Source organism: Rhizobacter terrae (genome assembly GCF_003852895.1).
GTDB classification, from domain to species: domain Bacteria; phylum Pseudomonadota; class Gammaproteobacteria; order Burkholderiales; family Burkholderiaceae_C; genus Albitalea; species Albitalea terrae.
Genome location: NZ_QUSW01000006.1, coordinates 115,344 through 171,825, shown reverse-complemented (window position 1 = coordinate 171,825; position 56,482 = coordinate 115,344). Strand labels below are relative to the sequence as shown.

Annotated in this window: 52 protein-coding genes (2 of these 52 only partly in view); 32 read left to right on the top strand and 20 right to left on the bottom strand. The window is 66.7% G+C overall.

Annotated elements, in window-relative coordinates; translation table 11 throughout:
• Positions 1 to 214, top strand: the 3' end of a protein-coding gene (locus tag DZC73_RS20770) for a response regulator transcription factor (RefSeq protein ID WP_124542292.1). 464 nt of this gene lie to the left of the window's left edge; only the last 214 of its 678 coding nucleotides appear in the window; its start codon lies off the left edge, out of view; the stop codon is at positions 212 to 214.
• Between the two features lie 41 nt (positions 215 to 255).
• Here the strand turns inward: DZC73_RS20770 and DZC73_RS20765 are convergent, their stop codons facing one another.
• The gene (locus DZC73_RS20765; protein ID WP_161974678.1) at positions 256 to 2,346 is read right to left on the bottom strand and encodes a winged helix-turn-helix domain-containing protein; all 2,091 of its coding nucleotides are present in this window, start codon (positions 2,344 to 2,346) and stop codon (positions 256 to 258) included.
• Positions 2,347 to 2,608: 262 nt separating this feature from the next.
• Here DZC73_RS20765 and DZC73_RS20760 point away from each other — a divergent pair, with 262 nt between their 5' ends.
• Positions 2,609 to 3,124: a hypothetical protein gene (locus tag DZC73_RS20760; protein ID WP_124542290.1), complete on the top strand. Its 516-nt coding sequence runs from the start codon at positions 2,609 to 2,611 to the stop codon at positions 3,122 to 3,124.
• A gap of 22 nt (positions 3,125 to 3,146) precedes the next feature.
• Here DZC73_RS20760 and DZC73_RS20755 read toward each other — a convergent pair whose 3' ends face one another.
• Positions 3,147 to 3,590, bottom strand: a complete 444-nt coding sequence (locus DZC73_RS20755; protein WP_124542289.1) for a type III secretion system chaperone family protein — start codon at positions 3,588 to 3,590, stop codon at positions 3,147 to 3,149.
• The gene (locus DZC73_RS20750) at positions 3,587 to 4,996 is read right to left on the bottom strand and encodes a hypothetical protein (RefSeq protein WP_124542288.1); all 1,410 of its coding nucleotides are present in this window, start codon (positions 4,994 to 4,996) and stop codon (positions 3,587 to 3,589) included. Before DZC73_RS20750 ends, DZC73_RS20755 begins: the two co-directional genes overlap by 4 nt.
• Before the next feature lie 279 nt (positions 4,997 to 5,275).
• On the opposite strand from DZC73_RS20750, the gene DZC73_RS20745 reads away from it, so the two are divergent.
• From DZC73_RS20745 to rbsD, 6 genes are read left to right on the top strand one after another with little or no spacing between them, the layout of a single operon-like run.
• Positions 5,276 to 6,238 carry a sugar ABC transporter substrate-binding protein gene (locus DZC73_RS20745; RefSeq protein WP_124542287.1) on the top strand — a complete coding sequence of 321 codons (963 nt, stop codon included), beginning with the start codon at positions 5,276 to 5,278 and terminating at the stop codon, positions 6,236 to 6,238.
• Positions 6,239 to 6,248: 10 nt separating this feature from the next.
• On the top strand, positions 6,249 to 7,796 hold the full coding sequence (locus tag DZC73_RS20740; RefSeq protein WP_124542286.1) for a sugar ABC transporter ATP-binding protein: 1,548 nt from the start codon (positions 6,249 to 6,251) through the stop codon (positions 7,794 to 7,796).
• Between the two features lie 10 nt (positions 7,797 to 7,806).
• Entirely contained in the window at positions 7,807 to 8,805 is a 999-nt protein-coding gene (locus DZC73_RS20735; protein ID WP_124542285.1) for an ABC transporter permease, read from the top strand.
• The gene (locus DZC73_RS20730) at positions 8,802 to 9,803 is read left to right on the top strand and encodes a LacI family DNA-binding transcriptional regulator (RefSeq protein WP_124542284.1); all 1,002 of its coding nucleotides are present in this window, start codon (positions 8,802 to 8,804) and stop codon (positions 9,801 to 9,803) included. The genes DZC73_RS20735 and DZC73_RS20730 overlap by 4 nt, the downstream gene beginning before the upstream one ends.
• The gene (rbsK, locus tag DZC73_RS20725) at positions 9,800 to 10,720 is read left to right on the top strand and encodes a ribokinase (RefSeq protein ID WP_268879055.1); all 921 of its coding nucleotides are present in this window, start codon (positions 9,800 to 9,802) and stop codon (positions 10,718 to 10,720) included. The genes DZC73_RS20730 and rbsK overlap by 4 nt, the downstream gene beginning before the upstream one ends.
• The gene (rbsD, locus tag DZC73_RS20720) at positions 10,717 to 11,112 is read left to right on the top strand and encodes a D-ribose pyranase (RefSeq protein ID WP_124542283.1); all 396 of its coding nucleotides are present in this window, start codon (positions 10,717 to 10,719) and stop codon (positions 11,110 to 11,112) included. The genes rbsK and rbsD overlap by 4 nt, the downstream gene beginning before the upstream one ends.
• Before the next feature lie 28 nt (positions 11,113 to 11,140).
• Here rbsD and DZC73_RS20715 read toward each other — a convergent pair whose 3' ends face one another.
• Positions 11,141 to 11,698 (bottom strand): hypothetical protein, encoded by a 558-nt coding sequence (locus tag DZC73_RS20715; RefSeq protein ID WP_124542282.1) that lies wholly within the window; start codon positions 11,696 to 11,698, stop codon positions 11,141 to 11,143.
• A 272-nt stretch (positions 11,699 to 11,970) separates the two neighbouring features.
• On the opposite strand from DZC73_RS20715, the gene msrA reads away from it, so the two are divergent.
• The 7 genes from msrA (at position 11,971) to DZC73_RS20680 (ending at position 19,113) form a co-directional block, all read left to right on the top strand.
• Positions 11,971 to 12,696 carry a peptide-methionine (S)-S-oxide reductase MsrA gene (gene msrA / locus DZC73_RS20710; RefSeq protein WP_124542281.1) on the top strand — a complete coding sequence of 242 codons (726 nt, stop codon included), beginning with the start codon at positions 11,971 to 11,973 and terminating at the stop codon, positions 12,694 to 12,696.
• A gap of 107 nt (positions 12,697 to 12,803) precedes the next feature.
• Positions 12,804 to 13,646, top strand: coding sequence for a metallophosphoesterase (locus DZC73_RS20705; protein ID WP_124542280.1), 843 nt, complete (start codon positions 12,804 to 12,806; stop codon positions 13,644 to 13,646).
• Positions 13,647 to 13,714: 68 nt separating this feature from the next.
• Positions 13,715 to 14,377: a DUF3348 family protein gene (locus DZC73_RS20700; protein ID WP_124542279.1), complete on the top strand. Its 663-nt coding sequence runs from the start codon at positions 13,715 to 13,717 to the stop codon at positions 14,375 to 14,377.
• On the top strand, positions 14,374 to 16,359 hold the full coding sequence (locus tag DZC73_RS20695; RefSeq protein WP_124542278.1) for a DUF802 domain-containing protein: 1,986 nt from the start codon (positions 14,374 to 14,376) through the stop codon (positions 16,357 to 16,359). Before DZC73_RS20700 ends, DZC73_RS20695 begins: the two co-directional genes overlap by 4 nt.
• Positions 16,356 to 17,009: an OmpA family protein gene (locus DZC73_RS20690; protein WP_124542277.1), complete on the top strand. Its 654-nt coding sequence runs from the start codon at positions 16,356 to 16,358 to the stop codon at positions 17,007 to 17,009. The genes DZC73_RS20695 and DZC73_RS20690 overlap by 4 nt, the downstream gene beginning before the upstream one ends.
• Entirely contained in the window at positions 17,006 to 17,704 is a 699-nt protein-coding gene (locus DZC73_RS20685) for a DUF2894 domain-containing protein (protein ID WP_124542276.1), read from the top strand. Before DZC73_RS20690 ends, DZC73_RS20685 begins: the two co-directional genes overlap by 4 nt.
• Before the next feature lie 119 nt (positions 17,705 to 17,823).
• A complete protein-coding gene (locus DZC73_RS20680; protein ID WP_124542275.1) occupies positions 17,824 to 19,113 on the top strand; it encodes an O-acetylhomoserine aminocarboxypropyltransferase/cysteine synthase family protein in 1,290 nt (429 codons plus the stop codon).
• A gap of 65 nt (positions 19,114 to 19,178) precedes the next feature.
• On the opposite strand, the gene DZC73_RS29775 is transcribed toward DZC73_RS20680, so the two are convergent.
• From DZC73_RS29775 to DZC73_RS20650, 7 genes are all read right to left on the bottom strand, one after another.
• Entirely contained in the window at positions 19,179 to 19,337 is a 159-nt protein-coding gene (locus DZC73_RS29775; protein ID WP_161974677.1) for a hypothetical protein, read from the bottom strand.
• A gap of 11 nt (positions 19,338 to 19,348) precedes the next feature.
• Positions 19,349 to 19,879 carry a hemerythrin domain-containing protein gene (locus tag DZC73_RS20675; protein ID WP_235835222.1) on the bottom strand — a complete coding sequence of 177 codons (531 nt, stop codon included), beginning with the start codon at positions 19,877 to 19,879 and terminating at the stop codon, positions 19,349 to 19,351.
• 77 nt (positions 19,880 to 19,956) lie between these two features.
• On the bottom strand, positions 19,957 to 22,380 hold the full coding sequence (locus DZC73_RS20670) for a catalase (protein ID WP_124542274.1): 2,424 nt from the start codon (positions 22,378 to 22,380) through the stop codon (positions 19,957 to 19,959).
• Between the two features lie 72 nt (positions 22,381 to 22,452).
• Entirely contained in the window at positions 22,453 to 23,208 is a 756-nt protein-coding gene (locus DZC73_RS20665) for a S1 family peptidase (protein WP_124542273.1), read from the bottom strand.
• Between the two features lie 19 nt (positions 23,209 to 23,227).
• Positions 23,228 to 23,443 (bottom strand): hypothetical protein, encoded by a 216-nt coding sequence (locus DZC73_RS20660; RefSeq protein WP_124542272.1) that lies wholly within the window; start codon positions 23,441 to 23,443, stop codon positions 23,228 to 23,230.
• 11 nt (positions 23,444 to 23,454) lie between these two features.
• Positions 23,455 to 24,231 carry an alpha/beta fold hydrolase gene (locus DZC73_RS20655; protein ID WP_124542271.1) on the bottom strand — a complete coding sequence of 259 codons (777 nt, stop codon included), beginning with the start codon at positions 24,229 to 24,231 and terminating at the stop codon, positions 23,455 to 23,457.
• Between the two features lie 90 nt (positions 24,232 to 24,321).
• Positions 24,322 to 24,549: a hypothetical protein gene (locus DZC73_RS20650; protein WP_235835221.1), complete on the bottom strand. Its 228-nt coding sequence runs from the start codon at positions 24,547 to 24,549 to the stop codon at positions 24,322 to 24,324.
• 310 nt (positions 24,550 to 24,859) lie between these two features.
• Here DZC73_RS20650 and DZC73_RS20645 point away from each other — a divergent pair, with 310 nt between their 5' ends.
• The 3 genes from DZC73_RS20645 (at position 24,860) to DZC73_RS20635 (ending at position 27,779) form a co-directional block, all read left to right on the top strand.
• The gene (locus tag DZC73_RS20645) at positions 24,860 to 25,267 is read left to right on the top strand and encodes a response regulator (RefSeq protein ID WP_124542269.1); all 408 of its coding nucleotides are present in this window, start codon (positions 24,860 to 24,862) and stop codon (positions 25,265 to 25,267) included.
• A gap of 1 nt (position 25,268) precedes the next feature.
• Positions 25,269 to 26,432 (top strand): sensor histidine kinase, encoded by a 1,164-nt coding sequence (locus DZC73_RS20640; protein ID WP_124542268.1) that lies wholly within the window; start codon positions 25,269 to 25,271, stop codon positions 26,430 to 26,432.
• 81 nt (positions 26,433 to 26,513) lie between these two features.
• Positions 26,514 to 27,779: a response regulator gene (locus tag DZC73_RS20635; RefSeq protein WP_124542267.1), complete on the top strand. Its 1,266-nt coding sequence runs from the start codon at positions 26,514 to 26,516 to the stop codon at positions 27,777 to 27,779.
• A gap of 4 nt (positions 27,780 to 27,783) precedes the next feature.
• On the opposite strand, the gene cadR is transcribed toward DZC73_RS20635, so the two are convergent.
• A complete protein-coding gene (cadR, locus tag DZC73_RS20630) occupies positions 27,784 to 28,236 on the bottom strand; it encodes a Cd(II)/Pb(II)-responsive transcriptional regulator (protein ID WP_124542266.1) in 453 nt (150 codons plus the stop codon).
• A gap of 52 nt (positions 28,237 to 28,288) precedes the next feature.
• A complete protein-coding gene (locus DZC73_RS30340; RefSeq protein WP_161974676.1) occupies positions 28,289 to 28,444 on the bottom strand; it encodes a hypothetical protein in 156 nt (51 codons plus the stop codon).
• A gap of 81 nt (positions 28,445 to 28,525) precedes the next feature.
• On the opposite strand from DZC73_RS30340, the gene DZC73_RS20625 reads away from it, so the two are divergent.
• Positions 28,526 to 30,604 carry a heavy metal translocating P-type ATPase gene (locus DZC73_RS20625; RefSeq protein WP_124542488.1) on the top strand — a complete coding sequence of 693 codons (2,079 nt, stop codon included), beginning with the start codon at positions 28,526 to 28,528 and terminating at the stop codon, positions 30,602 to 30,604.
• Positions 30,605 to 30,627: 23 nt separating this feature from the next.
• Here DZC73_RS20625 and DZC73_RS20620 read toward each other — a convergent pair whose 3' ends face one another.
• On the bottom strand, positions 30,628 to 32,010 hold the full coding sequence (locus tag DZC73_RS20620; RefSeq protein ID WP_124542265.1) for a glycoside hydrolase family 26 protein: 1,383 nt from the start codon (positions 32,008 to 32,010) through the stop codon (positions 30,628 to 30,630).
• A 301-nt stretch (positions 32,011 to 32,311) separates the two neighbouring features.
• Between DZC73_RS20620 and DZC73_RS20615 the strand changes: the two genes are divergently transcribed.
• On the top strand, positions 32,312 to 33,724 hold the full coding sequence (locus DZC73_RS20615) for a coniferyl aldehyde dehydrogenase (RefSeq protein ID WP_124542264.1): 1,413 nt from the start codon (positions 32,312 to 32,314) through the stop codon (positions 33,722 to 33,724).
• A gap of 12 nt (positions 33,725 to 33,736) precedes the next feature.
• Here DZC73_RS20615 and DZC73_RS20610 read toward each other — a convergent pair whose 3' ends face one another.
• Positions 33,737 to 34,315, bottom strand: coding sequence for a hemerythrin domain-containing protein (locus DZC73_RS20610; RefSeq protein ID WP_124542263.1), 579 nt, complete (start codon positions 34,313 to 34,315; stop codon positions 33,737 to 33,739).
• A 12-nt stretch (positions 34,316 to 34,327) separates the two neighbouring features.
• A complete protein-coding gene (locus DZC73_RS20605) occupies positions 34,328 to 37,204 on the bottom strand; it encodes an adenosylcobalamin-dependent ribonucleoside-diphosphate reductase (RefSeq protein ID WP_124542262.1) in 2,877 nt (958 codons plus the stop codon).
• 178 nt (positions 37,205 to 37,382) lie between these two features.
• On the opposite strand from DZC73_RS20605, the gene DZC73_RS20600 reads away from it, so the two are divergent.
• A complete protein-coding gene (locus DZC73_RS20600; protein WP_198414911.1) occupies positions 37,383 to 38,063 on the top strand; it encodes a hypothetical protein in 681 nt (226 codons plus the stop codon).
• Here the strand turns inward: DZC73_RS20600 and DZC73_RS20595 are convergent.
• The 3 genes from DZC73_RS20595 to DZC73_RS20585 are packed head-to-tail and all read right to left on the bottom strand — an operon-like array spanning position 38,029 to position 39,996.
• Entirely contained in the window at positions 38,029 to 39,225 is a 1,197-nt protein-coding gene (locus tag DZC73_RS20595; RefSeq protein ID WP_124542261.1) for an NnrS family protein, read from the bottom strand. The genes DZC73_RS20600 and DZC73_RS20595 overlap by 35 nt on opposite strands.
• A 5-nt stretch (positions 39,226 to 39,230) precedes the next feature.
• Positions 39,231 to 39,692: an RrF2 family transcriptional regulator gene (locus DZC73_RS20590; RefSeq protein WP_124542260.1), complete on the bottom strand. Its 462-nt coding sequence runs from the start codon at positions 39,690 to 39,692 to the stop codon at positions 39,231 to 39,233.
• 1 nt (position 39,693) lies between these two features.
• A complete protein-coding gene (locus DZC73_RS20585; RefSeq protein WP_124542259.1) occupies positions 39,694 to 39,996 on the bottom strand; it encodes a DUF2249 domain-containing protein in 303 nt (100 codons plus the stop codon).
• Between the two features lie 176 nt (positions 39,997 to 40,172).
• Here DZC73_RS20585 and DZC73_RS20580 point away from each other — a divergent pair, with 176 nt between their 5' ends.
• From DZC73_RS20580 to DZC73_RS20555, 6 genes are all read left to right on the top strand, one after another.
• Positions 40,173 to 41,024 (top strand): FkbM family methyltransferase, encoded by an 852-nt coding sequence (locus tag DZC73_RS20580; RefSeq protein WP_161974675.1) that lies wholly within the window; start codon positions 40,173 to 40,175, stop codon positions 41,022 to 41,024.
• Positions 41,025 to 41,158: 134 nt separating this feature from the next.
• On the top strand, positions 41,159 to 43,510 hold the full coding sequence (locus DZC73_RS20575) for a hypothetical protein (RefSeq protein ID WP_124542257.1): 2,352 nt from the start codon (positions 41,159 to 41,161) through the stop codon (positions 43,508 to 43,510).
• Positions 43,511 to 43,758: 248 nt separating this feature from the next.
• Positions 43,759 to 44,145, top strand: a complete 387-nt coding sequence (locus tag DZC73_RS20570) for a hypothetical protein (protein ID WP_124542256.1) — start codon at positions 43,759 to 43,761, stop codon at positions 44,143 to 44,145.
• A gap of 4 nt (positions 44,146 to 44,149) precedes the next feature.
• A complete protein-coding gene (locus tag DZC73_RS20565) occupies positions 44,150 to 44,449 on the top strand; it encodes a hypothetical protein (protein WP_124542255.1) in 300 nt (99 codons plus the stop codon).
• Between the two features lie 70 nt (positions 44,450 to 44,519).
• Positions 44,520 to 44,912 carry a hypothetical protein gene (locus tag DZC73_RS20560; RefSeq protein ID WP_124542254.1) on the top strand — a complete coding sequence of 131 codons (393 nt, stop codon included), beginning with the start codon at positions 44,520 to 44,522 and terminating at the stop codon, positions 44,910 to 44,912.
• Between the two features lie 41 nt (positions 44,913 to 44,953).
• Positions 44,954 to 45,553: a hypothetical protein gene (locus tag DZC73_RS20555; RefSeq protein ID WP_124542253.1), complete on the top strand. Its 600-nt coding sequence runs from the start codon at positions 44,954 to 44,956 to the stop codon at positions 45,551 to 45,553.
• Positions 45,554 to 45,713: 160 nt separating this feature from the next.
• On the opposite strand, the gene DZC73_RS20550 is transcribed toward DZC73_RS20555, so the two are convergent.
• Positions 45,714 to 46,622 (bottom strand): MBL fold metallo-hydrolase, encoded by a 909-nt coding sequence (locus tag DZC73_RS20550; RefSeq protein WP_161974674.1) that lies wholly within the window; start codon positions 46,620 to 46,622, stop codon positions 45,714 to 45,716.
• Between the two features lie 86 nt (positions 46,623 to 46,708).
• Between DZC73_RS20550 and DZC73_RS20545 the strand changes: the two genes are divergently transcribed.
• The 5 genes from DZC73_RS20545 to DZC73_RS29765 all read left to right on the top strand — a co-directional run.
• Positions 46,709 to 47,164, top strand: coding sequence for a winged helix-turn-helix transcriptional regulator (locus DZC73_RS20545; protein WP_124542251.1), 456 nt, complete (start codon positions 46,709 to 46,711; stop codon positions 47,162 to 47,164).
• 439 nt (positions 47,165 to 47,603) lie between these two features.
• A complete protein-coding gene (locus DZC73_RS20540) occupies positions 47,604 to 49,511 on the top strand; it encodes a hypothetical protein (protein WP_124542250.1) in 1,908 nt (635 codons plus the stop codon).
• A gap of 2 nt (positions 49,512 to 49,513) precedes the next feature.
• Positions 49,514 to 51,847, top strand: a complete 2,334-nt coding sequence (locus DZC73_RS20535) for a DISARM anti-phage system protein DrmE domain-containing protein (protein WP_124542249.1) — start codon at positions 49,514 to 49,516, stop codon at positions 51,845 to 51,847.
• Positions 51,847 to 55,386 carry a helicase C-terminal domain-containing protein gene (locus DZC73_RS20530; RefSeq protein WP_124542248.1) on the top strand — a complete coding sequence of 1,180 codons (3,540 nt, stop codon included), beginning with the start codon at positions 51,847 to 51,849 and terminating at the stop codon, positions 55,384 to 55,386. Before DZC73_RS20535 ends, DZC73_RS20530 begins: the two co-directional genes overlap by 1 nt.
• A 2-nt stretch (positions 55,387 to 55,388) precedes the next feature.
• Positions 55,389 to 56,482, top strand: partial view of a hypothetical protein gene (locus DZC73_RS29765; protein WP_161974673.1) — the 5' portion only. 799 nt of this gene lie beyond the right edge of the window; the window shows 1,094 of its 1,893 coding nt (coding positions 1–1,094); its start codon is at positions 55,389 to 55,391; its stop codon lies off the right edge, out of view.

Below are 56,482 nucleotides of genomic sequence, written 5' to 3'. Positions count from 1 at the left end.
CGAGGCCGCATTGGCGCGCCACCTGTTCCAGGCGCCGGGCACGCTGGTGTCGCGGCGCGCGCTGGCGCGGGCCTGGGCGCTGGAAGAAGACCTGGTGGGCCGCTCCATCGAGCAGCACATCTACCAGCTGCGCCGCAAGCTGCGCCTGTGCGTGGGCCAGGCGGTGTCGCTGCGCAGCGTGTACGGGCGCGGGTACCGGCTCGTGTGTGCCTGAGGCTGTGCCTGGGGGCCGCGGCCTTCAGGCCGCTTCGTGACTCAAGCGGCTTCGCGATGGTCCGGTTGGCTGGTGGCCTGCACCATCCGCGCACGGGCCAGCTCGCGCGACAACAACTGCATGATGAAGCTGTTGTGCGAAGCCGCGGCAGCGCGCAGCGCCTGCTCGAAGGCCGCGATGGCGGCGCCGGTGTCGCCGGCATCCAGCGCGGCCTGCGCTTCCACGTCGGCACGCATGGCGCGCAGGCCCGGGGCCATGCCGGGCGCGTTGAGCGCATCGGCCTCGGCCAGCCAGTCGCGGCACTGGGCGGGATCGTCCTGCGCCAGCAGCCGCGAGGCGTTCAGCAGCGCCAGCTGCAGTCCTTGGCTTTCACCCGTGCCTCGCCACAGGTCGATGGCGGTCCGCGCCCATTCGACGCGGCGGGGCAGCCAGCAGGGCAGGCGGAAGATGCTCGCGCTGCCCGCCCACTGGGCGCGCACGTGCAAGGGCATGTCGTCGCTCAGCAAGGCTTCGGTGGCGCGCCAGATGTCCAGCGCGGCCGTCGACGAGGTGACCAGCCCCCAGCTGATGGGCGGCGCCAGCATGACGGCGGTGAGCGGGTCCGCGCGCAGCGCCCACGACAAGGCCTCGCGTGCGTTGTCGAGCTCCAGGGCCACGCCGGCATGCGCGTGGTCCCAGTCGCGCAGGCGCTGGTCGAACAGGGCGAGGACGATGCGGCGCATGGCCAGCGCATGCCGGCGGCGGCAGCTCTCTTCTTCGCCAGAAGCAGCGAGCTGCTCGGCGGCGAACTGGCGCGTCGATTCGTACAGCCGGTAGCGCGGCGGCTCGCCGGGCTCGACGATCACCAGCGAGCGGTCCACCAGTTCGGTGAGCGCGTCCAGGCCATCCCATCGGGCGCTCTCGGGCGTGGCGGATTCATCGCCGGTGAGCACGTCCAGCGCGGCGTCCAGCGAGAAGCTGCCGGTGAACACCGACAGGCGGCGCAGGGCCAGCCGTTCCGTCTCCGCCAGCAGGCCATGGCTCCAGTCGAGCGCACGGCGCAGCGTCTGGTGGCGTTCGGGCACGTCCTTGCGCGTGCTCAGCAGCAGGTCCAGCCGCTGTTCCAGCGCCTGCGCCAACTCGTCCACGCCCAGCAGGCTCACGCGCGATGCGGCCATCTCGATGGCCAGCGCGATGCCGTCCAGCCGCCGGCAGATGCCGATGACGGTACCCACGTTGGCATCGTCCAGCGCGAAACGGTGGTCCATGGCCTGGGCACGGTCGGCGAACAGCGCCACCGCGCCGTGCTGCAGCGCCTCGGCCACCGGCAGCACGTGCGTGGGTACGGACAAGGGGCCCAGCCGCAGCTCTTTCTCCTGCGTGATGCGCAGCGGCACCTGGCTCGTGAGCAGGAAGCGCACGCCCGGGGCAGACTCGCACAGCGCGTGCACCACGCGGGCGACGTCGTCGGCCACCGCCTCGACGTTGTCGATCACCATCAGCATGCGCCGGTTCTGCATCGCATGCATCAGCCCGGGCAGCGGGTCGGCGGCGCGCAGGTCCAGGTTCAAGGCGCGGGCGAGGGCGTCGATGACCAATCGGCCATCGCTGGCGCTGGCGAGCTCGACCCATGCACTGCCGTCGCGGAACGCGGGCGACAGCTCTTCGCACAGGTGCTGAGCCAGGCGCGTCTTGCCGATGCCGCTGGCACCGGTGAGCGTGACCACGCGGTGCATGCGCAGCAGTTCACCGACCCGGCGCACTTCCTCGCGGCGCCCCAAGAGCGGTGCATGGCGCAAGGGTGCCGCAAGGGGCTGGTCGCGGCGCGGCAGCTCATGTGCGCGCAGCACCTGCACGCCGGGCACCGAGAACTTGTAGCCGCGTCCCGGGATGGTGACGATGGCCTGGTTGCCCAGCAGCTTGCGCAGGCTGGCGATCTGCACCACCAGGTTGTTCTGGTCCACCACGACGTTGGGCCACACCGCCTCGATCAGCTCGTCCTTGGTGACCAGCCGGTCGCGATGGGTGACGAGCATCAGCAGCAGGTTGAAGGCACGCGACCCGATGTTGGCGACCTGGCCGCCGATGAGCAGGCGGCGCTCGCTGGCGCGCAGCTCCACGTCGTCGAACACATAGCGGGCGTCAGTGGTCACGGGTGAGTCCCTGGTTGAAGGTCGTCTGCCGGGGGAATGTGAACTGAGATTGCCGAGTTTGCCTGGAAGCGATTCCAGATCGACGCTTGAATCAGAATATGGGGACGAATCCAACGCTTGAATACTTCTTTGCATTGAATCGATACTTTTCCATTTTTGCACGGACAGTCCCCCGCAACCGGGGGGAGCCGCACCTACACTGAAGCGCATGCGGGCAGCACCCGAACATTTCAATGAGCTGTCATTCCGTACGCGTGCAGGCTTGCTGGCTGCTTTCGCGGTGTGGGGCTTGGTACTGATCCGGCTCGACTACCGTACCGGCGAGATGGCCGGCTCCTTCTTGCACAGGCCGTTGCTCATCTTTCACGAAGCTGGCCACGTGATCTTCATGCCCTTCGGCGAATGGATGACGGTGTTCGGTGGCAGCCTCATGCAATGCCTGATGCCGGTGGTGATGGGCGCTGCGCTGCTGTGGAAGAACCGCGATCCCTTCGGCGCATCCATCGGTCTGTGGCTGCTGGGCGTGTCGCTGCTGGACCTGGCGCCGTATGTGTACGACGCGCTCGATCCTCAGTTGATCCTGCTGTCGGGCGCTACGGGAGAAGAGGGCGGGCACGACTGGATCTACCTGCTGAGGTCCGTGGGCTTGCTGAAGCGGGCCCATGGGCTGGGGCAGATGGTCTACCTGCTGGGCGTGGGCGTGATAGCGCTGGCGCTGGGCTGGGGAGCAGAACTCTTGAGGCGGCAGCATGCACACCTGAAGCGCGCCCCGAGATGAAGCCGCACCCTGCGCGCTTGCTTCAGCCCAGCGCGCGCGACACCTCTTGTGCCATGGCCTTCAATCCTTCCAGCACGGCGCGTCCCTCGTCGGGTGGCTGGCGAGCAGGATCCACGCATTGCATGAGCACCACCTGCCGCGTGGCCGGGTCGAATCCGAGCACCGGCATGCCCGGACCATGCAGCAGCCACTGTGCATGCAACAAGGCTTCGAACATCGCCGTTGCGCTCTCACCCTGGGGCACGGCGGCCGCCAGGGCCTGCAGCTTGAGGCTGCCCTTCGGCCCCTGCAGCGGCGCTGCCCAGTTCAGCGGCACGCCGTCCAGCTGAAAACCTCCCGCTGCCACCGCATCTCGTGCGGCGTTGGCGTCCATTCCGGCATGGCGGGCGACGGATTCCAGCCAACGGCGTGCGTCGGCACCGATGTCGAGAATGTCGGCGTTGGAGTTGGAAGTCGTGCCGTTCATGTCGGGGTGTCCTGCGGACGTGTGCGGTGCTCTCGCAGCGCATCGTTGAGCTGATAGGTCTGGACCGTCTTGGCCAGAAGGAGGCCGAGGACGAGCCCGGTCATGAGGGCGTTGACGGCGGCCTGGGCCAGCACCTGCCCCACGGTGCCGACCTGATGGCGCTGCATCAGCGGCTGCAGGCCCTGCATCACGGCCGCGGCCAGCATCGCCGGCAGCATCTGGTTGAGCACGCGCGCATCCACCCGTTCGAACTGCCGTCCGAGCTCGCGCCGGGTGAGCGGGTTGCGCGACTCGAAATGCACATGCGGCACGTGGGTCGGGTCGGACCGCTGCATGCTGCGGGCGACCGCAGTGTCGATGAGATGATCTTCCACCGAGGACGTCAGCATGTTGGCGGCCCCGGCGATCAGGCCCGCCAAGGCGGCCCAGCCGGTCGCGGCGTTCCAGGCCGGTTGACGGGCCAGCACCAGCTGCATGCCGACTTGCGCGCCGAACTCGAGCGCCCCGGCGGCGGTGCCAAAGCCCAGGCGAGCGAGCGCGCCGATGTCGTCGAGGCGCAAGTTGCGGCCCTCCGCGGGCCACGTCGCGTGTGGGCCGTGGTTGCCGACCTGCACCGTGTTGATGGTGGGGCGCAGGAACTCCCGCAGCATCGACAGCATGTGCGCACGCAGCTGAATGCTGGCCATGGCCTGCGCCGGGACAGTGAGCGCCGGATGCGCGATGGACAGGCCGGTGAGGGCGGTTGCCGCGGCGTCGCCGCCGGTGGTCATCACCGTCTGCGCGGCCTGCCATGCGCGGCGTGCCACGGAGGAGCCGTGCGCGGAATCGCCGGCGAATGCCTGGTTCGCGACATCCACCTGCGACTCGCTGTGCCACTGGGCCGCACCCCGGCGCAAGGCCGCCGTGATCGACACCGCGAGCTGCACGCCCAGGGCCGCGCGCGGATCGGACTGCACCAGCCGCGCCAGCGCCGGGGCCGCGAGGCCTTGGGTGACGGTGCGCACGCCGGCCACCGGACCCGCATGCCGCAGGTTCTGCATCGCGAAGTACTCCAGCGTGCCTGCCGGCCTCGGGCCATCGCGCTGCATCTCGAAGTCCGCCCCGCTCGGCCGGCCCGGCGGGCTGCGACGCGGCGCGAGGCGCTGGATTGGCGAGCCGGGGGCCGACGCTTCAGGTGCCGACGTCTCGGCGACAACGGCCCCGATGGCTTGCGACCGTGACGAGCGAGGCGTTAGTGCGCCGCCATCGAATTGGCTGTGCAGCGAGCGGCTGTGGATGGAACTGCTGCGCCGAGCGGTCTCGGGCTGTCTCGGCTCGGAGGGTTCGCCCGATGGCACCGCGGCGGTGCCGGTGTGGTGCAACTGCAGGTCGGAGGAAGTGCGCGGGAGGACGGGATCTTTCGGCATGTGGGGTGGGTCCTGTTGTGGGCCACTATCCGGACCCGCGATGACACTTCCGTGACGGCGGGCACCGGCATGGCGCATCGGCCGCTGGCGCTTCGTGTGCGCATTCATGGCTTCGTGCCTGGTCGTTTTCTGGCAAGTCCGCGTAATCCCTAGATTGACCTGGAATCGCCCTCGACGCTCCAATAGCAAACGTTCGCGCAAACGTTTGCGCGACACGGCCGCCGAGTTCGTGGACCCGGGCTCGCCCCGTTGCGGCACTCAAAAGAGGAGACATCTCTCATGGCCCTTCATTTCCCTTTCACCCGCCGCCAGGCGGCGTTCGCAGCAGCCTGTGCAGTCCTGGTGGCGTCGCCGTTGTCCGTGACCTCGGCCTTTGCCGACACCAAGCCGCGCGTCGGGCTGGTGATGAAGTCGCTGGCCAACGAGTTCTTCAAGAACATGACCGAAGGCGCCGTCGCCTACGAGAAGAAGCGTGGCGACTTCGAGCTCAAGGCGGTGGGCATGCAGTCGGAGACCGACTTCGATGCGCAGACCGCGGCGGTGGAGAACTTCATCACCCAGAAGTACGACGTGATCGTGATCGCGCCGGCCGACAGCCGCGCCATGGTGGCGCCCGTGGCGCGCGCGCTGAAGGCCGGCATCACGGTGGTGAACTTCGACGTGGCGCTGGACCCGGCCGCGCAGAAGAAGGCAGGCATCGACCTCGCCTTCGTGGGGCCCGACAACCGCGCCGGCGCGAAGCTGGCAGGCGATGAGCTGGCCCGTGCGCTCGGCCCGGGCGCCAAGGTCGTGATCATCGAAGGCAACCCCGGCGCGGACAACGCCTTGCAGCGCAAGCTGGGCTTCGAGGACGCAGCCAAGGCCGGCAAGCTGAACATCGTCGCCTCGCAGACCGCGCACTGGGAGACGGAAGAAGCCAACGCCGTGTTCACCAACATCCTGACCGCCAACCCCGACATCAAGGGCGTGATGGCCGCCAACGACTCGATGGCGCTGGGCGTGGCCAAGGCCATCGATGCAGCCGGCAAGGCGGGGCAGATCAAGGTGGTGGGCTTCGACAACATCCCCGCCATTCGCCCGCTGGTCAAGAGCGGCAAGGTGCTCGCCACGGTGGACCAGTTCGGCACCGACATGGCGGCCAATGCGATCGACCAAGGCATCAAGTCGCGCAAGGCAGGCCAGCCGCTGAAGGGCTGGGTGAAGACGCCCATCGAACTGGTGACGGCCAAGAACGTCAAGTAAGGCGATTGGCATGACGACGCTGCTCGAGCTGCAAGGCATCACGCGCCGCTTCCCCGGCGTGCTGGCGCTCGACAGCGTCGATCTCTCGCTGGAGGCGGGAGAGATTCACGCGCTGGCCGGCGAGAACGGGGCGGGCAAGTCCAGCCTCATCAAGATCCTGTGCGGTGCCGACCGGCCCGATGCGGGACAGATGCGGCTTGCTGGCTCGGCCTACGCGCCGCAGTCGCCGCAGGATGCGATGCGTGCGGGCATCCGCGTGGTGCACCAGGAGCTGCACATGCTCGACGAGCTGTCGGTGGCCGAGAACCTGCTGTTCGAAGCCCTGCCGCGCAATCGCTTCGGGCTGGTGGACAAGGCGGCGATGGTGCGTCGCGCGAAAGAGTTGCTGTCGCTCGTCGGCCTGGATGACCTGCCGCCCACGAGGCGTGCGGGCACGCTGGGCATGGCGCAGCGGCAGCTCCTCGAAATCGCCAAGGCGCTGTCGGGCCGCAGCCGGCTGCTCATCCTGGACGAACCCACTGCCACGCTCACGCCGCGCGAGACCGACCGCCTGCTGGCGCTCATGCGCGAGCTGCGGGGCCAGGGTGTCACGGTGCTGTTCGTGTCGCATCACCTGCAGGAGTTGTTCGAGGTGTGCGACCGCGTGACCGTGCTGCGCAATGGCAGACGCGTCGAGACCCGTTCGATGCAGGCGACGAGCACGGACGATCTGGTGCGGCTGATGGTCGGCCGCAGCATCGAGTCCGAGACGCCCTACGACAGCGCCGAGGCGCTGCGCCGCATCGATCGCTCCCGCGGGCCGGCCTTGCGTGTCGAGGGCTTGCGCAACACGCGCCAGCCCCACGCCCCGGGCCTGGACTTCGAGCTTCGCTACGGCGAGATCGTCGGCCTTGCGGGCCTCGTCGGATCAGGCCGCACGGAGACCGTGCGTGCCATCTTCGGTGCCGATCGCGCCGCGGGCGGCCGCGTCCTGCGCGACGGCCAGCCGGTGCACATCCGTTCGCCGCGTGACGCGCTGGCACACGGCATCTGCCTCGTCACCGAGAACCGCAAGGACGAAGGCCTGGTGCTGCCCATGCCCATCCGCGCCAACGTGAGCCTGGCACGCCTGGCCGCCGTGTCGCGCGGCGGCCTGATGCAAGGCGGTCGCGAAGACGCCGCGGCCGAAGCGGCCCGCCAGCGGCTCCAGATCCGCCTGGCCTCGGTGCAGCAGCCGGTGCGCGAACTCTCAGGCGGCAACCAGCAGAAGGTCGTGCTCGCCAAGTGGCTGCTGCGCGAGCCGCAGGTGCTGCTGCTGGACGAGCCCACCCGCGGCGTGGACGTGGGCGCCAAGGCCGAGATCCACAACCTTCTGAAGCGCATGGCGGCCGAGGGCATGGCGGTGCTCGTCGTCTCGTCCGACTTGCGCGAACTCATGAACGTGTGCGACCGCCTGCTCGTGCTGAGCAAGGGCGTGCTCGCCGGCGAGGTGGCGCGCGAGCGCTTCGACGAGGAAGCCATCCTGGTCCTCGCTTACAGTGAATACCTCAAGGCCAACCACGATGCAGCCGTCGCTTGACACCGCGCGAATGAACCCGCTTCCTGCGTCTTCCACGAACCTGGCCCGCGGCGCGCGCACCGTGCTGCGCGAGGCCGGCATCGGCGTGGCGCTGCTGGTGCTGGTGGGCGTGTTCGCGATGCTCTCGCCCATCTTCCTCACCTCGGCCAACATCACCAACATCTTCACGCAGATCTCCATCAACGTGATCCTCGCGGTGGGCATGACCTTCGTGATCCTCATCGGCGGCATCGACCTGTCGGTGGGCTCGGTGATGGCGCTGTGCGCCGTCATCGCCGGCACGGTGATGAAGATCGAGGGGCTGGACACGGGGCCGGCCGTGCTGCTGGCGCTGGCCGCGAGCATTGCCGTGGGCGCGGTCTGCGGCTTTCTCAACGGCGCAGTCTCGGCCTTCTGGAGCATTCCGTCGTTCATCGTCACGCTCGGCATGCTGAACATCGCCCGCGGCGCGGCGCTGCAATGGACGCAGGCGCGAACCATTTACGAACTACCGGACGCCTTCAACAACTTCGGCAGCGCCAGCTTCCTCGGCCTGCCGGCCATCTTCCTCGTCGCGCTGGCGCTGGTGGGGCTGGGCTGGTTCGTGCTGAACCGCACCGTGTTCGGCCGGCTCATCTACGCCATCGGCAACAACGAGGAGGCGGTACGGCTGGCGGGGCATGCCACGCGGCGCATCAAGATCGCGGCCTTCGTCATCGCGGGCGCGGCGGTGGGCGTGGGCGCGGTCATCTACATGACGCGGCTGAACATCGCGAGCCCCATCCTGGGCATCGGCTTCGAGCTCAATGCGATCGCGGCGGTCATCATCGGCGGCACCAGCCTGTCGGGTGGCCGCGGCTCCATCGTCGGTACGCTGCTGGGCGCGTGCATCATCGGCGTGCTGGCCAATGGCCTGATACTCATCGGCATGAGCGACTTCCTGCGCCAGATGGTCACCGGCTTCGTCATCATCCTCGCGGTCGTGCTCGACGCCTACCGGGCGCGGCTGGCACTCGCGGCCACCGCATGATCACCATCCGCGACGTCGCACAGCATGCGCAGGTCTCGGTGACGACGGTCTCGCACGTCATCAACGGCACCCGCTTCGTCAGCGAGGACGCACAGGCCCGCGTGCGCGCTGCCATCGAGGCGTTGAACTACGTGCCCAGCGCCGTGGCCCGCAGCCTCAAGAGCAGCCGCACCCACACGGTGGGCATGATGATTCCCAACAACTCGAACCCGTACTTCGCGGAGATCATCCGCGGCATCGAGGACACCTGCTTTGCCGCAGGCTTCAACGTCATCCTGTGCAACTCCGACGATGACCCGCACAAGCAGGCCGCCTACGTGCGCGTGCTCAGCGAGAAACAGGTGGACGGGTTGATCGTGCTCAGCTCCGGCGGCGACCCGGAGCTGCTGGACACGCTGCGCAGCGCGACCATGCCGCAGGTGCTGGTGGACCGCGAGATCGACGACCTGGCCGCCGACCTGGTGGAGGTGGACCACGAGGGCGGGGCACGCGTGGCGGTGGAGCATCTGGTCAGCCTGGGGCATCGGCGCATTGCATGCATCGCGGGGCCGATCGAGCTGTCGCCGGCACGGCAGCGGGTGCAGGGCTGGCGCAGCGCGCTCGAAGCGTCCGGCCTCGCGTGCGATGACACGCTGGTGGCCAGTGGCGCCTTCACGGCCGAAGGCGGACATGAGGCGATGCGCTCGCTGCTCCAGCATCGGCCGAGCGCCGTCTTTGCATCGAACGACCTGATGGCCATCGGCGCCATCTGTGCTGCGTCTGATGCCGGGCTGCGCGTGCCGCAGGACCTGTCGGTGATCGGCTTCGACGACATCGCGCTGGCGGCCTACAGCAATCCGCCGCTGACCACGATCGCGCAGCCGAAGCACCAGACCGGCGAGCTGGCGGCGCGCATGCTGATGCAGCGCATCGCCAAGCCGGAGCGTGCGTTGCAGCGCGAGATCCTGCGGCCCAGCCTCGTGATTCGCCGATCGACGGCGCGGGTGGAGGCGGCGTGAGCGAAAAAGCGATCAAGCGTCCCATCGTCGTGCTCGGCAGCGTGAATGCCGACCTGATGCTGCGCTGCGCCCGCCTTCCGCAACCCGGCGAGACCGTGCATGGCGAGGATTTCCGCACCGCGCCCGGCGGCAAGGGCGCGAACCAGGCGGTGGCCGCCGCGCGCCTGGGCGGCAGGGTGGAGTTCATCGGCTGCGTGGGTGACGATGCCTTCGGCACCGAGGCGCGCACGGCGCTGGAGCGTGAAGGCGTGGGCACGACGCACCTGCGCACGCGCGCCGACGTACCCACCGGCGTGGCGATGATCCTCGTGGAGCAGTCAGGGCAGAACAGCATCGCGCTGGCGGCGGGTGCGAATGCATGCCTCGACCTCGCGCAGGTCGATGACGCGGCGGCGGCCATCGCGGGTGCTTCGCTGCTGGTGTGCCAGCTCGAAAGTCCGCTCGACGCCGTGCGGCATGCCATCGGCATCGCCCGGCGGCATGGCGTGCTGGTGCTGCTCAACCCGGCGCCTGCGCAAACCTTGCCGCCGGCCTTGCTGGCCGAGGTCGACATCCTCGTGCCCAACGAGTCCGAGGCAGCGCTGCTGGTTGGGGCGGACGCACCGCGTGAACCGACGGCCCTGGCGTTGGCGCTGAAAGCGCAGGGCCCGGACACCGTGATCGTCACGCTCGGTGAAGACGGCATCTGCCTGGCGGACCCCGACGGTGTCCGCTTGCGGGCAGCACCTGCCGCGAAGGCCGTCGACACCACTGGTGCCGGCGACACCTTCATCGGTGCCTTCGCCGTGGCTCTGCAGGAAGGCCAGGGCACCGACTCAGCCGCCGCCTTTGCGCAACGTGCTGCAGCCTTGAGCGTGGCCCGTCACGGCGCGATGGCATCCATGCCCACGCGCGACGAATGCGAGTCGGCGCGATGAAGAAAGCGCCGCTTCTGCACGGCGAACTCTCGCGGCTCATCGCCACGCTCGGGCACGGGGATGCGCTCGTCATCGCCGATGCTGGCTTGCCGGTTCCGCCTGGCATACCGGTGATCGACCTTGCCTTGACGCGCGGTGTGCCGTCGTTCGAGCAGGTGCTGAAAGTCATCCTCAGCGAGATGCAGGTCGAGCGTGCCGAGCATGCGGCCGAGGCACTGGAGCGCAGTCCGCAGGTGGCCGAGCTGCTGCAGCAGTCATTGCCCGGGGTGGCCTTGTCGGCGGTGCCTCACGACATCTTCAAGCAGCGTTGCCGCACGGCGCGCGCCATCGTCCGAACCGGCGAGTTCACGCCGTATGCCAACGTGATGCTGTTCGCAGGCGTGGTGTTCTGACCGAGACCACCCGGGCTGCGCCGAGGCACTACTGCGTCATCGACGGCCCGCCGCACGACTGGTTGATCTGCGTGAAGTGCTTCAGCGCGGCGGGCATTGGCGGTGCGGGCTGTCCTGTCTTCTTCGCTTCTGCAAGCCTGGGCACGTAGGCGGCCGAGTCGAGCCCGATCTGCGTCAGTTCGTTGTCCGGGACGGCCTTCAGCTGTTCGGCCATGCAAGCGCAATATTTGGGAGCGTCCAAGCCGGGCTTCTCCGGCATGCGGGCGGCGCATCCTTCGCCATAGGGCGCGCGGGCCATGGCCGCCGTGCATTGATCCAAGGTCTCTCGGCCATAACGGGTGATGAATTCCGCCTCGGTCATCTTCTCGTTCAATTGAGCGGGCTTCAGGCGCTGGCGCAAGGCCTTCATGCGATCAGGGAGGCAGTGGCAGAGGTTTTGCTCGGCTTGCTGCATCTGGAAAGCCGCCAGCTTGTCGCCCTTGGCTTCGAGGGCCGCCATCCTCGACTGCATGGCCGGCGTCGACTGCTTGCACTGCGTCTCGAACGTGCCTGAGATGCCTTGAAGGATCTGGTCCACCGTGCCCACCGGTGGCGCGGCCACGGCGTGCGCGGACCAGGCGAGCGCGGACGTGAGGGCAAGCAGTTGTACGAGGTGTCGCATGGGAAGGAAGTGCGCTGAAGGGCGTCCATTCTCTCGCAAGACTCGGTGGCTTACGGTTGGGGGAGGGCCGGCCTACCATGATGGGGTGAAGGTCAGCGACTGATGCATTGGTGATGTCGCCGTCATCGGTGGGCCGAGCCTTCGATGATCCCGCTGGCCACTGTAAGAACTGGGTGAGCCTAACCGACAGCATGAGCATGGACACTGACACCAACTTCAACGGCACCGCCCTCTGTTTTCGTGCGCTCGGACCAGTCATCCTGGCGGTCGTGCTTGGCAGCGCCTCCCCCGTGCATGCGGTCGAGGCGGCGGTGGCCGTTCCGCCGCCCGTCGTCGACCTGCCCACGCCTGCAGCCGCCGGGGCGCAGACGGCCGTGTTCGCAGGCGGCTGCTTCTGGGGAGTGCAGGGCGTTTTCCAGCACGTGGCGGGTGTCAAGAGCGCCACGTCGGGCTACGCCGGAGGCAGTGCCGACACCGCCACCTACCAGCAGGTCAGCTCCGGCAGGACGGGGCATGCCGAATCGGTACGCGTTGTCTACGATCCGAAGGCCATCAGCTACGGCCGGCTGCTGCAGATCTATTTTTCCGTGGCCCACGACCCCACCGAACTCAATCGGCAAGGCCCGGACACCGGCACGCAGTACCGCTCCACGGTCTTTCCGGCCGATGCTGAACAGGCTCGCGTGGCGCGCAGCTACATCGAACAGATCAATCGGGCGAACACCTTCGGCAAGAAGCTGGCCACGACCATCGAACCGCTCAAGGCCTTCTATCCGGCCGAGGCCTACCACCAGGATTTCCTGACGATCAACCCGGGCCACCCGTACATCGTGGTCAACGATCTGCCGAAGATCGACAACCTGAAGCGTGTGTTTCCTGCGGTGTATCGGGCGACGCCGGTGCTGGTGGGATCGGCCAGATAGTTGAGCTTGCTGTTCAGAAAACACGCGGTTGGTGTGATCGTATCGTCTCGATGCAAAACATCGGTCGCCATGTATCCTTGATCGCACTGGCCTGACCCACCTGCCTCATGCGATTCCTCATCCTGAGCGATCTGCACCTGGAATTTGCTCCCTTCGTGCCATGCGCTCATGCGGCTGAACACGACGCCATCGTGCTGGCGGGAGACATCCTGCCCGGTGCAGCGGAACTGCTGGAATGGATCAGCCGTACGGCGTGGTCAGATCACAGCAAACCCATCATCGTCGTGCCAGGCAATCACGAGTTCTACGGAGGCGCGTTGCAAGAGCAACGTCGCCTCCTGCAAGAAGTCGCCATGCCCAATGTGCATGTTCTTGACCCTGGCGAAGTGCTCCTGGATGGCGGGCGCGTTCGCGTCATCGGCTGCACGCTCTGGACTGATTTCAAGCTTCCCATCGCCACCGCAGACGGGCCGACGTCTGACCAGCAGCGAGCGATGGAGAACGCATCACGCGCCATGAACGACTATCGAGTGATCGACTTCCAAGGGCAGGGCAAGCCACGCCGGCGTTTGACGCCAACTGACACGCTGGCCCTTCACTGGCGGGAACGCGATTGGCTGCTGAGCAAGCTGCGCGAGCCTTTTGCCGGTGAAACGGTCGTGGTCACGCACCACGCACCTTCGCGGGAATCCGTTGCGCCAAGGTGGGCCGACGATTGGCTGACACCTTCGTTCGTGAGCGACCTGCCATACCCGTTCTTTGAGGTTCCCGTGCTTTGGGTCCATGGACACACCCATGTCAGCCTCGACTACCGGCGTGGCCGCACCCGTGTCGTGAGCAACCCGCGCGGCTACCGCCTGAAGGACGGCACCTTCGAAAACAGCGAATTCGACCCCGGATTCATCATCGACACGAGCACAAATCGACAGGCTGACACGCAGCCGGGGTGACCCTGACGGCACGCCCCTCCATGAGAGGTAAACTCCACCCCCTTTAACGGATTCTTCGACTGGCTTCCATGCTGCACGGGTCCCCCAGCCCGGGCTTCGCCGGTTCGGAGCTCACCCGCCTCCTGGCCCGCCTTGCGGACGGACCCCCAGCCGATGCCCGCCCGGTCCTGGCCGAGCGCCTGGCCCATTGGCTCAGCTGGACCGACACCATCTCGTTGTCCTCTGCGCTGGACGCCGGCCCGGCTGCTGCATCGGCTTCGGGCCGCTCGCGCGGCATGGGCCACGAGGAGGCGGACTTCCAGCGCGTTCGCGCGGCCCTGGAGGCGTCCATCGCCGCCGGTCCGCGTGAGAGCGCATCGAGCTCCACCGACTTCGGCCCCTGCCAACGCCATTGCCTCGCCCAGCAGCAGGCGATGAGCGACGCCATCGGCGCATTGCGGCAGCGCCTGCGCGATGCGCTGTCGCGGCGTTCGGCCGCATTGGCGCGGCTGGCGGCCATCGATGCCGTGATGGACCAGGCCCTTGCCGCGCAGGAGCGCGGCCTGCTGGGCCTCGTCTCCCTGCGGCTGCAGGCGCACTTCGAACGACTGCAACGCGCCGCCGGCGACGACACCCGCTGGCAGGACGCCTTCCACCAAGACATGCACCGCGTCCTGCGGGCCGAACTGGCGCACCGGCTGCTGCCGGCCCAGGGCCTGCTGGACACGCTTCTCACACACCGACCGACATGAATCGATCACTCCACCACACCGCCTTCGCGGCGGGGCTGCTTGCCTTGGGCTGGGTGGGCGCGGGCTACATTCCGGGCAATCCGTTGGCGCTGACGCTGGTGCTGCTCATCGGCGTGTTCTTCGTGATGGGCGCGCTGGAGTTGCACCGGTTCCAGAAGGCGACGGACAGCCTGGTGGGCGTGGTGGCATCGGCCAAGGACACGCCGGCGGAGCTGGGCCCCTGGCTGGCTCCGCTGCATTCGAGCCTGCAGCACGCCGTGCGCCTGCGCGTCGAAGGCGAACGTGTCGCTCTGCCGGGCCCGGCGCTCACGCCTTACCTGGCCGGCCTGCTGGTGCTGCTGGGCATGCTGGGCACCTTCCTCGGCATGGTGGTGACGCTCAAGGGCACGGGCCTCGCGCTGGAAGGCGCCAACGACGTGGAAGCGATTCGCGCGTCGATCGTCGCCCCGGTCAAAGGCCTCGGCCTGGCCTTCGGCACCTCGGTGGCCGGCGTGGCGGCTTCGGCGATGCTGGGCCTGATGTCGGCCCTGGCACGTCGCGAGCGGCAGCGTGCGCAGCAGCAACTGGATGCACGCATCGCCACCACGCTGCGGGGCTTCTCGCAGATGCATCAGCGCGAGGAGTCCCTTCGGTTGATGCGCATGCAGGCAGAGATGATGCCCGCGCTGGTCACCCAGCTGCAGGGCCTGGTCGTGCAGGTCGAGCGCCAGGGGCAGGCCCTGCACGAGCGCATGCTGGCCAGCCAGACGCAGTTCCAAGGCGAGGCGCAGCGTGCCTATTCGGACCTCGCCGAATCGGTCGGCCAATCGCTCAAGGCCACCCTGACCGAGAGCGCACGCCTGGCGGGTTCGGCCATCGAACCCGCGGTGAAGGCCACCATGGCCGGCCTCGCGCACGAAGCCGGGACCCTTCGCGACACGCTGACGGGCGCCGTGCAGCAGCAGCTCGACGGCGTGACCACGCGCCTGGACACGATGACGGCCACGTTGGCCGACCAATGGCAGTCGGCCCTGGCCGGCCAGCAGCGCCACATCGAATCGGTGACCCAGGGTCTTCATGGTGGACTAGACCACTTCACGAAGACCTTCGAGCAGCGTTCAGCCGCGCTGCTGGATGGCATGGCCGCGGGCTTCGAGCAGCACGCCGCGGCACTGCTGCGCAGCGTCGCCGATGCGCACGCCGCGTGGGATGCCGCCGCCACCCAACGCGAGCAGGCGCGCATGGCCGCGTTCCATGACGGCATGGCCTCGATGACCCGGACGCTGCGCAGCCAGGCCGAAGAGAACGGCTCCGCGATGGCCGAGCGCCAGCAGCAGATCTGCGCGACGCTGGAGCAGACGGCACAGGCCATCACATCGCAAGCCGAAGCCCATGCACGAGCGACCATCGGCGAGATTTCGCGGCTGGTGCAGTCCGCCTCCGAAGCGCCGCGTGCGGCAGCCGAAGTGATCGGCGAGCTGCGCGGCGCGCTCAGCGACAGCCTGGTGCGCGACAACGCGGCACTGGACGAGCGCAATCGCCTGATGTCCACCCTGGGCAGCCTGCTCGATGCGGTGAACCACGCCAGCACCGAGCAGCGTGCCTCCATCGATGCGCTGGTGAACTCGACCACCGACGTGCTGGACCGCGTGGGCCAGCGCTTTGCCGAGACCGTCGACGCCGAGTCGCGCACGCTGGAGACGGTGGCCGCGCAGGTGACGGGCAGCGCCGCCGAGGTGGCCAGCCTGGGCGAGGGCTTCGGCGTGGCGGTGCAGCTCTTCAGCCAGACGAGCGAACAGTTGTCGACGCAACTGCAGCGCATCGAGTCCGCACTCAGCCAGTCGATGGCGCGCAGCGATGAGCAACTGGCCTACTACGTGGCCCAGGCGCGCGAACTCATCGACCTGACGCTGGGTTCGCAAAAGCAGATCGTGGAAGACCTGCAGCAACTGGCGAGTTCATCGGCCGCAGCCAACGCACCCTCGGAGGCCGCGGCGGCATGACGGCCCACGAGGAACTCGACGACGGCCTGGAAGCGTCCACGCCCGTGTGGGCGGTGTTCGGCGATCTCATGGCCGGGCTGCTGGGCGCTTTCGTGCTCATCCTGGTGTGCGCGATGGGCATGCAGCTGGACCTGTCCGAGCGGCTGAAGTCCGAGGTGAGGCAGCGCGAGGCCGAGGCGCAGCGGCGTGCCGAACTGGAACGGGCGCTGGCCATTCCACTGGCGGCCGGCCGCGTCACCCTGGCCAACGGCCGCATCGGCATCAGCGGCAGCGTGCTCTTCGCGTTCAACTCTGCCGAGCTGCAGCCCGAGGGCCGGCAGTTGCTCAAGAGCCTGGCCGGGCCGCTGGCCGCCTATCTCGTGTCACGCGACGAGGTGCTGATGGTCAGCGGCTTCACCGATGACCGGCAGGTGCGCGACAGCAGCCACGCGAAGTTCGCCGACAACTGGGAGCTGTCCGCGCAACGCGCGTTGACCGTGACGCGGGCGCTGATCGAAGACGGTGTGCCGTCGCCAGCGGTGTTCGCCGCGGCGTTTGGTTCGCAGCAGCCGGTGGCATCGAATGCCGATGCCGCAGGCCGCGCGCTCAATCGGCGGGTGGAGATGGCGCCCACGCCGCGCCCGAAGGCGGCGGGTGCCGCGAAGAAATGAATGCCGCTGCGCAGGAGCCGCCAACCGACCCGATCGCCTCGGTCGAGGCCTGTCGTCTGCGCGGAGGAGCCCAGGCTGATGCGGTGGGCTTGGGCATCGCCGAGGCCTTGGCGCGCCGGGCTGCGGCATTGCAGGGCGAGGCCCGGCGGTTGCTGATCCAACGCCTCGACGAACGTCTGCATCAGATCGATGCGCGCGCAGCGAGCCGGCGGTGTTCCACCGCGACCAATGGCATCGCGACACGGCCCAGCGCATTGGCCAGCTTGTCGGCGCTGGTTGATCAGCTCGGCCGCTCCACCATGCCCGCGGCGCCGACGATCCCGGCCGCGAAATCCGGTGCGAAACAAGGTACGGCCCGACCAGCCGCCGCGCCGATTGCTGCCAGCCCGCGTCCGCTCAAGGCCATCGAGGAACACAGGGGCACGTGGTCGCGTCTGCGGGTCGAGACCCGCCTGCGCGAAGCGCTGGCCCGGGTGCCTGCGGGGGCAGGGCCCTTGAACACCTCGCACCTCGTGAACCGGGCGCTACAAGCCATGCGAGACCTGTCGCCGGAGTACCTCGACGCCTTCATGTCGCATGTGGACACGCTGCTGCGGCTGGAGCAGGCCAGCGGCGGCGGTGACCTGTCGCCCAGGCCCGCAGCCCATCCGGCGGGCAAAGCAAAGGCGGTCACGCGCGGGACGCGCAAGGGCTGAGCCCCGCATGGCGGCGCGCGCCGTCTCGATTCCGCATTTGGATATGCCGACGTGTCAGTTCCCATGCGGCCACGCCCTGCGTACGCTGAAGCCTTCATCCAGCCCCAGGGAGTGCACCCATGACACGCGGCGAGAACTGGCGTTTCGAAACCAAGTCCGTCCATGCCGGCTACCAGCCTGACCCGACCACCCGCTCGGTGGCCGTGCCGATCTACCAGACGGTGGCCTATGCCTTCGACAACGCGCAGCACGGCGCCGACCTGTTCGACCTGAAGGTGCCGGGCAACATCTACACCCGCATCATGAACCCGACCCAGGACGTCCTGGAGCAGCGCCTGGCCGCGCTGGAAGGCGGCGTGGCGGCGCTCGCGCTGGCCTCGGGGCAAGCGGCGGTGACCTATTCGATCCTCACGATCGCCGAGGCCGGCGACAACATCGTGGCCTCCACGGCGCTCTATGGCGGCACCTACAACCTGTTCGCCCATACCTTGCCGCAGTACGGCATCACCGTGCGCTTCGCGGACCACCGCGACCCGGCATCGTTCGAGCCGCTCATCGACTCGCGCACCAAGGCGGTCTTCGTCGAATCGCTGGGCAATCCGCAAGGCAACGTCACGGACATCGGCCGGGTGGCCGGCATCGCGCATGCGCACGGCGTGCCGCTGATCGTGGACAACACAGTGCCTTCGCCCTACCTCAGCCGGCCGATCGAGCATGGGGCGGACATCGTCGTGCATTCGCTGACCAAGTACCTGGGCGGCCATGGCAACAGCGTCGGCGGCGCGATCATCGACTCGGGCAAGTTCCCGTGGGCCCAGCACAAGGAGCGTTTCAAGCGCCTGAACGAGCCCGACGTGAGCTACCACGGCGTGGTCTACACCGAGGCGCTGGGCGCCGCGGCCTACATTGGCCGGGCGCGGGTCGTGCCGCTGCGCAACACGGGCGCGGCGATCTCGCCGTTCAATGCCTTCCTGATCCTGCAGGGCATCGAGACCCTGGCGCTGCGCGTCGATCGCATCAGCGACAACGCGCTCGCCGTGGCCGAGCACTTGTTGCGGCATCCCAAGGTGGGCTGGGTGAACTATGCAGGACTGGAGGGGCACCCCGACCACGGGCTGGTCCGCAAGTACCTGTCCGGCAAGGCGTCGGGCATCCTCACCTTCGGGGTCAAGGGCGGGCGCGAGGCGGGTGCGCGGTTCCTGGATGCACTGCAGCTGTTCACGCGCCTGGTCAACATCGGCGACGCGAAATCGCTGGCCACGCATCCGGCCTCCACGACGCATCGCCAGTTGTCGCCCGCCGAACTGGACAAGGCAGGGGTGTCGGAAGACACGGTGCGCCTGTCCCTTGGCATCGAGCACATCGACGACCTCAGGGCGGACCTGGACCAGGCCTTGGCGCAGGCCTGACGCCGAGGCCGCAGGCGACACTGCCCTCGCAGCGTCGCCCGCATGCCCCGGCACTCGCGCGGCCGCTATCGCTTGGCCGTTCCACCGTCGGACTTCTTCGAAGGCGACTTTTCCTTTTCCTTGTCCTTGGCGGACGGAGTCGACGAGGGTGCGGGTTTCGCTGTCTTGTCAGCGCGCTGGCCGCCGCGATCGGCCTTGGTGGCCTGTTGGCCGGACTTGGACATGCTGTTTCCTTTCAGTTGGTTTCGACTTCAGCGCCCAGTTCCTGCTTGCGCGTGAGCATCTCTTCGCCCAGCGCCACCAGGTCGATGCTGGACTTGCGCACCTTGGGGAACATCTCGCCTTCCTCTTCCTGCACGTGGTGGTCGATGTACTCGCCCAGGACCTTGACCTTCGCGTCGTACAGGTCGTCAGACGGGGACATGGACTGGATCTGTGCAATCAGGTCCTTGGCGCTGGCGTGCTCCACTTCCGCCTCGTCCAGCAGGTCCTGTTCTTCCAGCTCCGCGCGAGCAGCCGGGTAGAACAGTTCCTCTTCCACGGTGGCGTGGATGGTGAGCGCTTCGCAGATCTGCGTGGCAAGCGCCTGCCGCTCTTCGTCTTCAGCTTCGGCCTCGACGAGGTCGTCGTAGGCCGCGAACATCTGCTTGACCTCTTCGTGGTCGGTGGTCAGCAGCCGAATGGCGTCGGCAGACGCACTGGACTTCCTGGTGGACGACTTGCTCGCTGTCTTGCTCGCAACCGAGCGGTTCTTGGTCATGGACATGGGACTATCTCCAAATCAACGCAACGTGCGCCGTCATGAACGATGGCAAGCGGCATACCGGTCTCGGCATATTTCTGTCAAACGACTGGCGGGTCGCTGTCACGGGCCGTGTGCCTGTGCATGCCCACGGCCTCGATGAACCAACTGGCTGCCGCCGAGACGTCGTCCGCGCTGGCCACGGCGAGCCCGGTGTCGGTGTCACTGGGAGGGGGAATGCCGGCCTTGGCGAGCAAGGCCTCGGAGGCGCCGATGGCCAGGATGGTCTTGCAGTGCCGGTACTGGTCCTTCACGAAGTCGACCGTGTGCCCATCGCGCGCCAGCAGCCGGACGGCCTCTTCGCCATCAGGGAGCACCAGGGCGTCGAACAGCACCGAGGGCGAGTTTTCCATCGAGGCGTCGGCCTCGATCGCTGCGCCCGACGCCGTGACGACGCGTCCCACGCGGATGCCGACCAGCCGTGGCACGGCACCTTCCTCGGCCAGTGCCGCCTGCAGGGCGGCGATGGATTCGCCTTCGACGCCGTCGGCCACGAGGATGGCGATCTTGCGGCTGCGGATGCCGGCGTTGCCGGGACGGGCCATGAGCGACAACGCCGGCGATGTGGTGACCTCCGGTGTGGGCGGGTTCTCCATGGCGCGGGGCAGCGGCTCGGGCAGCTCCATGCCCAGGCCGTCGGCCACCGCGGCCGCCAACTCCTGCGACGCATTGGCCAGCGAGGCGAGCATGCGCACGCGGATCGCCGGGACGGTCACCTTGCTCAGCTCGAAGCGGAAAGCCGCCGCGATGTGATGCTTCTCGACGTCCGTCTGGCTCTCGAAGAAGAGCCGGGCCTGGGTGTAGTGGTCTGCGAACTTCTCGGGCTTGCCGCGCAGCTTGTCTTCCTGCACCGGCTGCGGGAACGACACGAACCCCTTGGTCCCGGCCTGGAACGGGCACCCTCCGGCCAGCGAATTCGGCTCGTACGCGACTCGCCCGCGATGGATGGCCTGGCGATGCAGCCCGTCGCGCTGGTTGTTGTGCACGGCCGCCAGCGGCGTGTTGATCGGGATCTCGTGGAAGTTCGGCCCGCCCAGCCGGGTGATCTGCGTGTCCACGTAAGAGTGGATGCGGCCGGCCAGCAGCGGGTCGTTGCTGAAATCGATGCCCGGCACCACGTGCGCGGTGCAGAAGGCCACCTGCTCGGTCTCGGCGAAGAAGTTGTCAGGGTTGCGGTTCAGCACCAGTCGGCCCACGGGCACGAGCGGCACCAGTTCCTCGGGAATGAGCTTGGTCGCGTCCAGCACGTCGAAGCTGAACTGCTCGGCCTGCTCCTCGGTGAAGACCTGCAGGTTGAGCTCCCATTCGGGGTAGTCGCCGGCCTCGATGGCTTCCCACAGGTCGCGACGATGGAAGTCAGGATCGGCACCACTGATCTTCACCGCTTCGTCCCATACCAGCGAATGGGTGCCGAGCACGGGCTGCCAGTGGAACTTCACGAACACGGACTCGCCATCGGCATTGACCAGCCTGAAGCTGTGCACGCCGAAGCCTTGCATCATGCGGTAGCTGCGTGGGATCGCGCGATCGGACATCACCCACATCAGCATGTGTGTCGATTCGGGCATCAGCGACACGAAGTCCCAGAAGGTGTCGTGTGCCGAGGCGGCCTGCGGCATGGCGTTGTGCGGCTCAGGCTTGACCGCGTGCACGAGGTCGGGGAACTTCATCGCGTCCTGGATGAAGAACACCGGCATGTTGTTGCCCACCAGGTCCCAGTTGCCTTCATCGGTGTAGAACTTGACGGCGAAGCCGCGCACGTCGCGTGCGGTGTCGAACGAGCCGCGCTCGCCGGCCACGGTTGAAAAACGCACAAACGTCGGGGTGCGCTTGCCGACTTCCTGGAACGGTGCGGCCCGCGTCAGTTCGGGAACGGCCTTCGTGCATTCGAAGTACCCGTGCGCGGCCGAACCCCGTGCATGCACGATGCGCTCGGGAATGCGCTCGTGGTCGAAGTGGGTGATCTTCTCGCGAAGGATGAAGTCTTCGAGCAGTGTCGGACCGCGCAGTCCCGCCTTCAGCGAGTTCTGGTTGTCGCCGACGGCCACGCCCTGGTTGGTCGTGAGCATCTGGGCGCTTGCGTCGGTGCGCACGCGGTCCAGCGACTGGATGGTCGCATTCACGCCAGGCAAGGGACGGCCGTCGCCGGCCTTGCCGGAGGCATTGGCCTCGCTCAGGGTGCTGCCGGTGACGAGCGGTGACGTGGGCTCGGCTGTCTGTCCTTCGGGCGGGGCGATCGCGTGTTCCCGGCCGATTTCGAGAGGCTTGTTGGCATTGAACGGGATGGCCGCGGCGAGTGCCTGAACGCCGGCAGCCTTTGCCGAAGGCAAGTCTCCCGCTGGCCCGTCCGCCGGATGCGACGGGCCGCTGGCGGTGTTGCGCGAGGCGGCCTTGGCAGCGACCTTCTTGGTGGACGAGGCATCGCTGCTGGCCGCGCGAGTTGTCTTGGGCTCTGACTTTTTCATGTTGACCTTCATGGCTGGGCCCGGCAACGTGCCGGGGACAGGTGAGGCCAATGCAATCAGCGCTCCCGCGCTTCAGCGAGCCGGCGTGGCGATGGATTCGACGCGGGCGTCCGGATCGGTGAGCGTCATCAGGATGTCGGCATACCAGGCGCAGTTGAGCCCGAGCGACTCGTCTTGCTGCTGGTCCCGGCTTTCCATGTCCATCCGCGATGAGTGGACGCCCAGCAGTTTCCAGGGCAGCCGGTCCTTCTCGCTGCCGCGCAGGACCACCGGCGCGCCGCTGGTCCCCCGGTGCGTGCGAGCGTCGGTGAGGAAGTAGCCCTGGCCCTGGAAGCGCAGTCCGAACGACGACGCAATGACGGCCTGCCGCACCACGGGCAAGTGATGAAGGGTGTCGTGGAAACCCAGCGGGAAGCCCACCACCAGCAGCGAACTGCCGACCTCCACCTCGTCCAGCGAGCGCTGCAGATGGGCCGGCGTGAAGCACTCCAGCGCCACGGCCCCAGGAAGGGCTCGGCGATCGATCTCGATGACCGCCACGTCGATCTCGCCGCCGTCATCCTTGCCCTGGCGCCACACGCTCTTGCCATCCTTGTACAGCAGCACCGACAGGCCGATGGAGCGCGTCAGGTTGGCCGCGTCGGCATGCAATTCGATCTCGATGCGGTTCGGAAAATGACTCGTCGGCTTGTCGAAGACGACGTGCCGGCTCGTCACGAGGAAGAGGCGGCCCTCTCGCTCGAAGAAGAAGCCCGTGGCTCCGGTGAGGAGCTGCGCGTCATTGAACGTCGAGACGCGCGTCGTGGTCAGCAACAAGGGTTCGATCATGGGATGGTCCGATGCCTTTCTATCGGCGTTTGCGCTTGCGGCTCTTGGCCGGGGGTTTGGGCACCAGGGCGGCCGCCCAGGCCTCGAAGATGTTGTTGGCGCCTTGGGTCATGGCCGTGGAGGCCTGGCGTTTCGCCTGACCCAGTGCGTGGCCGCGCATCGAGCCCGCGGCGGCATTCACGCTGCTCAGCCACATGCTCATGAACGGATTCTTCTTCAGCCAGGGGTTGGCCATGTGGGATCTCCTCAGGTGCAGGCCGTGGCCTGCTCGAAGGAACTGGCGCTCTCGTGGCGCTGCCACGCGCCCATCGGCTGCTGCAGCCTGTCGGCAATGATGGACAGCACCTGCGGGTTCCAGCCTAGACCGCAGTGGCTGCCATCGACTTCGATGTTCTCGGTGTGCGGCGCGTCCGCTTCCTGGATGCAGGTCTGCCACGCGACGATGCCGTCGCTGCGGCTGAAGATGGAGGTGGTCGGCACATCGGGGGCCGTGCGCAGCCGCTTCATCATGCCCGCGGGAATCACCGGGTCCTGGCCACTGAGCAAACGGTAGATGCCGCTGGCGTGCGTTTGCTCGGCAGAGCCCGCGAACGGCGTTCCGATGGTGATGACCTGCCTCACCCGCGAAGCAAGCTTCTTGGCGATCTCCCGGGCGTAGATGCCGCCCAGGCTCCAGCCGATCAGGCTCACCGGTTCCGGATGGGCGCGGGTGAGTTCAAGCACGTGCTGCGCGAGATCGTCCAGCCATGCTTCGAGTTCTCCTCGCGGCCCGGTGTTGAATCCGCGGTCCCAGTCGTACGCCGCGTAGCCCAGTTCGGTGCAGAAGCCCTTGAGCGGCGCGACGGCGTGGTGGTTGGTGGCCAGGCCTGGAAATATGACGACGGCATGCCCGTCGCCGCGGGGCAGGGCGGTCTTGTTCATCAGCCGCATGGCCGCGTACTCGATGACCGCACGCGCCGGTTCGGCGCCAAGCAGGCGCCACGCGGGCGCACTGACGGAAGGAAAGGCTGGCAAGGTGCTCATGGTTCTCCAAGGAAGGCAGGGGGCTGCCACGGGGCAGCCGCGTTGGTCGGAAGCTTGAATGCCAAGAGCAGGCGCCGTACCTCCCCCTGGTCACTGTTCCTGAAGTTCGCGGCTTTCTGCCTTGAGCTGATCGCAGACGTTCTGCCCGGTCACGGTGAGGCGCAAGGCGCCGCCGTTCCATTCCAGCCAGTGCAATGCCACGTAGTCGCCAATGGTGCCGTCGCCGATCAAGTCGGCGCGGCGACGGTAGAGCAGGTCGACCGCAGACAGCAAGGTCGCGCGCAGGTGGTCGCGCCTGGGTGAAGTCGATGGTCTCACGAAGGCGATCGGCTGGGCTGCGTGGGTGCTGGTGGAGAGAGTTTGGGTAGTGATGGTAAAGCTCCTTTGCAGTCACCATAGCACCGCGCCTGCACATTTGACACCGATGCATCGACAGCCGGCAGCGCCCTGTGCGCCGTGGAGTCGGCAAGCGTTACTGATCGGGGCGAAGGGCGGCTTGAAGCGGGGCACTTCCCCAGGCGGCACCGATAGGAAGTGCCGAAATCAACGGTATGCCTTGCCGATTGATTCTTGCTAACGATGTGTGCCGGATCGTCGACTTTGGGCGCGCCGCTTGCCTGAGCGGTGAATGACCGACTCTTCGCTCTCCAAGCCCGCCCGCTTGAGGGTTCTGATCGTCGATGACAACGTCGACTACGCCAACTCCCTTTGCGAATTCCTCAACATGGCGGCCGGATGGGACGCGTCTGCGGCCTACACCGTGTCGCAGGCCGTTGCCATCGCACGGGTACACCGGCCTGACGCCGTGCTGCTGGACCTTCGCATCCCTCCCGAGACGGGCTTCGATGCGGCCGATGCCATGCAGCGGCTGTTCCCCAACAACCTTCCGTCCATCATGGCCGTCAGCGGCAGTCCGGAGCTCATTGAACAGGCTCGGGCCGATACCCGCTTTTTGGACGTTGTGCTCAAGCCCGCTGACCCGGCAATGCTCGTACAGTGGCTCATCGGCGTCGCCTCCAACCACGCCGCCGCATGACATGGGCCTTGCAGACTTCATAGCCGCGCACATCGAGGTGATCGCTTCGGAGTACGAGGCTTTCGCCCGGACGCTGACGCCCGCGGCGGCCAAGATGGACAGCAACACGCTGCGCGACCATGCGGCGCAGATGCTGCGCACCTTCGTCGTCGACATGAGGCGTCCGCAGACCGAGAACCAGCAGGCCGAAAAGTCGAAAGGCCGGGCAGTCCGGGTGAGCCCCGCGCTGACAGCTGCGGAAGAGCATGGCGCGCAACGGGCGGGCCTGGGCTTCTACGTTCACCAGGCGGTGGCGGAGTACCGGGCGCTGAGGGCGTCGGTCGTGCGCCTGTGGCTTGCGTCGGGCCCGGCGCTGGGCGCTGATGAAATCGAGGAGCTGATCCGGTTCAACGAGGGGGTGGACCAGGCGCTGGCTGAATCGGTGCTTTACTTCGCGATGGCCGCAGCGAACGACCGGACCATGTTCATGGGCGTGCTGAGCCACGAACTGCGCACCCCGCTGGGCACGATCGTCGCTTCTGCTCACGCCATGCGCAAGGCGGCCGATCTGGATCGTGTCCTGCCCGATGCAGTGGATCGCACCCTGCGGTCTGCCGGACGCATCGAGAACATCCTCAACGACATGCTGGACTTCGTGCGCAGCGAAACGCGAGGCGGGATCCGCGTTCGACCGTCGCCGATGGACATGGACGTGCTGTGCGAGCGCGTTGTTCACGATGCCCGCTCGACCTTCGCGGATCGCACTCTGGAGCTGACGCTGTCAGGCCACGCAAGAGGCGTTTGGGATGAAAACCGCATCACCCAGGCGCTGACCAACCTGATCAACAACGCCATGAAGTACGGGGACCACGACAAGCCGGTGCGCGTCAGCGTCTCCAACGACGCCCGGGACGAGGTCGTCGTTACCGTGCAGAACGAAGGCCCCGTGATCAGCCCCGAACAATTGAACCTGTTCTTCCAGCCTCTCGTGCGCGGCACCGACAAGGACAAGACCGGCTCCAGCCTCGGATTGGGCCTGTTCATCGTCAAGGAGATCGCGCTGGCGCACGGCGGCAGCGTACGCGCGTTGTCCACGCCCGCGGAGGGAACAAGATTCTCGATCGTGCTTCCCGTGTCGTTTGCCGGCGCGCGCGACTCGGCATTCGGGTCTCTGGGCGTTCACTGAGGCGCGGGCGCGGGTGAGGGCGGCACGCGGCTTGCCGTTGCTCGCCTGCAAGCCGCGCTGCGGACCCATCCGGGGTTTCCCATGACGACCGATTTCGCCGAAGTGTTCACCGTCTCCGTGCGGCGGATGGTGCCGCTCTTGCGCTCCAAGGGCCTGGGCTTTGGCTTCGACTGCACGACTTCGCCCATTTCCTTGCCCGGGCCCGAACCGCTGGCCAGGAGCCTGCATCGCGTGCTGATGAGCGTGGTGAATCTCATGAATGCAGGTTCGTTCCAGGTCCGGGCAGCGGTGGAATCCATGGGCACGGCCGATGAGTGCGTCCGGATCGAAGCAACGGGCCTTGGGCAGGTTTCCGATCATCAGGCCGTGGACCGCGCCATGCTGGAGCTGGGACTGGTGCCACAGGCCGCCTACCGCCGGCACGACGAGCAAGTCGGTTGGGGGCAGTGTCCGATCCTGGGCGCCGTCGTGGACTTGCGTGTGCTGCACCACGAGGGCCTGCTGCTGAGCATGACGTTCAAGCTCGACGCAGCGCAGGCCGAAACCACGCCGGCCCCGGATGCCGCCGACGCCGGCGCCTGGGTGGTCAATGCAGATTCCTTCCTCGCGCGGGCATGGAGCAAGCGCTTCAGGCGGCTGGGCTGGCTCGTCAGCCTCTTCGATTCCTGCGGCTTGGCCGTGGATCACTTGCGCTCACGGCAAGGCCCGCTGCCGGGCCTGCTGATCGTCGTGGAAGACGGCATGGCCAAGCCAGACACCGCCGTCTTGTTGTCGATCCTGCGGCAAGAGCAGACGCGGCTGATCTACGCGGTGGTCGCCGGATCATGCGAGCTGGAGCGCGCGCAGGGCCCTCCGGGCTTCGAAGTGCGTGTGCTGCCGTTCAGTCCGCACGACATGCAGCAGTTCACCAGCTCCGCCGCGGCACCGAGGGTCGCCCTGCAGCCGTGGGGCGGGCAGCAGGTGGAACTGCCGCCGTTGATCCTGATCGTCGATGACGTGCCATCGAACCTGCTGGTCGGCCGCGCCATGGTGGAAGCCCAGGGCTATGGCGTCCACACCGCGGCCGATGGATTCGATGCGATCGCGTCGTGCCGCGAGTGCGCGCCGGCTGCTGTCCTGATGGATCTGCAAATGCCGGGGCTGGACGGCAGGAAGGCATGTGCCGCCCTGCGAGAACTTCAGCGCGAAGGCGCCATCGCGCCGTTTTCGATCATTGCGCTGACCGCGGCGTGGTCGGCCGAGCTGCGCACGCAGTGCGTGCAGGAAGGCTTCGACGAGTGCCTGTCCAAGCCCATTGGCCTCCAGGCGATGGGGCGCGTGCTGCGCCGCTTCGTCACGCTGCACTGAACGTTCAGTGGCCGTGCACCGACCTCAGGTGCTTGCGGTCGCGGCTGGTGGGCAGTGGCTCCTGCGCGGCCTGCGACAGCCCCGCGAGGATGCCGCATTCATCCGCGGCGCGAACGGTGCCGCAGCGCAGCCGCAGGTCCTTGAGCTGCTTCTCCAGCGCCCGCAGTTCCTTGATGCGCTGCGAGACATGGCCGATGTGCTCATCGATCAGCTCGTTCACGTCGCCGCAGTCGGTGCCCGGCTCATCCTTGAAGCGCAGCAGCACGCGCACCTCGTCCAGCGACATGTCCAGGCTGCGGCAGTAGCGGATGAACTGCAGCCGCTCCAGGTGCGGCTGCTCGTAGTCGCGGAAGTTGCCCTGGGTGCGTGCCGGGAGCGGCAGCAGGCCTTGCCGCTCGTAGTAGCGGATGGTCTCGATGGGCGTGGAAGAGGCGGTGGACAGTTCACCGATTTTCATGGGCACCTCGGGCGGTTCGAGAGGGCAGTGTAGGGGCTTGACTCTGTAGCAGCTACAGGGATTCAAATACCCCCGACTGCAAAAATTCCCACGCATGCCGCACCACCACCACGCGCACGGCCACGCACACGATCACGGCCACCACGAGCACGATCACCACCACCACGGGCATGGCGACGCACACGCCGATGAGCATGCGCACGAGCATGCCTGCTGCGGGGCGGCCAGCGAGGTGTCTGACACCCCGTCCTTGCCGCCGGGCCAAGGCTTGCTGCTGCGCATCCCCGCCATGGACTGCCCGACCGAGGAAGGGCAGATCCGCCGCGCCCTGGAGCGCTTTCCCGGCCTTCGCCTGCAGTTCAACCTGCCGGCGCGTTCGCTGGTGGTCGATGCGCCTGCCGACTCCTGGCAACCGGTCATTGCCGCCATCCAGGCCCTGGGTTTCCAGACGCAGACCCTGTCCACGCCGCCCGCCGCAGAGGACACAGCCCAGGCCCAACGTGCAGAACTGATCCGCCTCGTCGCCGCACTCGCAGTCGCCGTGGCCGCGGAGGCAATCCACTTCCTTGCGCCGGACACGATGGCGTGGAAGGTGGTCGGCATGGCCGTCGCCGCCGGTGCCATCGGCCTGTCGGGCCTGTCGGTCTTCCGCAAGGGCATCTCGGCGCTGCTGCGTGCCCAGCTCAACATCAACGCCCTGATGAGCGTGGCCGTCCTCGGCGCGTTCGTCATCGGCCAATGGCCGGAGGCGGCCATGGTGATGGCGCTGTACTCGCTGGCCGAGCTGATCGAAGCCCGCTCGGTCGAGCGGGCGCGCCATGCCATCACCGGCTTGCTGTCGCTGTCGCCGCAGCAGTCGGAAGTGCGGCTGGCGGATGGCTCCTGGGCCCTGGCCGACGCGAAGACCATCGCGGTCGGCACCATCGCCCGCGTCAAACCCGGCGAGCGCTTCGCCCTGGACGGCCGAGTCACGGCCGGCCATGGGGCGGTGGACCAGTCACCCGTGACCGGCGAAAGCATCCCCGTGGACAAGGGACCGGGCGACGGGGTCTTCGCCGGCACCATCAACCAGAGCGGGTCGCTGGAGTTCGAGGTCACCAAGCCGGCGGCGGACACGGTGCTCGCCCGCATCATCCACGCCGTCGAAGAAGCGCAGGGCCAGCGCGCGCCGACGCAGCGCTTCGTCGATCGATTCGCCGCCGTCTACACCCCGGCCGTGTTCGTGCTGGCACTCGCCGTGGCGGTGGCCACGCCCATGCTGCTTGGCTGGCCCTGGCTGACGGCCGTCTACAAGGCGCTGGTGCTGCTGGTCATCGCCTGCCCGTGTGCGCTGGTGATCTCCACGCCGGTGACCATCGTGAGCGGGTTGGCCGCGGCGGCTCGCCGAGGCATCCTCATCAAGGGCGGGGTCTACCTGGAAGAAGCGCGCAAGCTCACCGTGGTCGCGCTGGACAAGACGGGCACCTTGACCGAAGGCAAGCCGCAGTTGGTCGCACAAACCGTGTTGACGCAGGCCCTGCCGGAGCAGCAAGTCTTGCGCGTGGCACGCAGCCTGGCGGCGCGCTCCGACCATCCGGTGTCGAAGGCGGTGGCCGCCGGTTTGAACGGTGAAGCGCTCAATGTTGAAGGCTTCGGCGCGGACATGGGCCTGGGCATCCACGGCAAGATCGATGGTCGCGACTACATCCTCGGCAACCACCGCTGGATCCACGATCGCGGCCTGTGCTCTGCCGAACTGGAAGCCCGCATGCATGAGCACGAGGAGCAGGGCCGCACCGTGTCGCTGCTCGCGGATGCCGAGGGCGTGCTCGCGCTGTTCGCCGTGGCGGACACGGCCAAGGACAGCAGCCGGCAGGCCATCGAGGCGCTGAAGGCGCTCGGCGTGCGCACCCTCATGCTCACCGGCGACAACCCATCGACCGCGCAAGCCATCGCCCGACAGGTGGGCATCGACGAGGTCCAGGCGAACCTGCTGCCGCACGACAAGCACCGTGTCATCACCGAGCTGGGCAGCAGCCAGCAGGTCGGCATGGTGGGCGACGGCGTCAACGATTCGCCCAGCCTCGCCGCCTCAGCCGTCGGCTTTTCCATGGGCGCGGCCGGCACCGACACGGCCAAGGAAGCGGCCGACGTGCTCATCATGAACGACGACCTGCGCAAGGTTCCCGAGACCATCCGCCTGTCGAAGCGGACCTTCTCGGTGCTGCGGCAGAACATCGCGCTGGCGCTGGGCATCAAGGCGGTGTTCTTCGTGCTCGCGGTGTTCGGCAGCGCGACCATGTGGATGGCGGTGTTCGCCGACATGGGCGCGAGCCTGCTGGTGGTGTTCAACGGGCTGCGACTGCTGCGAGGCGTCGGCTCGCGCTGAAGACACCCGCCGCGGCCTCGGGCTCAATTGGGCTTCAGGAACAAGGTTTCCTTCAGCTGGAACCAATCCGTGAAGTCCCGGTTCACGTCGAACTCAAGCGGCGTGTCGGCGGTCGGATCGATCGAGAAATTGGCTGTGGCGCCGTTCGTCCAGGTCATCATGTAGGCCACCCCTTCCCAGCGGCTCTTGGTGGGCGCGCCGAGCAGCGCGCCATCCAATGCCGGCTTCACGCCCTTCATCCAGAAACCCAGGAAGCCCGTGCCGGCCGATGGATTGCTGGTTCCATCCTTGCGGCCCACTTCCGTGATGGCCACCAGGCGCTTCACGCTGCGGGCATCGGCCTTGGCGAAGGTCCGCGTGGCATCGATGGCGTCGCCCAGCGTTTTCGTCTCGGCCGCGTCCGCGTTGGCATCCGTGCCGGTGTGCTGCAGGTAGAAATCAAACCCGGCGATGTCCACGTACCGCAGCGACGCCTGGTTCGGATTCGGGCCTTCTGGCCAGTAAACGCCGTAGCCCGACTCCAGCAGCGGCTCCGCGCGCGGGCCGAAGGCGATCAGGACATTGCGCAATCCGTGCTCGTTGCGCAAGCGATCCACGAGGCGTTGCCACATCGTGCGGAACTGAACCGCGTTCTTGCCGGCCCACCAGTGCCCGTTCAGGCCGCCCTGGCCGTTCATCTCATGGAAGGGCCGCAGGATCACCGGGATGGGCGTGTTGCCCTGTTTCAACTTCTGCAGGAACGTGGCGAGGTCATCGACCCAATGGTCGAACTTGTCGCCGGAGCACTGGCCGTCGAAGGCCTGGTAGTTGTTCACGATGAAGTCCACCGGGTCCACGCCCTTGCGATTGCTGTTGTCGTCGCAAGCCGGGCCTTCGCAGACGACGAAGTTCTCCACGGGCCAGTGGATGGTCGTGATGCCGCCCTTGGCATCCGTTTCGATCATGCGCGCCAGCATGCGTTCGGCCTGGTCCGGATCGACGAGGAGCAGGCTGCGATAAGTCTCATAGTTCCAGCCGAAGACCACCGGATGGGCCGGCACGAGGTTGGGCCGATCTGCGACCTGCTTGGCCAGGCCGTCGAAGATGTCGCTGCCGAAGGCCGATCGATTTCCGCTGACACCTTGCCACGACGCATGCTGCTGGCCGAAGAGGGCCGAACGCAGCACTTCGTTTTGCTTGAGGCGTGCCCACAGGGCCTGCGTTTCCGGGGTCGGATTCGCTTGCGTCGGTGGTGTCGCGCCCTGGTCATCGAGCGGACGCGTGTCCGTCGGCGCGGAACCCGGTCTCCAGGGCGCATGAGTCGGGCAAGGGGTGGGATCAGGGTAGGCCGCCCAGGCGGCTGGGGCTGCCAACGCAGCACCGACGAGAGTCACGAGCAGGGACTGCGGGAAGAACCGCGTGTTCATAGGCACCTTTCGAGTTATGGGATGGCTGAACAGAAATCAAACCGCCACCGGTTGTTCGCAGGCGCAGTCTAGGGACCGGACTGTTCTGTGTGAGGTGCTTCTCTTCTGGGCTGGCGCTTGAACCTGGCGAATGGCCCGAATCCGGCCTTGAACCGCCGACGGCTCAAAAGCATCGTGCCGGTGGTTTCCAATCAATGCGGTGAATCTCTTCCATTGGCGACGGCGCACTCGTACGCTACGGGTGCCGCCGGCTGAGGCCTCACCATCCACGTGCAGCTGCTTTGACGAAGGGACGCGCACCATGAACCAGACCATCGAGGAACGCCTGCGCCTGGCGCTGCAGCAGCAGCGGGCCGCGTTCGACCGCGACCCCATGCCCAGCGAGGCGACGCGCCGCGACAGGCTTGGCCGCGTGCATGCCATGACCACCCGCCATGCCGATGCGCTGGCTCAGGCCATCGCGGCAGACTTCGGGCACCGGGCGCGGCAGGAAACGCTGCTGGCCGAGGTGTTCACCGTCCGCTCGGGCACGCGCCACGCCCTCAGCCACCTGCGGCGTTGGATGAAGCCGCGACGCGTGCCCACGCAGCTTCACTTCCTGCCGGGGCACAACACGCTGATGCCGCAGCCCCTGGGCGTGGTGGGCATCGTCTCGCCCTGGAACTACCCGTACTACCTCACCATGGCGCCCGCCATCGCGGCCCTGGCCGCGGGCAACCGGGTACTGATCAAGCCATCCGAGCTGACGCCCGAGACGTCCGCGCTGATGGCGAAGATGATCGCCGCCGACTTCGCCGACGACGAGATGCAGGTGATCACCGGCGACGCTGCGGTCGGACGTGCCTTCGTCGAGCTGCCGTTCGACCACCTCTTCTTCACCGGCTCGACGGCGGTGGGTCGCCTGGTGGCCCAGGCCGCCGCCCGCAACCTCACGCCCGTCACGCTCGAACTCGGCGGCAAGTCACCGGCCATCGTCGATGCAAGCAGCGACCTGCAGCTCGTGGCCGACCGGCTGGCCTTCGGCAAGCTGTTCAATGCCGGCCAGACCTGCGTGGCGCCGGACTACGCGCTCGCACCCCAGGCGCTGGTCGAGCCCCTGGCCGAGCGCCTCGTGCAATCGGTCCGCAAGCTGTACCCGACCCTCTCGGACAACCCGGACTACACCGCGATCGTCAGCGAACGCCACCGGGCCCGCCTGCAAGGCTTGCTCGACGATGCCCAGGCCAAGGGCGCGCGGCTCATTCCCACCCATTCAGAAGCAGCCGCCAACGGCCGGTTCGTGCCGCACGTGCTGACCAACGTCAACGAGGGCATGGCGGTGATGCAGGAAGAGATCTTCGGTCCCATCCTGCCCATCGTGGGGTGCAGCAGCGCTGACGATGCGATCGCGAAGGTCCGCTCGCGCGACCGGCCGCTGGCGCTGTACTGGTTCGGGCGCGACACGTCGGCCCGGGAGCGCGTGATGGCGCAGACCCATGCCGGCGGCGTGACCATCAACGATTGCATCTGGCACCTGGGGCAGGAGAACCAGCCGTTCGGCGGCGTCGGCGCCAGTGGTATCGGTTCGTACCACGGTGAGTGGGGCTTTCGCACCTTCAGCAAGGACAAGCCCATCTTCCACCAGCCGCGCCTGGCCGGCACGAGCCTCTTCAGCCCGCCCTACGGAGCGCGGTTCGACCGCCTGCTCGGGCTGCTGCAGAAGCTGTTTGGCTGAGGCGCAGGCACGCTACGGCCCCAGGCCGATTGGCGCCGGCACGATGCCGACGATGCGCGTGAACAGCGCGCGGTACTCCGCCTCGGGGTCGTGGCCCGCGAGCGGATCGCGGTTGGCGCTGAAGGCCTCGTCGAGTTCCTGCCAGTCCTCGGCCGTCAGCACCCGCTCGGCCAGCGGGAGAATCTCGCGCTCCTCCAGCGCCATGTGGGCGAGGTAGAAGTCCACGTAGGCCTGCGCCGCCGTCTCGAAGGCGGCGCGCCGGGGCTCGCCCATCATCTCGAAGCCCAGCAGCGCGTGCTCCAGGTCCTGGATGCGCCGCTCGCCGGTGTCATGCTCGGCATCCAGCCGGTCGAGCAGGTCGCGCGCCAGCGGCGTGCGGGCGCGCAGCTTCGGGAACATCAGCGTCGATTCCTTGCGGTGGTGCCGCTTCTGCGGGAACTCGTCCACGTAGAAGAGCATGGCCCGCAGCACGGCGAAGTCCGGCAGCGTGCGGGACTTGCGGTGCCGGTCCAGCAACAAGAGCACGGACCGCAGCATGGCCGAGAGCGCCTGGTGTTCATCGCGGATGATCCGGACTGCCGTGTGCATCATGTTCCTCCGTCGCTAGCCGCAGGTACCGATGTGCCCGCAGGCGGTGCAGAAATCGCAGCCGTCCTTGTGGATGAGTGTCGGGTTGCCGCATTCGGGGCAGCGTGCGCCGGGCATCGGGCGCGGGTGCGCCTCCTGGTCGCGCGGTGCCTGCAGGATGCCCATGTCGCGCAGCGGCCGGCCTTCCTCGTCGAGCACGCCTAGCATCGCGTAGCGGTGGATGACCAGCCGCGCCATGTAGGCCACGGTGGACGGCCAGGTGCGCTGCCGGCGCGTGCCGCCGTCCAGCGTCGGCACGAAGGCCATGAAGTGCCCCAGCGGCTCCGCATAGCTCAGCAGCTTGCGCAGCTTCATGCCGATCCACGCCGGGTCCAGCACGCGCATGTCCAGCGAGAGGATTCGCGCCAATCCGTCCAGCGCCCGCGGGTAGTTGCCCGAGAAGCCGAGTGCGCAGGGGCGGGTGACGGTGCCCGCCGGTCCGTCGGGCAGCACAATCTCCTTGAGCGTCAGCGTGAAGGCTTCGTCGGTGGCCGGGTTGTGAATGTCCACCGACCAGGCCAGCGTGCCATCGGTGCTGGTCAGCGGCTCCTCGCGGCTGAACATCGCGTCGATCACCGGCGTGGCGGGCCGTTCGCCGGACCACAGCCCCAACTGCTCGCAGCGCCGGCGGACCACGGCCGCCGTGGCAGCCACCACGCCCGGGAACCGGCGCAGCTCGCCGTGCGGTGGGAAGGGCATCTCGAAGGCATGCTCCTCCTGCACGGTGGACAGGGCATCGAGCTTGAGCCCCACCCATGCAGCGTCGCGCGTGCGCAAGTCCATGGACAAGGTCTTGGCCAGCGCGCCCAGCCCGCGCGGCTGCTCGGCGCCGTTCACCCACACCTCGAAGGGCGCGGGCCGGCCATCCTCCAGCAGCTCGCCGACGAAGAGGGCGAACTCGCCGAAGGAGTGCTTGATCATGTACGTCCAGGCCGCGTTGCCGCCCGGGAAGTCGGGGCGGCCGGGCCAGCGCAGGGATGCCAGCACCGGCTCGGGCGTGCGCTCGATGGCCAGCCGGTGGTTGGCATGCGCCGTGTCCAGCAGCGGTGCGGCCGCAGTGGTGGGCTGCACGCTCAGCACCGAGCCGAGCACGCTGTTGGGCCGGTAGGTGGCCAGCCCCTTCAGGCCCGATTGCCAGGCCTTCAGGTACAGGTCCTGGAAGTCCGTGTACGGGTAGTCGGCCGGCACGTTCACCGTCTTGGAAATCGCGGTGTCGATGAACGGTGCCACCGCGGCCACCATCTCCTCGTGCGACTGCGCGCTCATCTCCAGCGCGGTGACGAAGGCCGGCGAGAGCGGCGCGTGCTCGCCCTTCAAGTGCCGGTACAGCCGCCACGCGTGGTCCTCCACCGCATGCTCCTTCACGCCACCATCGGGCATGCGCTTCTTGCGGACGTAGCTCCACGAGAACGCAGGTTCGATGCCGTTGCTCGCGTTGTCGGCGAAGGCGAGGCTGATGGTGCCCGTGGGCGCGATGGCCAGCAGGTGCGAATTGCGCAGCCCCGTGGTACGGATGCGTTCCTTCAGCGGAGCCGGCAGGCGCGAGGCGAAGGTGCCGCGGCTGAGGTACAGGTCGGCGTTGAACAGGGGGAAGGCGCCGCGTTCGGCGGCCAGATCCACCGAGGCCTCGTAGGCGGCGTCGCGCATCACCTCGGCGATGCGGCGGGCCATCTCGCGGGCCGGTGCGGTGTCGTAGCGCAGGTTGAGCATCACCAGCGCATCGCCCAGCCCGGTGAAGCCCAGGCCGATGCGCCGCTTGTTGCGCGCCTCCTGTGCCTGCCGCTGCAGCGGCCAGAAGGTCACGTCCAGCACGTTGTCGAGCATGCGCACGGCCACGCGGGCCAGCTGGGCGAAACCTGCTTCATCGAAATGTGCTTGCGGCTCGAAGGGATCGCGCACGAAGCGGGTCAGGTCGATGGAGCCCAGGCAGCAGCAGCCGTAGGGTGGCAGCGGTTCCTCCGCGCAGGGGTTGGTGGCGGAGATGGTCTCGCAGTACGACAGGTTGTTGTCGAGGTTGATGCGATCGAGGAAGAGCACGCCCGGCTCGGCGTGGTCGTAGGTGGACCGCATGATCTGGTCCCACAGCGCGCGGGCCGGCAGCGTGCGGTAGATCCACAGCCCGTCGCCGCGCTGGCGGGCGCCGTCGGCCTTTTGCTGTGCGCCGGGCTCGGCACGGTGCACGAGCTCGATCTGGCTGTCGTCCTGCACGGCCTGCATGAACGCATCGGTCAGGCCCACGGAGATGTTGAAGTTGCTCAGGTCGCCATGGTCCTTGGCGTGGATGAACTCCTCGATGTCCGGGTGGTCGCAGCGCAGCACGCCCATCTGCGCACCGCGCCGCGCGCCAGCGGATTCGACGGTCTCGCAGGAGCGGTCGAACACCCGCATGTACGACACCGGCCCCGAGGCGCTCGACTGCGTGCTGGACACCCACGCGCCGGCCGGGCGGATGCGCGAGAAGTCGTAGCCCACGCCGCCGCCACGGCGCATGGTCTCGGCCGCTTCGGTGAGCGCGGTGTAGATGCCGGGGTGGCCATCGTCGTCGGTGGCGATGGAGTCGCCCACCGGCTGCACGAAGCAGTTGATCAGCGTGGCCGACAGCTCGGTGCCGGCCGCGGAGTTGATGCGGCCTGCGGGCACGAAGCCTTCGCGCAGCGCCTGCAGGAAGCGGGCTTCCCATGGGGCACGGACCTCGGCGGGCTCGGCCTGCGCCAGGGCGCGCGCGACGCGCTGGCGGACCTCGTCGATGCTGCGCTCATCCCCCTTGGCGTATTTCTCCAGCAGCACCTCCTCGCTGATCGGCTGGGCGGGCAGGGTGCGGGTCGTCGCGGGCGGAAGGGCGGTCGTCGTCATGGGGTCTCCGTGCATTCGTTGCCGCTGACGATAGTGTGGGGCGGGATGGATTTCCTTGCGTGCGATCAGGACAGTGCGTGATTGATTGCCGGCACTTTCCCGCCCCGCGTGTTGCGCTTCGTCACACGCTTGCGCTGGGTCAACAACGGCTATTGCGACTGGTGCCCCAATCGGCATCATGAAGCTGCCTTCGTTCTTCGAGCAGGTCCCGGTGCTGCGGGTTCGCGACCCCTTGGCCGAGGTGCTCGCCTGCGCGGAAGGAGGCGTGCTGGAGTACACCTACGCCGACGTCGTTCGGCTGACCGGGCACTCGTGCCCCACGGTGGCGGCCAGCTACTGGCTCACCTGGCGGGCCATGCAGGAGCTGTATCCCGACGAATTGCCGGTGCGCGGTGGCGTGAAGGTCGAGTTCCGCGAGGACGCACGCACTGGCAGCACCGGCGTGGTGGCCAGCGTGGTGCAGATGCTGACCGGCGCCGCCGGCGGCAGCGGGTTCAAGGGCTTGGGCGGCCGGTTCGGACGCGCAGGGTTGATCCGCTTCTCGCCGGGGCTGCCGCTGTCTCTTCGCTTCACCCGGCTGGACAACGGCGCGCAGGTGGACGCGGGTGCCGACCTGTCCTTGCCGCCGCAAGACCCTGCCCTGGACGAGCTGCTTCAGCGCTGCGCCACCGGCCGCGCCGACGCACAGGCACTGGCGGAGCTGGGCCGCCTCTGGCAATTGCGTGTGCAACATCTCCTGCTCGACCTCGCCTGGGACCCGGGCGTCTTCGTCGTGCGGCGTGTGCAGCGCCGGCTGCCGGCGCCGCCGTCGACGGGCCTGCGGCTCAGCCCGGCTTGCCGTCCAGGCGCGGGCGGGTGAGCACCGGCCAGTAGTGCAGGGCATAGAGCCCGAACCCGGCGGACCACAAGGCAGCCGAGGACAGCACGGCCGGCACCGTCATGGCCGGGGCCACCAAGGGCAGCACCACGCGAACCAGCGCGGCACCGAGCACCAGCACGTAGCTGGCCACCTCGGCGCGATCCGTACGCAGCGGGCGGCCGGTGTGGCCACGAGCGGTGCGCGTCATCATGCCGATGACGAGCCCGCCGATGGCGCCCACCGTCAGCGCATGCGTTGCGGCCGATGGCGGCAGCCCGCCCATCATCGAGATCGCGCGCAGGGCCAGGTGCAGGACGATCCACAGGTAGGCCGCATGCAGCACCCACACCAGCGGCGTGCGCCAGGTGGTCCAGGGCTGCCACAGGCACCAGCGGATGAGGTGGGCCACGGCCGCGACCGCGAGCAAGGCTGCCATTGCCTTGGGCGGCAGCTGAAGCACGTCGCCGGCCAGCGTCGCCAGCACGGAGCCCAGCGCCATCTCCTCCACCAGCGGATGCCGTTGCGCCTTCGCGCCCGGCACGCCGTTGTTGGTGAACATCGGAATCACCCGGCCGCCCATCACGGCCATGATGAAGAGCACCACGTCGAGCGCAACCTGGATGCCCGCCCATCCCGGCACCGTGATGACGCCCAGCTGCGCCAGGTGCACGCCCATCGAGGCTGCCGACATCAGCACCAGCAGCCCGACGAAGAAGTAGTTGCGCCGGTTGTTCGACGCGACGAACGGAATGGCCAGCGCAATGGCTGCCGCCATCGGGAATGCGGCATTGACCAGTGCAGCGGCCCAGCCGAACGGCGTCAGCACCAGCACCCGGCCAGCCACCCACAGGCCCGCCAGCGCGGCCAGGGGCCATCCCGTGGGCGTCGGCCGGCCCGACCAGTTGCGCCCGGCGGTGAAGAGAAACCCGACCACCACCGCCAGCGTGAACCCGAACAGCATCTCGTGCGCATGCCAGATGGGACCTTGCAAGTAGGCGTGCTGCATCCAGCCGCTGAACTGCAAGGCCCACAACGCGATGGACAGCGCGGCGAACACGCTGGCCAGCAGGTAGAACGGCCGAAAGCCCAGCCGCCACAGGGCGAAGCTGGTGGTGTCGACAGGGCCCTTGTGAGGCTCCTCGATCTTGATGAAGGTGGTCATGTGAGTCATGTGGGCGCAGCCCCTTGCAGCGTGGCGTTGTCGAGGAACAGCACCTGCGCCAGCCCCTGGCGGTTGGCCACCAGGTCGTCCAGCGTGTAGCGGTCCAACACCTCGTAGAAGGCATCGACCGCCTCGGCCAGCACGCCGCGCAGCCGGCAGATGCGCGCGATGCGGCAGTGCCCCGACGGCTCGAAGCATTCGGCCGGCGTGTCCAGCCCTTCGGTCTGGCGAACGATGTCGCCGATGTGCAGGGCCTGGGCCGGCCGGGCCAGCGACATGCCGCCGCCCTTGCCGCGCACCGTGGCCACCCACCCATGCTTGCCGAGGAAGTGCACCACCTTCGTCAGGTGGTTCGCCGAGATGTCGAACGCCTGGGCGATCTCGGCGATGGTGCAGCGCCGCCCCGGCTGCGCGGCCAGGAAGATCAGCACGCGCAGGCTGTAGTCGGTGAAGGCGGTGAGCTTCACGTCAGGCGCCGCTGCACGAGCCTCCGCCGCAGCAGTGGCCGTGGCTGTGCGCGTCTTGCGACGAAGCGCTCAGCTTGCGGATGCTCACGCGCCAGGTGTGGGGGCCGGCTTCGAGGTAGTCCCAGCCGAAGCCGCCAGGCATCTCGGCCTGGAACTGGAAGTACAGCGGACGCGGATCGTGGTCGTTCACGAGTTCCATCGACTGGCCGACGCCCAGTTTGCGGAAGGTCGAGAAGATGGTGGGATGGCGTTCCCGCGGCGCAATGCTGCGGACGTCAACGGTGGCGGATGGGGTGTGTGCCATGGTGTGCATAAGGTGTATTGGCGATGCACCTCATGCTAGGAAGGCCGGGGCCGCAGGGCTTTGATCGAGATCAATCGGACGATGACTTCGTGCTGGCAGCCACAGCGTCGCATCCGGCCTGCCATCGGGCGGGCGCTGCAACCTATCGTCAGGCCTCGTCTTGCGGAGCCATGGACATGACGCCTGCCACGCTGCTGGAATCGGAACCCTGCGCGATCGACCCTGCGGCCGATCGGCATCCACGGATGCATCGCCTGGCACAAGCCAAGGCCGGTGAAATCTCGTCCCGCGGCTTGATGTCGTTCCCGACGCTCTCGCCAGCCGATGCGAGCCGGATCGAGGGCGTGGAGGCCGTCCTGGCCTGCGCGGCCGAGCCCATCGTGATCCAGCTTCCCAGGGCGGCGCTGAAGGTCCGGTTCGATCCTCGGCTCCCGGCCGAGCTGCTGTACTACCTTGCCGTCGCGGACTACGAGCAGTCAGACCTCGACCTCGCACGCGACCATGTCTGCCCCGGTGAACGTGTCATGGAGATTGGCGCGGGCATCGGCGTCACCGGTTGCGCGCTGGCGCGTGCCAGTGGCGTGGCGCCGGTGCTGGTGGAACCCAACCCGGTGCTGTGGGAGTACATCGAAGCCAACTTCAAGGCCAACCAGCTGCCGGTGGAGCTCGTCAGGGCTGCCGCCGTGCCGTCAACGTATGGCCGCCAGAGCGTCGACTTCCACACCGCCGAGAACTACTGGTGGAGTTCGCTCAAGAACGGCAGCGGCATGCGGCAGATCGAAGTGCCCGCAGTGCCGTTCGCCCGACTGCTGGCCGAGCACCAGCCGCAGGTGTTGGCCATCGACATCGAAGGCGCCGAGGACTCGCTGGTGGAAGAGTCCGTGCCGGACTGCGTCCGCAAGGTGCTCATCGAAATCCACACGCCTTCGCTCGGCAGCCGTTCGACCTGTGCGGTGGTGGCCTGGTTGCAGGCCCAGGCGTTCCAGCTGGTGGACCTGCGGGCCCACACCTGGGTCTTCAAGCGCTGATCGGCGGGATACAAGGCTTGTAAGATTCAAGCCGACTTGAACGCTGAAGGGAACGGGATGCAAGAGGTGATCGAGGCGGCCAGCCAACGGGCTCGCACGGCCGCGTGAGCGCTTCGCCCATGAGCCTGAGGACCGTGCTTCTCGCGGCCGTGCTGCTTGGCCTGGCCGGAATCGCCGCTGCAGCCGAGTCGCCCGACAGTACCGATGCTGCCTTCGGCGCGCTGCTGGCCATGCCCGGCGCGCAGCCTCACGAAGGCGGCTGGATCATCCCCGAGCAGGCCGACCCGGCGCCGCCGAACGAAGAGGCCTTGATCGCCCGCTTGCGCGACCTGAAGAAGGCCGGCGCGAACTTCAATGCCATGCGACACCGCGGCACCTTGCTGGCCCACGCCATTCGAGCGGGCAAGGACCGCACTGCCATCTGGCTGCTGAACAACGGGGCCGACCCGAAGCATGTTCTCTTTGCCAATGAGCGCAGCGCCTACGACCTGGCGACCGAGTCGCAGCGGGCGGCCGTGAAAAGCGTGCTGGAAGCCAAATTCGGATTCAAGCCATCGCCACCGAAGGCGGCCGGTCAAGCCGCGACCCCGGCCGCTGCACCCAAGGCCGCGGAGACCCCGAAGAGTCGCCAGCAGCAGACCATCGAGTTGATGGACAGGCTGCTGGGGCCGGCGCGCCGTCCGACGGAGGCGGGTCGGCAGGAATGGCAGAAGTTTGCTTCGACGCTCAGCCGTGAAGACTACGTCGCCACCTTCCGAGACGGTGAACGTCTGCAAGAGCTGGTGCGCCTGGTGCGGGACACTGACGGCGGATTGGAAGGCGCGCTGTCCCCATTGCCCGTGGACCTGGTGCGCCGGCAGGCCCAGGGCATCGCGGAGTTGTTGGCCGAGGTGAGCTACCCCCTGTACTCGTCGGCCGACCAGCCGCTGACCTTCACCGCGGCATCCCGGAATTGGCCGGCCCTGTGGAAGCGGATCGACCAGCGGCTGAACTACGAACGCTACCCTGATCTCGCGGGCCGCGTTCCGCCGGCGCTCTGGGCCGGGCTCTTTGCCAGCGGGTATGCAAAGCACGACGCCGAGGTGACGGGCTGCTTGCTGAGCGCGGCCAGTGCCGACAGTCTCAAGGCCTTCTGGCCAGACTTCCTGCGTCACTTTTCCGATGCACGCGAGCAGGCCACATCCCTGGTGCTGGCCAACTACCGCTTCGCACGCGAACGAAGCCCTTGCTACTACGCCAGCGGTCCGGCCGAAGTGCTCAAGAAACTGGCCTTCTTGCGTGAGCAGGGCGTGAGCCGCCCGGTGTCGGGCTTGCGCATGTCGCGGCTCCAGGAATCAGGCGATCCGTCATTGGCAACCGCTTTGCGTGCGCTTTCCGCGCCGGTGCCTGCTGCGCCTCGGCTGCGCAAGGCACTGCTGTCTTGCACGCTGAGCTTGAACGACGCGTGGCTGAGCGCCCTGATCAAGGCGCGTACGGTGGGTTGGGGCATTCCACCGGTGACAGTCCAGGCCATCGGCGTTCCGGGCCAGGACCGTTGCGGATTGGCGCTCAGCGGAGATGGCTACGGCGAGAGCTCCGACACCTACGACGACTTCTTCAACGGGCCCGGCAGGGAGGGCTCGACACGCTGTGCGGACCTGCCGGACGACGGTGAAATCTGGATCGAGAAAGCCGGCACCATCAGCCCTGTGGACAGCGGGTCCGACACGCGTGGCAGCGGGTTCATCTTTCGCACGGTGCTGGACCAGAAGACCGGCAAGCGCTACCTGCTCGACCCGGGCAAGCGAGGGGCGCTGTGCAGCCAGTCCTGGGAACTGCCCAATGCCTACGAATGGCAAGCGGGCCCCCGAGGACCGGCCCTGCGGCCCAGCGGAGACGATGCCCTGGTGGATGGGCTCTTGCGCGAGCAATGCCGTGAAGTGGCTGAGTCCCAGTCCCTGAGCTGCCAAGGGATCGGCGTTCTTGGAGAGTACGAAAGCGGGGCGGAGCCTGAGGCCAAGGACGTCCTTGCCATGCTGCGGGAGGGCGAGGCTGTGCCCATCCAGCGCTTGGTGGATGTGGTGGGGGTTGAGCGCAAGAAGGCGTATCAGGCGGCCATCGCTGCGCGTGATCGGAACGAGATGCGGCGCTTGCTGTCGATGGGCATCGCTGCGCGGTGGACGGCAGCGGAAATCCGTGCGCTTGGACCGGCCGAACTTCCGTTGGAGGAGAAGCGACGCCGCATTGCCTTGCTGTTTGCCAATGCGGATCAGCTGGACCTGGCGATGAGTGAGGACCGCTTTGGTCTGACGGAGTCGCTGCTGGGCTGGTTGCCGATGCAGGACTGGGGGCCGGTGTTGCGCCTCATCGAACGGAGCCCGGATTTGTGGCGTGGTGCGGCGGGTGCGTTGCGGGATGCGGCGGAGAAGGCTGGGCGAGGGGATCTGGCTTGCGGTGTGGATCGGGCGCAGGGGTATTTGTGTGGGGGTGGGGTTCGGTTGGATTGAGATGCCGACGCGCACTCGCCTGAGGTCGGAGTGGACTTGGGACTGGACGAAGGCATTCGCACGAGTGATCGATGCGAAGAAATACGTAGCCTCGAGCACGCTGGAGCGAGTAGTTGGCTGGCCAAATGCTTGATTGGCCCAATACACTCAATGCCACTTTTGCAAGAGCGGAACCTGCTCAATATCCGATGAAAAAAACCCTGCGACAACTCCGTCCACTCCTGCTGCTCCCGTTGTTGGGCGGGTGCATGACCGTCGATCCCTACACGCCGCCTTCATCGGGGGCGCTTGGCTATGTCCGCATTCGACATGACGACGTGGCAGATGACCCGAGTCGAGGTGCTTCCATCTACACGAAGGCCGGGTGCTCGGCGCCTCGAAAGCTAAGCACCGGCGTGTGGACTGCTATCCCTGCAAATCAGAACTTCGAATACGTGAAGGTCTACTCTTTTGGCCAGGGTTTTTGCGTCGTGAAGAACCAGATGACACTCGCGCCGGGTCAACGGGTTGAGGTTTCATACTCCAAGTCCATTCGCGGCCTGAGCATGTACTGCACGGCAGACGCCACCGAGTATTCGTCCGCTGAGGTTGCCAAGGGGCGAATCCGCCTGGAGCCAGCCAACTGCAGCAACTAGTTTCATGGCGTCCTTGGAAAGCTATCACTACCTCTTGGATGGATCGGATCCTGGGTGGGTGCTCGTGCGCGTGAATCGGCAGGCGGTGAAGCTGGTGCTGGTCTTTGCAAGTACAGGGCCTGGTGTGCGAGAGGTCAAGGCGATTCGCGGCGCGGTGCCGGCCTATGCAGCACTCACCGCCTCGCAGGCGCTTGCGAAGCCTCGCGGAGCCATTGGCCTCATCATCGAAGACAGCTTGGAGAGCAAGCAGGTTTGCGATGAGGCACTGAGGCGTGGAGTGAGCGTCAGGCACATCGAGGCGTGACGCATATGCCAAAGCTGTCCATCGAGTGGTAGGCGCGAATTCCGATGCCAATCTGGGAGGGGAGATTCAGATGTATGCAGTCAAGGTCCAAATCAACGACCAATTGCCAGTCACTGGCGGGGCTGATGACCTCAGCGTCCTTTCAGCAATCCTGACTCTGACGGGCAAGCTGGGGGCGACGAGTCACCCACGCCGAGACAATGGCAGTGTTGACTTCACGTTTCGCCTCGGTGGACTGACAGCGCGCGGCCCTGGTATTCAAGACCAGCACCTGGTCTGGCTCGAACAGGACGAGCTCAAGGTCGGCGACAGGCTTTCAATTGAGATTCTCGAGACCGAGCAGCCGGATCCTGTGGAGAGCGGCAGCGACGCGGATGAGCGTGCGAGAGATGAGCGCTCTTACTATGAGCACTGCAAGCGCGCCTACTTCGAATTGCGGAAAAAATTTGAGCCAGACGCCTGACCACTCCATCGAGTGGGCGTTGCGCATGGAGAGGAGCATCCTTGTTTGAGTGGTTGAGGAAATCCAGAAGAACTGCAGAGCCTCCGGCGTTGCCAGTCGGAAGTGAGCGACTATCTGAATTATTCCGAATCAGTGCTGAAGGACCCGGTCCTGGTCACTACGGCATGTGGTTTTCTTCACCCGGCGACGAAGCCTTTTCTGCTTCGTCAACGCTGGCTTGCATCGATCGAATCTATGAAGCTGTCAGCGGAGTAGAAGAATTTGCCTTGGCAGAGATACTGCGTTGCCTAGGTGCAATCGACGGTGATGCCAAGCGAGTCCCTCTTCCTGAGGAAAGTGCCGTATTTCCAGTTGTCGGTAAACAAGGTGAGCGCTTCTTGGTGTCTGCCTCCAAGGAGAAGGGTATTCGGTTTCACTTCCCTCGTGCCACGACCGCTGCGATTCGAACGGCAGTCCTGAATGCATTCGGCAACCACTTGGAAGCTCGTCGGGTGGAACTGCAGGAGTCCGCTTCGAGGCTGCAACCTTCTGGCTCCGACATTGACACGGAATGGTGGTCCTCGATGAAGCAGGTTGCGCGAGGCTTGGAGGAAAAGGGTGAGCCCTTGCGCAGTATGGGAACGATCGTTTACGACAGCTAGAGACAGAGACTGTGCGGTGCCAACAACCTTAATCGCTCGCTTCAGGTTGCAGGCCAGAACCCGTAGGCTCATCTCGGTTCGAACGCGAGGCAAGGTCTTGGTGACCCAGGCTACCGAAGCGTGCCAAGCGGGTCGGTGCGACCTCTTCTGCGGCAACACACTATCGGCATCCAGTGGCCGCCACCCACTTCATCTCTCCCTTGTTGACTTTGGCTCCGAGGTCCAGCACCTCCTCGCCGATGGCTTGAGGGTAGCGCGTCTTCATGGCGACTTTCAGCGCGTCGGAGTTGGCGGCCTTGGCCATTTCCTCGCCGTACGCGGTGAGGTAGTCGATGCTGTAGTGCACGCTGCTCAGGTCGGCAGGCTGACCAGGTTTGGCATGTCCGGCAACAACCGTCCGCGGCCCGAGTGCCTCGATTCGTTTCAGGTCGTTGATCCAGCACTGACGCTCAACTGCCGAGGCGCTGTCCGTCATCCACAGGTGCATGTTGCCGAACACACGAACGCCCCCGACCACTGCCTGAATCGACGGGATCCAGACGAAGGTGTAGAGCGGCGACGGCCCATCCAATCCGATCACCTCCAGGCGCTGACCTTCAAGCTCGAACGCATTGCCCTTCAGGGCGGTCGGCACAATCGGCGTCTGCGGACCGTTGGCACCGAGCATCGGTCGCCACACCTTCAGCTTCTCCGGCAGGCTGGCTTGGATGTGGGACACCGTCGCGCCGGTGGCAAGGATCTGAGCCTGAGGAAAGGCCTGGTGGATCACCTCAAGCCCGAAGTAGTAGTCGGGATCGCCCTGGCTGATGAAGATCGCCTTCAGCTTCTTTCCGCTGTCCAGGATTTGACCCACCACGCGGTGCGCATCGGCGCGGGTGAACTGTGCATCGATCAACACGGCGTCGGTCTTGCCGACGACCAGAGTCGAGGCGACGTTGAAGCCGCGCCCATCGGCGCGGTACGTGCGCAGCTCCAATGGCGGCTCGTCTGCGGCATGCAAGGGTGCGGCAGCGCCAAACATCAAGAGCGTGGTCACCAGGGCACCCAAGCGGAATAGAACGTTCTGCATCGTAGGCATTGAATAGAAGATATGGGATCGCTGAGAATGCGCTAGGCAAGAACTTTTGATAAGTACGCACCTTGAGGTAAGCCCGCATGTCGATCACGTCATTGGGAGAGTCAGTCACGGCGCAAGGTCGCAATGGCGGTGTCGGCAGTGTGTTTGCCACCGACTGCCCATCCAGAGCCGTGTTGCAACACGTCACCAGCCGCTGGGGGCTGCTCATCCTGTTGTTGCTGCTCAAGGGCTCACGCCGGTTCAGCGAACTGCGTCACGGTATCGACGGCGTGAGCGAGAAGATGCTGGCACAGTCCCTGCGGGCCTTGGAAGCAGATGGTTTCGTGATCCGAACCGTTCAAGAGCAGGTGCCGCCGCGCGTGGAGTACGGCCTGAGTGCCATCGGCGTGGAGGTGGCCCTGCATGTGGAGGCGCTGGCTGACTGGATCGAAGCGAACCTGCCGCGGATTCAACAAGCTGCCCCCGAGGCGCTGGATGGGGCGGCGGACACTCCCGGGGTCAGACTTGATATCGTCGGTGGCGAATCCGGCTGAAGATTCGGTCATCCCGGATTGGAGACCAAGTACACCAGTCCTCGCTAGCTGCGACCGACCTGTATCCATTACTGAGCCGGATGTCTGCTAGAGACTGGTAGCTGACCTTCGACGGCGGCCTCCTGAGCGTCGGCGGCCGCCGCAAGCTGACCTTCACGAGCACCAGCTTCAGACTGGTGGCTGAGTCGAGCTCGAAGGCGCTTGTTTCATGTCGTACGCCATGTAGCGCAGGATCGCTCGGGCGGCCGCGGCTGAGGGTGGCGGTCATGTCCCCGCCCCGTAAGCTTTGCGCCCCATCAACGGGCATCCACTGAAACCCCAAGATACTGTTGTCCAATCCCCGGTTGATGACGCAAAATGCAACAAACCGTACACCGGGGAGGCATAGATGGCGAACAAATCTGCAGCATCGGGCGAGTTGACAACAAGGACCTAGGCGGTGGCATTGAATCGCATGCCGCCACCCCAGCACACCACCTCGCCTCCCTCCCTCCTGGCCCGCGTCAATTGGCGGGCGGTGGGCGCGCTTGCGGCCAAGGAGCTGAGCAACCGCGAGGTCCACGCACCGGTGGTGTCGACTTACCGGTGGTGGGCGCGGCGTCCTCATTGCGTCATGGGCGCGCTGCTGGACGCTGCTGTGGCTCAATATGGGCCCGAGCTCGTCGTCTCCGACCCGTTCAGTGGAGGCGGGACGGTCACGTTCGAGGCTGCCAAGCGCGGCCTCAAGACCTACGCACAGGACCTCTATCCATGGCCGGCTCGCGGTCTCGCCGCTGCGCTTGGCACCTGCGACGCTACTGAGCTTCAGGCCGCCGCTGACCGAGTGCTTGCGGCCCTGGCACCGCATCGGGAGGGGTATCGCACGGCCGACGGCCACGAGCTGTCTCACGTGCTTCGCGTCCGCCGCTCCACCTGCGCGCATTGCAGCGGCAAGGTGTTCGAGTTCCCTCACGGCCTAGTGTCGGTCACCAGTCGTAGTCTCAGCGACCGCGGTGCCTTCTTTGGCTGCCGCGCCTGCGGACACCTGACTCGTCGCACCCGAGGCATCAAGAGCTTTACCTGCGACGGTTGCGATGCCCGCTGGTCGGTGAATAACGAGACTGCGGGATGCCCGCACTGCAGCCACGATGCCTTGTGCGCGGAGGGCTGGCAGGCCGTTCTCGTCCAAGAGCTCGCTGTCGTCCACAGCCAGCTGCGAGCCGTCCTGAGGCCCGTTGCTGAAGGAGACCCCGTTGCGCTCCACCCCGCTTCGGGGGTCCACGAAGCGCTGGCGGCCAAGATTCCGACGGGCAAGGAGACCAAGCGGCTGCTCGACAATGGGTTCGCGGCATGGCGCGACCTGTACTCAAGCCGACAGCTTGAAGCTCTAACCCAGGGCCTGAAGGCTGTGGCGCGGCTGGACTGCGCGCCGGCGGTCAAGGACCGCTTGGCCTTCTCGCTGCTCGGCGCCGCTGAGATGCCCGCCTTACTCAGCCGCTGGGACCGATTCAACCTCAAACCGTTCGAGGGGATGGCGAATCATCGGTACGCGCAGACGACGTTCGCAGTGGAGTCAAACCTGCTGTCACCTGTCGGTAGAGGGACGATTCCGAGGCGACTTGAAGCCGCCGCCCAAGCCCTGCAGTGGTTCATCGACTCGAGGAAGCGACCGCCGAAGGTAGCCACGACCGTTCCCGGCCGCCGAGGACGCAGGAAGACTGACTGGGACGTTCTCGTCACCACGGGCAGCAGCGTCAAACAAGCGCTGCAGACGGGGTCCGTGAACGTCGTGGTGACCGACCCGCCGTACTTCGACGATGTGCAGTATGGCGAGCTCGCTAGGCTCTTCCACGTGTGGCTAAAGGTCTACGACCCGAATGTGGTCGTGGACGAGAGCGCGGAGGCGGTGCCGAACAGCACTCGCGGCACGTCGCCAGCGGACTACGAGGCGACGATTGCGGCGTGTTTGGCCGAGAGCCGGCGGACGCTGAAGGCAAACGGCAGGCTCATCCTGACGTTTCACAACAAGAAGATGGTGGCCTGGCGGGCGCTGGCAGGGGCCATCGCGACCGCCGGCTTGAAAGTGACCGCGCTCGCTGCCGTCCTGGCGGAGAACCAGGGCGACCACTGCAAGCGCAGCGTCAACGCCATGCTGCATGACCTGGTCATCGAATGCGCGCCGGCAAACACACCCCTGTTGCCGGCGCCGTCGTTGGAATTCACCCCGAAGTCCGCGGCTGAAAAGAACCTTGCCGCCATGGGTCTAGCCCTGGTTGACTGCGTTGCCGCTCGCAACTCGGCCGACCTCGGCGCGGAGTATCGCGCTCACCTCGAACGCCTTGGCGTTCGAAAACGCCTCATCGACTGACGATGTGGGACAGCGCCCTCCAATCGTCCACCCAGCTCGTCACACACGCGCTGCTGCACAAGACCGTTCTTCCCTCGGACGCGCTCGCATTTGAGAAGGTCAGCGGCGCGGTTGCCGTTCGGGCTGCGCTGAGATTGCAGGCCGGCGAGCAGAGCCTCCTGTTCGCAGTGCCGGAGGCAACCGCGTCGACCGCTCGCCACATCGTGGCTTCGCTCCTCATCGGCGACCACGCCCACGCGAATGCGCAGGGCCAAGTACCCCAGGTCGAAGAAAGACATTTGTTGAGAGGCGACATCGTCCTCGTGACGCAAGCCATCTCGAACGCCAAGGCTCGCCTGGATGCGGTGCACATTGGACAGAGCCAGCGGCTTGAGGACCTGTGGGAAGTAGCCACGCTTAGCCGCTACACCGCTGCGAAGTCCGCCAAGCCGAGGGTGTTCCTGGCCAATCCTGGTTGGCTCGAAAAGACCATGAACGGTCGGCGTTTCGGCGCGGTGGTCATTGACGGCTCACATCCGAGCACGTTCGCTCAACTGCCGCAGCTGATGCGCGCTGCCTCCGGGTGTACGCGGCTGCGCATTGCTGTCTCGCCGCCGCCTGGCGAAGATGTCCTCGCCGCATGTGGGCATCCCTCCAAGCTGCAGCTCTGGCTGTGGGACTCGCAGGCAAAGAGCGATGCTGAAACAGCAGTGGAGGCACATGACCCGCAGCCGCGCGCGAATGGCGACCGGCACTTGTGGGTGTGCGACTCAGACGAGGAGGCGACGCAGGCGCTCGCAGAGGTCTACAAGTGGCTCACGGCTGCAGCACGGGCGGCCGAGGGGCGGGCCTATCCAGGACTTCGGCAGTGCTGGGGCCTCTACAACCGCCTACGGCAAGTCGCTGTTCCACTCGTGCAGCTCGAACAGGTCGCGGCCACAACCTGGGCTGGCAACCTGCGGCAGCGCATCGCGGAGCTCGACAGTGTCAGTGGCCACGGAAGTGTGGCCTGGGACACCACCTGGCCACAGCTCGTCGCTGCTCTCAAGGCAGCATACGAAACGCTCCTGCGCCGCAAGGAGACGGCCAAGTTCTGGGGTGTCGCGACAAACCTGCAGGCCTTTCTTCCGTCAGCCACGCCCCATCTGCGAATTGTGGTCGGTTCTGAGGCCGAGGTCACTCTGCTTACGCCGGCGCTCGAGCTGGTCGTGGACGGATTCTCGGAAGCGCTTGCGTCTGGACGAGTCGAGTTCGTCACGGGCAACAAGGAAGGCAAGCTGGTGGCCGAGGGAGATGTTTGCCCGACGGTGCTCCTGGCTCCGCGGACCAACGGCCATCGCTACCTTGACGTGTTTCCGTCCGCGCGCGTCGACGAGTTGCTCTACCCGCATGAGGTTGCCGTCGAACAAGGCAATCAATCGCGGCTTCACCGGGCCTGGGCATCACGCGCAGAAGACGAAGCTCGCGTACGTTTCCTCGCGCCCTTCGGGTTCAAGCCCTTGCCGTCCTCCGCACCGTGTGCTTCCGCGAGACCCCCGGCGGTTGTAGTTCGCAATTCAAGCGGACATGCGGTGGCCATGGTCACGCAAGCGGACGTCTCAGGCGAAATCGACATTGATGCGCTAGCCGGCACCTCCGGCGCCGACTTGTTCGATGGCCACGAGCCAACGGTGTACCTGTCTGCAGGCGGCGCGGGCGCTATCACGGAGGTTCGCTTCACCAACGGGGAGCAGCGCCAGTTCTACGATGGTCAGAAGCTGGACGTCTTCTTCTCGGAGACGTCGAACATCCAGCGGCACCCTGTGCGGGCGGTCCAGCCAGGCTGGCGAGTCATCGCCTTCGTCGACGGGCGGTACGACGGCCTGTTTCAGCGGCTGGCCGACGTCGTGAACTCCCGGCTGCCTCCTGGTGAGCGCGCTGCGCTAGCGCTCTGGCGCCAGGCTAAGGAGCATCTGGTCGCTCGGTTCGAGAACAAGACCGAGCTCTACAACAAGCTGGTCTTGAAGGGCCTGACGTCCAGCTATGGCACGTTCATCAGCTGGGTTAGCGACGGGGACGAAGACATCATCGCGCCGCAGCAGTTCAGCGAGTTCAAGGTGCTGGCGTCCGAAATCGAGACGTACGCCAACTCGAAGGTGATGCTGGATAGCGCCTTCAAGGCCGTGCAGCACGAACGCGGCCGCAATCGCCAGCTGGGCCGGACCCTTCGTGCGTTCCTCCGCGCCGCGATTTCCGGCGATGGCTACGAGGAAGCGCTGGCCGGTGCTCGCACGATTGACGCGGGAGTCGCCGACGTGTTCGCTGCGGTCGAGGTGCTTGAGGTTCAGTCTGTTCGCGAAGTGACGAGGAGTTCGTGATGGCAGAGAAGAAGGACTACAGCCCGACCTACGCTGATGAGCTGGCCATCTCGAAGCACTTCGTGCAAGTCCTGGAGCAGCGGCTCGCCGGACGAGACAGTGAGCGCCGCACCAACGTGAACCCGCTGGATTGGTGCCATCTCGGTGTCATCGGGCCCGCGAAACAGCAGCATGGGCCCGTCGAATTGGATTCAGCGACCCTCGAGGCGGAGGTCGCACCAGAAGGGTCTTCCGAAGCGAAGGCGGAGGATGCCGCGACGAACGACGGCTCGACGAAAGCCGCGCCTCCCGCCGGCAGCAGCGCTCCGGCGTCCGCAGATGCACCGGAGCCTGAGGACCCGAAGGCGGCCGAGAAGGCAGATGACCGGGAAAGCACTCGCCGGCCACCCTCAGCGATTGGCTTCGAGGCGCTGGTGCATCCCGGCCCTGACGGTAGCTTCATGCTGACGGTCGATGCTCAGTTCTGCATCTTCACCAAGCACCTGCCGGACCACGCGGAGCAAACCAGCGTGCTCGATGCCGGCGCGTCCGTTGGGGCGCCGCTGGCGGAGGTCGTGCAGCGCTGGCCGCTCGAGGTTCGAGGCATCGAGCTGAAGATTTCGGCCGGCGGCTGCACGGCAAACGACGACGGCGTCATTCAGCAACTGCTGGACGAGACGCTCGAACAGGCATTTGCACGGTCCGACGCTGAGCGCCTATTGCCCGGGACGCGCCCGAAGGTCTCAGAGGCAGACATCAAGACGCCTGAGGCCTTCAAGGCGTTCCTCACGTCACGGCTTCACGGCTTCAACGTCGAGAAGTGGCAACTCAACGCATCGCTCGAAGTCCGTGCGATACCACGGCCGGATGGCAAGGTCCGGATTGGCTGCTACTTCAAGAACGAAACGCCTGAGACGCCGCCCCTGACGAAGGGCAAGGGGTTAAAGGACGCGTTCCTGGTCATCAGCGACGTGCGCATTGACGCCACGGTCGGCGGTGAGCTCCATCCCATTGAAATCTTGCCGGTCCCGCAGGACTACCAGTACGACCGTCGCGTCTGGGCCGTTGGCCACAACACGAGCGTCGTCACGGACCCGGAGCGCCGCGTGATTCGGACCAGGGCGCTTGCCGTGTTCGAGCAGACTCGCATCATGACGCGCGACGTCGTGCCTGCGAAGTTTGCGGCGCTGGCAAGCAGCCCGTTTGAGACGCTGCAAGCCGTGTACGACGCGATGGGCGAATACGAGCAGGACTGGCAGAAGCGGGTTCTCGACGACAACTCTTTGAGCCTGGACGCGGCGGCGATGGCAGAGTGTCGGCGCGACCACGCCGGCTTCAAGGACGAGATTCGACGGTTCGCGTGCGGCATTGCGGCATTGCGATGCGATGAGCGGCTGCTGCGCGCGTTCCAGGCGGCCAATCGGGTGTTCGGGAAGCTTGCCAGCGGCTACGACGCCTGGCGCCTGTTCCAGCTCGTCTACATCGTGACTCAGCTGCCGGCGCTGGCCGTGCGCGAGAACTACGTGCGGGGCGAGTTCCCCGCGGGCACCAAGCGAGAGTGGAAGGACGCGCTCGACTGGGGCGATGTTCTCTGGTTTCGAACCGGCGGCGGGAAGACTGAGGCCTACCTGGGCCTGGCGTGCTGCGCCATGCTCTACGACAGGCTGCGGAACAAGCGCTTCGGGATGACCGCCTGGTTGCGATTCCCGCTGCGCATGCTCAGCATCCAGCAGCTGCAGCGCGCCATGCGCGTCATCTGGGAGACCGAAGAGGAGCGCAAGCGAATCCTGGGCGAAGAGGCGAGCCAGTCGGCCCCGCTGCGCCTTGGCTACTTTGTCGGCAGCACCACCACGCCGAATGGACTGTCGGTCGAGTACCTGAGCAACTTGACTGAGGAGAGCCTCGAGCGAGTACGCGCGGTGCCTGACTGCCCGGCGTGCGGCGGTCGCGGAACGGTCAAGAGCCACGCGGATATCGCCGGCATCAAGTTCCGCCACATCTGTTCCACCTGCAAGGCCGAACTCCCACTGGATGTGTCAGACGACGAGGTCTACCGGCACCTACCGGCACTGGTCGTGGGCACCATCGACAAGATGGCCACCGTCGGGCAGCAACCCAAGTTCGGGCTGCTCTGGGGAGGGGCCAAGTGGAAGTGCCCGGACCATGGCTACGGCTTCGGGGACTGGTGCACGGCGTTCGGCTGCAAGGTGGACAAGAAGCTGCGCAGGACGGTGAAGCCCTACGACCCCTCACCTGCACTGCACATTCAGGACGAGCTGCACCTGCTGCAGGAGGAGCTTGGCGCCTTCTCTGGCCACTACGAGACGCTCATCCGCTACTGCGAAGAGACGGTCGGCGGTCTGCCGTCGAAGGTCATCGCGGCTACGGCCACTATCGAAGGCTTCGAGAACCAAGTGCGCCACCTGTACGGGGTGAAGGACGCCAGGCGCTTCCCGGGCCGTGGGTACGACCGCATGAAGAGCTTCTACGCGGTGCCCGACGAGGACTCGGAGGGCCGGCCGAAGACCGCTCGCATCTTCGTGGCCTTCAAGAGCCCCTCGCTGTCGCCCGCGGACGCGTCTGCCTTTTGCTCTGAAATCCTGCATGCCGAAATCGGCCGCCTCTTCGCCAATCCCCACTTTGCCCTCGCCATCCTCAAGGATGCCAAGACGGCCGACGATGTCGAGGCCCTGCTGCGGCATTACTCGACCACACTCAACTACGTCGGGAGCTTGGCCAAGGGCTCGCGTGTGCGGCAGGCCCTGGACGAGGTCGCATCGAAGGTCCGGCCAGGCGCGCGGGACCTGAACGTGGAGTACCACTCCAGCCGTTCGTCGAGCGCCGAGGTCGCCGAGGTGGTCCATAAGGTGGAGAGCCCGCCAGCCTGGTCTGATGAGAGCTTCCTCGATGCCCTGGTGGCCACGAGCATGATTAGCCACGGGGTCGACCTCGAGCGCGTCAACTTGATGACGATGGACGGGGTCCCCGAAGAGACCGCTGAGTACATCCAGGCATCGAGTCGGAGCGGTCGTCGGCACGTCGGCTTGGTTGTTGTCGTCCTGAGCGGGTTCTCGCTGCGGGCCAACAGCATTTATCACCGCTTCATCGAGTACCACCAGCACCTCGACCGCATGGTGTCGCCGGTTCCGGTGAACCGGTTCGCCAAGTACGCCGCCGGACGAACCCTGCCGGGCATCGCGCTCGGCCTCGTCTACGGCGTGCACACGGCTCAAAGCGGCAGCTCGAAGCTCAACAACCGCACGGAGGTTGTCGACCTCCTGGACCGTCTGGGGCCGGACTTCTTGGCTGAACTCAAGGCGGCGTACTCACTTGGCGACGGCGTTTACGACGAGCGGCTCGAGAAGTCGCTGGCCGATGTGCTCGCAGAACAACTGGGGCGCGTGGAACTCTCGATTCGCAACAGCACCGAGAAGAAGGTCAAGGATGCGGTTCGTCCTGTGCCCATGACCAGTCTGCGCGACGTGGAGGCCGGGGTTCCATTTTGGCCAGACCACTGCGACTCACGGCTGCTCACCTTCGTGCAGAAGTCCAAGGACTGACCATGGCCTACAAGGGATTCTCGCGAGGTCAGACCCAGGTCCTGTTCAGGCACCTGCCCGAGGCCATCTTCGAGCACGACGACTACGGTCTGTGCAAAGTGACGCAGGTCGCCCTGGGCGACGCGGAGGTCAATCGCGACGCGCTCTTCGACGCGATGGCCGATGCCCTGGCGATGTGGCCGGCCGACTTCGCCGCCAAGTTTCCGGACACGCGCGACGCATCGCGCAGGTCCTACTACGCGGTGGGCTCGCCCAGAGAGGTCCGGTTCACGCCGTACCCGCAGGTGTTCCGCTGCCGGTCCTGCTCGAGGACGGGAAAGTTCACCGACCTTATCAAGCGGGGCGCGTCCGCGGTAGGTCGGTGCAGCTGCGGCGGGTACTTGAACCAGATGCGCTACGTGCAGGCTCACAACTGCGGGCGGCTGGAGGAGCTCTACGTGCCGGCGCAGCGGTGCCCGGGCTGCGGCAGCGGCACGGACTTGGCGTTCTATGACCCCGGTCGCGTCAAACAGGCACGTTGGTACTGCGCGAAGTGCAAGGCCGACGTGCAGGCGCTGCGCATGACGCCTTGCAAGTGCGCGTACAACCAGTCGCTGCCACCGGGCCCTCGCGCGGAGAAGTTCCTCCGCGTGGTGCCGACAGGCGACCCCTCGCTCTACATCCCGCACACGGTCGCTTTTGTCAACTTCCCCGAGGACGACCAGGGGCGGCTGCGGGCGGCGCCAGATGCGTTGCAGCTGATGCTGGCCCGAACCTGGGGGCTACTGCCCGATGGCGTTTCGGACACGATTCGCGAGCGCGCGAGCCTTGGCAAGCCCGAGGACGCGGACATGACGGCCGCGCTTGTTGAGCAACTGCGCAAACTCGATCCGACCAACCAGGTCGTCTGCGACTACGACGCGAAGAAGAAGAAACCGAAAGGTCAAGCCGAAATCGAGCGGGTCAACGACTTGCTCAAGGCATGCAAGCTGACCTCGACGGGCGCACCACGCCGTTGGCTGGTCGAACACACGACCCTTCTCGACAAGACGGACATCAACACTATCGCAGACGTCGCGGGGATGCTGAGGCGTTCTGGCGATGAGGTCGGCGCGTC

Excerpts from the sequence above, each read along its gene's own strand:
- DZC73_RS20755 (WP_124542289.1), bottom strand. The coding sequence starts at position 3,590 with ATGAACGGCACGACTTCCAACTCCAACGCCGACATTCTCGACATCGGT.
- DZC73_RS20750 (WP_124542288.1), bottom strand. The coding sequence starts at position 4,996 with ATGCCGAAAGATCCCGTCCTCCCGCGCACTTCCTCCGACCTGCAGTTG.
- DZC73_RS20745 (WP_124542287.1), top strand. The coding sequence starts at position 5,276 with ATGGCCCTTCATTTCCCTTTCACCCGCCGCCAGGCGGCGTTCGCAGCA.
- DZC73_RS20740 (WP_124542286.1), top strand. The coding sequence starts at position 6,249 with ATGACGACGCTGCTCGAGCTGCAAGGCATCACGCGCCGCTTCCCCGGC.
- DZC73_RS20735 (WP_124542285.1), top strand. The coding sequence starts at position 7,807 with ATGAACCCGCTTCCTGCGTCTTCCACGAACCTGGCCCGCGGCGCGCGC.
- DZC73_RS20730 (WP_124542284.1), top strand. The coding sequence starts at position 8,802 with ATGATCACCATCCGCGACGTCGCACAGCATGCGCAGGTCTCGGTGACG.
- rbsD (WP_124542283.1), top strand. The coding sequence starts at position 10,717 with ATGAAGAAAGCGCCGCTTCTGCACGGCGAACTCTCGCGGCTCATCGCC.
- msrA (WP_124542281.1), top strand. The coding sequence starts at position 11,971 with ATGGACACTGACACCAACTTCAACGGCACCGCCCTCTGTTTTCGTGCG.
- DZC73_RS20705 (WP_124542280.1), top strand. The coding sequence starts at position 12,804 with ATGCGATTCCTCATCCTGAGCGATCTGCACCTGGAATTTGCTCCCTTC.
- DZC73_RS20700 (WP_124542279.1), top strand. The coding sequence starts at position 13,715 with ATGCTGCACGGGTCCCCCAGCCCGGGCTTCGCCGGTTCGGAGCTCACC.
- DZC73_RS20695 (WP_124542278.1), top strand. The coding sequence starts at position 14,374 with ATGAATCGATCACTCCACCACACCGCCTTCGCGGCGGGGCTGCTTGCC.
- DZC73_RS20690 (WP_124542277.1), top strand. The coding sequence starts at position 16,356 with ATGACGGCCCACGAGGAACTCGACGACGGCCTGGAAGCGTCCACGCCC.
- DZC73_RS20685 (WP_124542276.1), top strand. The coding sequence starts at position 17,006 with ATGAATGCCGCTGCGCAGGAGCCGCCAACCGACCCGATCGCCTCGGTC.
- DZC73_RS20680 (WP_124542275.1), top strand. The coding sequence starts at position 17,824 with ATGACACGCGGCGAGAACTGGCGTTTCGAAACCAAGTCCGTCCATGCC.
- DZC73_RS29775 (WP_161974677.1), bottom strand. The coding sequence starts at position 19,337 with ATGTCCAAGTCCGGCCAACAGGCCACCAAGGCCGATCGCGGCGGCCAG.
- DZC73_RS20675 (WP_235835222.1), bottom strand. The coding sequence starts at position 19,879 with ATGTCCATGACCAAGAACCGCTCGGTTGCGAGCAAGACAGCGAGCAAG.
- DZC73_RS20670 (WP_124542274.1), bottom strand. The coding sequence starts at position 22,380 with ATGAAAAAGTCAGAGCCCAAGACAACTCGCGCGGCCAGCAGCGATGCC.
- DZC73_RS20665 (WP_124542273.1), bottom strand. The coding sequence starts at position 23,208 with ATGATCGAACCCTTGTTGCTGACCACGACGCGCGTCTCGACGTTCAAT.
- DZC73_RS20660 (WP_124542272.1), bottom strand. The coding sequence starts at position 23,443 with ATGGCCAACCCCTGGCTGAAGAAGAATCCGTTCATGAGCATGTGGCTG.
- DZC73_RS20655 (WP_124542271.1), bottom strand. The coding sequence starts at position 24,231 with ATGAGCACCTTGCCAGCCTTTCCTTCCGTCAGTGCGCCCGCGTGGCGC.
- DZC73_RS20645 (WP_124542269.1), top strand. The coding sequence starts at position 24,860 with ATGACCGACTCTTCGCTCTCCAAGCCCGCCCGCTTGAGGGTTCTGATC.
- DZC73_RS20640 (WP_124542268.1), top strand. The coding sequence starts at position 25,269 with ATGGGCCTTGCAGACTTCATAGCCGCGCACATCGAGGTGATCGCTTCG.
- DZC73_RS20635 (WP_124542267.1), top strand. The coding sequence starts at position 26,514 with ATGACGACCGATTTCGCCGAAGTGTTCACCGTCTCCGTGCGGCGGATG.
- cadR (WP_124542266.1), bottom strand. The coding sequence starts at position 28,236 with ATGAAAATCGGTGAACTGTCCACCGCCTCTTCCACGCCCATCGAGACC.
- DZC73_RS30340 (WP_161974676.1), bottom strand. The coding sequence starts at position 28,444 with ATGCTCGTGCGCATGCTCATCGGCGTGTGCGTCGCCATGCCCGTGGTG.
- DZC73_RS20625 (WP_124542488.1), top strand. The coding sequence starts at position 28,526 with ATGGACTGCCCGACCGAGGAAGGGCAGATCCGCCGCGCCCTGGAGCGC.
- DZC73_RS20620 (WP_124542265.1), bottom strand. The coding sequence starts at position 32,010 with ATGAACACGCGGTTCTTCCCGCAGTCCCTGCTCGTGACTCTCGTCGGT.
- DZC73_RS20615 (WP_124542264.1), top strand. The coding sequence starts at position 32,312 with ATGAACCAGACCATCGAGGAACGCCTGCGCCTGGCGCTGCAGCAGCAG.
- DZC73_RS20610 (WP_124542263.1), bottom strand. The coding sequence starts at position 34,315 with ATGATGCACACGGCAGTCCGGATCATCCGCGATGAACACCAGGCGCTC.
- DZC73_RS20605 (WP_124542262.1), bottom strand. The coding sequence starts at position 37,204 with ATGACGACGACCGCCCTTCCGCCCGCGACGACCCGCACCCTGCCCGCC.
- DZC73_RS20600 (WP_198414911.1), top strand. The coding sequence starts at position 37,383 with ATGAAGCTGCCTTCGTTCTTCGAGCAGGTCCCGGTGCTGCGGGTTCGC.
- DZC73_RS20595 (WP_124542261.1), bottom strand. The coding sequence starts at position 39,225 with ATGACCACCTTCATCAAGATCGAGGAGCCTCACAAGGGCCCTGTCGAC.
- DZC73_RS20585 (WP_124542259.1), bottom strand. The coding sequence starts at position 39,996 with ATGGCACACACCCCATCCGCCACCGTTGACGTCCGCAGCATTGCGCCG.
- DZC73_RS20580 (WP_161974675.1), top strand. The coding sequence starts at position 40,173 with ATGACGCCTGCCACGCTGCTGGAATCGGAACCCTGCGCGATCGACCCT.
- DZC73_RS20570 (WP_124542256.1), top strand. The coding sequence starts at position 43,759 with ATGACCGTCGATCCCTACACGCCGCCTTCATCGGGGGCGCTTGGCTAT.
- DZC73_RS20565 (WP_124542255.1), top strand. The coding sequence starts at position 44,150 with ATGGCGTCCTTGGAAAGCTATCACTACCTCTTGGATGGATCGGATCCT.
- DZC73_RS20560 (WP_124542254.1), top strand. The coding sequence starts at position 44,520 with ATGTATGCAGTCAAGGTCCAAATCAACGACCAATTGCCAGTCACTGGC.
- DZC73_RS20550 (WP_161974674.1), bottom strand. The coding sequence starts at position 46,622 with ATGCAGAACGTTCTATTCCGCTTGGGTGCCCTGGTGACCACGCTCTTG.
- DZC73_RS20545 (WP_124542251.1), top strand. The coding sequence starts at position 46,709 with ATGTCGATCACGTCATTGGGAGAGTCAGTCACGGCGCAAGGTCGCAAT.
- DZC73_RS20535 (WP_124542249.1), top strand. The coding sequence starts at position 49,514 with ATGTGGGACAGCGCCCTCCAATCGTCCACCCAGCTCGTCACACACGCG.
- DZC73_RS20530 (WP_124542248.1), top strand. The coding sequence starts at position 51,847 with ATGGCAGAGAAGAAGGACTACAGCCCGACCTACGCTGATGAGCTGGCC.